This is a genomic window from Roseovarius nanhaiticus, assembly GCF_900156535.1.
In the GTDB taxonomy this organism is placed as follows: Bacteria; Pseudomonadota; Alphaproteobacteria; order Rhodobacterales; family Rhodobacteraceae; genus Roseovarius; species Roseovarius nanhaiticus.
Map to the genome: position 1 here is coordinate 57,013 of NZ_FTNV01000001.1, position 54,747 is coordinate 111,759.

Below are 54,747 nucleotides of genomic sequence, written 5' to 3' on the forward strand. Positions count from 1 at the left end.
CGGCGGATGGCTATGGCTACCGGATCGAGCGGGACTATTTCGACATGGAGGGGCGGCCCGCCAGCCTAGATGGCGTCGCCTCTGGCACGCGGCTGGTGGCGGTGCTGACCGTCACGCCCTTTGAGGACAGCGAGGCGCGGCTGATCATCGACGATGCGCTGCCCGCGGGGCTTGAGATTGACAATCCAAACCTTGTCACCTCCGGCGATATCGGCGCGCTCGACTGGCTGCAAACGGCCTATGCCCAGCACACGGAATTCCGCAGCGATCGCTTCATCGCTGCCGTGGACTGGCGCGAGGATCGGCCCTTCAGCCTCGCCTATATCGTGCGCGCGGTGACGCCGGGCAGCTATCACCACCCCGCCGCGATCGTGGAGGATATGTATCGCCCCGAATACCGCGCAAATACCGACACCGGCGCGATGAGCGTGACGGAGTAGGCCATGCGCGCGCATCGCTGGCTTCTGGCGCTCGGCCTCACGCTGGCAATCGGCGCAGGCGCGCGGGACGGGCTGAGCGCCTGGGTGGCAGCGGCGCCGATGCCACCCCTGCTGACCACAACCGGCGCCGAGGTGCTGGACCGGGACGGTCGCCCCTTGCGCATCTATACGGTCGCCGACGGGCGCTGGCGGCTGGCACCGGGGCAGGTGGACCCGGCCTTTACGGACATGCTGATCGCCTTTGAAGACCAGCGCTTTCGCAGCCATGCGGGCATCGATCCGCTTGCGATGCTGCGCGCAGGTGCGCAGGCCGTGCGGCACGGCGGCATCGTGTCGGGCGCGTCGACCCTGACGATGCAGGTCGCCCGATTGCTGGAGGAGGGAAGCACCGGGCAATGGGCGGGCAAGCTGCGCCAGATCCGTCTGGCTCTGGCCCTGGAGCGGCGGCTGAGCAAGCAAGAGATCCTGCAGATCTACCTCGCCCGCGCGCCTTATGGCGGCAATATCGAGGGCATCCGCGCCGCCACCCTCGCCTGGTTCGCCAAGGAGCCGCGCCGGCTGACCCCCGCCGAGGCCGCGCTGCTGGTCGCCCTGCCCCAATCGCCCGAGACGCGCCGCCCTGACCGGCACCCGGACGCCGCGCGCGCCGCGCGCGACCGCGTGCTGGACCGCATGGCGCGCCAGGGCGTGCTGAGCTTTGAGGCCGCCGAGGCCGCCAAGCTGGACCGGGTGCCGGTGGCGCGGCGCCCCTTCCCGGCGCTGGCGCCGCATCTGGCGGACCGCGCCGTGGCCGAGGACGCCAGCGCGCTGCGCCACGATCTGACCATCGACGCGGCGCTGCAGGCCCAGCTCGAGGCGCTGGCCGCCCGCGCGGTGCGCGGCCTGCCGGATCCCGTGTCGGTGGCCATCGTTCTGGCCGATCACCGCAGCGGAGAAATCCTCGCCTCGGTCGGATCCGCCGGGATCGGCAGCGGCGCGCGGCAGGGCTATGTGGACATGACCACCGCGCTCCGCTCGCCCGGATCGACGCTCAAGCCGGTGATTTACGCCATGGCCTTCGACCGTGGGCTGGCGCATCCGCAGACCCTGATCGACGACGCGCCCGCGCGCTTCGGCGCCTATGCGCCGCAGAATTTCGATGGGTATTTCCGGGGCGAGGTGACGGCGGCGGACGCCCTGCGCCAATCGCTCAACATCCCGCCCGTACGCCTGCTGGATGCAATGGGCCCCGCGCATCTGATGGACGTCATGCGCCGCGCGGGACTGCAGCCCAAGCTGCCGGGCGATCACGCGGGGCTTGCCGTGGCCCTGGGCGGCGTGGGCGTCAGCCTGACCGACATGGTGCAGCTCTACGCCGCCCTCGCGCAGGGCGGTGAGGCGATGCCGCTGCGCTGGCGGCAGGGCGAGGACAGCGCGCCGCAGCGCATCCTTGGCCGTGCTGCCGCGTGGCAGGTGGGCGATATCCTAGCGGGCCTCGCGCCGCCTGCCAATGCCCCCGCCCGCGCGCTGGCCTACAAGACCGGCACCTCCTACGGGCACCGCGATGCCTGGGCGCTGGGATGGGACGGCGCGCATGTGGCGGGTGTCTGGATCGGGCGGCCTGACGGCACCCCGGTGCCGGGCGCCTTCGGCGGCGATCTGGCCGCGCCGATTTTGTTCGAGGCATTCCAGCGTCTGAAGTCCGGCTTTGATCCGTTGCCCCCGCCGCCGCCCGATACGCTGACCGTGGGCACCGCCGAGCTACCGCAACCGCTGCGCCGCTTTGCCGGGCGGGGCGCGGCGTTTGACGTCGCGCGCGGTGCGCCCGAGCTGATCTTTCCGCCCGATGGCGCGCGCATGGCTGCGCAAGGCGGTCTGCCGGTCAAGGTGCGGGGCGGCACCCCGCCCTATACATGGATGGCCAACGGCGCATCGATGCTGACCGGCGTGCGCGCCGCGCAAGCAAGCCTGACAGGCCTCGGCCAGGGGTTCAGCCGAATTTCGGTGATTGATGCCGCAGGGCGAAGCGCGCGAGTGACGGTGCGGTTGGACTGAGCCTGCCTAGCCCTGCGCGGCCTCGGCGGCGCTACGGATCGCACGGATATTCTCGCCATAAACATCCGGATTCTGCACGCTGCCCCCCTTGAAGACGCCAGATCCGGCGACGAATACATCCGCGCCGGCCTCGGCCATCAAAGGCGCGGTTTCGGGCGTCATGCCCCCATCGATCTCGATATGGATGGGCCGTTCGCCGATCATCGCGCGCAAACTGCGCACCTTTTCGATTTGGCTGTGAATGAACTTCTGCCCGCCGAAACCGGGATTGACCGTCATCACACAAACCAAATCGATCATATCCAGCAGATGCGGCACCGCATCCAGCCCGGTGCCGGGATTGAGCGCCAGCCCCGCCTTGCAACCCGCCGCGCGAATGGCCTGCAGCGTGCGGTGGATATGCGGCCCCGCCTCCAGATGCGCGGTCAGGATATCAGCTCCGGCGCCAGCATAAGCGTCGATATAGGCATCGACCGGCGAGATCATCAGATGCACATCCATCACCGTCTGGATATGCGGGCGGATCGCGGCCAGAAGGGGTGGGCCGAAGGTGAGGTTGGGCACGAAATGCCCGTCCATCACATCCACATGCACCCAGTCGCAGCCCTGATCCTCGATCGCGCGGATTTCTTGGCCAAAATTGGCGAAATCGGCGGACAGGATCGACGGGGCGATCTTGATCTTGCGGTCGAATGTCATATCGGTCACTCCGGGAACAGGGCAGCTTTGCCGCGTAGATGCGGCGGATCGACCCCGATGGTCAAGGCCGCGCGATTGCGGTGGGCGCGGCTTTGTGCCACCTATCGGGCGTACCGCCCCCGATAAGGCCCCCTGCGATGTCCCAAACGCCCCTCTCGCCCTCCCTGCTCGAGCCGCCTTCGGGCCTGCAGACGCATCTGGGATTCGAGCTGACCGAATGGTCGCGCGATCATGCGCGGGTCGAGCTGGACTTCGCCCCGCATCTGCACAATCGGCAGGGCCTGTTGCATGGCGGAATCCACGCGCTGATGCTGGACACGGCGATGGGCTATGCGGGCTGCTATACCGGCGATCCCGAGCGGAAACAGGACGCTCTGACGCTGTCGCTGACGGTCAATTATATCGGCCAACTGCAAGGCAAACGCATCATCGCCACGGCCAAGCGTACGGGCGGCGGGCGGCGCACCTATTTCGCCGAGGCCACCGTGACCGACGAAACCGGCGCCATCGCCGCCAGCGCCACAGGCGTCTTTCGCTATCGCAGCGGCCCCCTGACGGCCTGAGATGCAAAGCCCGATCGTCCCCCCATCGCGCGCCGCCCAGCAACGGATCGAGGCGAACGCGCGCACCATGCTGGATCTGCGCCCGGTGGGCTATGTGATCGGATTGACGGTGATGGCCCTGGGCTGCGCCATGCTGTTGCCGCTGGTGGTGGATATCGCAGAGGGGCGCGGCCATTGGGAAGTGTTTGCCCAATCCGCGATCATGACGATCCTCGTCGGCGGTCTTGTCGCCGGGGCCTGCCGTAACGGCGTGGGAGACGGCCTGAATATCCGACAAACTTTCCTTTTAACGACGGGTGTCTGGGTTGTTCTGCCACTCTTTGGCGCGCTACCTTTCATGCTGGGCGAGACCGCGCTCGATTTCACCGATGCGGTGTTCGAGGCGATGTCGGGCCTCACAACCACCGGCTCGACTGTGGTGACGGGGCTCGATGCGCTACCCAAAGGGATTCTGCTCTGGCGCGGTATCATGCAATGGCTGGGCGGGGTCGGCATCATTGTCGTCGCCATGGTGTTCCTGCCGGAACTGCGCGTCGGCGGCATGCAGATCTTTCGCGCCGAATCGTTCGACACCATGGGCAAGATCCTGCCCCGCGCGGGCGAGATCGCCAGCCGCATTTCGGTGATCTATCTGGGCATGACCATCGCCTGCATGATGGCCTATATCCTGACCGGCATGACGCCCTTCGATGCCACCGTGCACGCGATGACGACCGTATCGACCGGTGGAATGGCCAATTACGACGCGTCCTTCGGCGCGCTTGCGCCCTCGGCGGAATACGTGGCCACCGTCTTCATGATCCTGGCCGCGCTGCCCATCGTACGCTTTGTTCAGCTGACGGCGGGCACGGCGCAGCCATTGCTGCGCGATCCGCAAGTGCGCGGCTTTTTCCTGACGATCCTCAGCATCGTCGGCACCTTGACCCTGTGGCAGTTCTTTCAGCGCGCGCATTTCACCGAAGAGACCTTCCGCGAAGTGCTGTTCAACGTCGTCTCAATCATGACCGGCACCGGCTATGCCAGCGAGAATTACATGCTCTGGGGGCCTTTCGCGGTCTCGATCTTCTTCTTCGTCGGCCTCATCGGCGGCTGCGCTGGCTCGACCTCCTGCTCGGTCAAGATCTTCCGGTATCAGCTTCTCTTCGCGTCGATCCGCGTGCAGCTTGCCCGCATTCGAGCGCCGCATGGCATTTTCATTCCGCGCTACGCAGGCAAGACCGTGGGCGATGACGTGCTGAATTCGGTCATGTCCTTCTTCGTCTTCTTCACCGTCAGCCTTGGCCTCATCGCCGTTCTGCTGGGGCTGACAGGCCTCGATTTCATCACCGCCCTCTCGGGCGCGGCCACGGCGCTGGGCAATATCGGGCCGGGCCTCGGCGACACGATCGGGCCCGCCGGCAATTTCGCCACGCTCAACGATACCGCCAAGTGGATCCTGACCGCCGCCATGCTGATCGGCCGGCTGGAGCTTCTGGCCGTTTATGCACTCTTCACCGTCACCTTCTGGAGGATCTGATGTCCGATACATCCCGCAGCCGCCCCTTGGGCGCACAAATCTCGCATATGCTGAAATCGCGCGGGGTCGATACGATCTTCGGCATTCCGGGCGTGCATAACCAGGAAATGTATCGCGGCATCGAGGAGGCCGGCATTCGCCACCTTCTGGCCCGGCACGAGCAGGGCGCGGGCTTCATGGCCGATGGCTATGCGCGCGCCAGTGGCAAGCCGGGCGTGGCCTATGTCATCACCGGGCCGGGCCTGTGCAACACCATGACACCGATGGGCCAGGCCTATTCGGATAGCGTTCCGGTGCTGGTCCTGTCGTCCTGCCTGGACGAGACGGCGGCGACGCGCGGCCAGCTGCACCAGATGCTGGACCAAGAGGCGGCAGGCGCAACGGTGGCGGACTGGTCCTATACTGCCCATACCGCCAGCGCCGCCTACAGCCTGATCGACCGCGCGCTGACCGAATTCCAGACCGCGCGCCCGCGCACCAAGCATATCCAGGTGCCCATTCAGGCGCTGGTGGCCGAGGCGGACCCCGCGCCCGATGCGGCGCCCAAGGTCACGCGCACGCCCCAATCCTTGCCGGACGGCATCGCCGAGCGCATCAAGGCAGCCAAGCGCCCGCTCTTCATTCTCGGCGGCGGCTCGGTGCGCGCCTCGGATGCCGCGCGCGCCGCGCTGCGCACGCTGCGGGCAGCCAGCTTTCCAACCTATGCCGGGCGCGGCGTCGTTTCAGTCAAGGACGACCCGCTCCACTACAGCGGTTTCCTCGGCCGCCCCGAAAGCGCGAGCGTCGCGGCCAGCGCCGATCTGGTGATCGTCGTGGGCAGCGAGCTGTCCGAGATGGACCTGTGGCGCGACAAACTGGGCCATGAGGGCGACATGATCCGCGTCGATATCGACCCCGAGGTTCTGGGCCAAACCCCCGGCAGCATCGCGGTGCAGATGACCGCGCAGGATTTCTTTGCCGGTCTTAATGCCGCGCTGGAGGGGCATCAGGCGAACACGTCATGGACCGAAAGCGAGGTCGCCGACGCCCGCAAACGCTGGCGCGCCGAGAGCGACTCCGAGCGCACCGGCATCGTGCGGGTCTGCGACGCGCTGATCGAGGTGATGCCCGAAGACACGATGTATTTCTCGGACATGACCCAGTTCGCCTATACCGGCAAGGAAGTCTGGGACATGCACCGGCCCGGCCATTGGCATCACCCCTACGGCTTCGGCACGCTGGGCTATGCGCTGCCCGCCGGCATCGGCGGCGCGGCCGCGCGGCCGGGCCTGCCCACGGTGGTGATCGCGGGGGACTATGGCTTTCAATACACCGTGCAGGAGCTGGGCACGGCGGTAGAGGTGGGCCAGCCCCTGCCGATCCTTCTTTGGGACAATGGCAAGCTGAAGGAGATCGAGGACAGCATGGTTGCCGCGCAGATCGCGCCCAATTCAGTGATCGCGCATAACCCCGATTTCTGCGCGCTGGCCGAAGCCTATGGCGCGAAATCGGCGGCGCCCAAATCGCTGGGCGAGCTGCAGGAGGCGGTCAAGGCCGCGTTCAAGGCTGATGGCCCGACGCTGATCTACATGACCGCCGACATGGCGGATTGAACCCAGCGCCCAAGACAATTCGAATTGTCTTGGGCAAATTACTTCCAAGAGATTTACGCCTAGCCGATACGGCCCACCGGCCCCATCGCCCCCGTCTGCCCGCGATGCAGCAGCAGATGATCCAAGAGCACGCAAGCCATCATCGCTTCGCCCACCGGGACCGCGCGGATGCCGACGCAAGGATCATGCCGGCCCTTGGTCACCACCTCGGTCGGCGTGCCATCCATACGGATCGACGCGCGCGGGCTGAGGATGGACGAGGTCGGCTTGACCGCGAAGCGCACGACAATCTCCTGCCCGGTCGAAATACCGCCCAGAATACCGCCCGCATGGTTGCTGCTATACTCAGGGCCATTCTCGCCCATGTGGATTTCGTCCGCGTTATCCGTGCCCATCAGCTCGGCTGCCGCCATGCCCTCACCGATCTCGACGCCCTTAACCGCATTGATCGACATCATCGCAGCGGCCAGATCGGTATCCAGCTTGCCATAGATCGGCGCGCCGAGGCCCGCGGGCACGCCGCGCGCCGTCACCTCGATGATCGCGCCGACCGAGTTGTGATCCTTGCGCAGCTTTTGCAGATACGCCTCCCATTCGGGCGCGGCCTCGGCATCCGGCAACCAGAAATCGTTGCGGTCGATCGCGTCCCGGTCAAACCGGTTGCGATCCAGCGCCATCGCCCCCATGCGCACCATATAGCCTTCGACCTGCACGCCGGGGATCAACTGGTCCAGCGCGGCCCGCGCGATACCGCCCGCCGCCACCCGCGCCGCCGTCTCGCGCGCCGAGCTGCGCCCGCCGCCGCGATAGTCGCGATGCCCGTATTTCTGGTGGTAGGTGATATCGGCGTGGCCCGGCCGGAACGTGTTGGCGATGTCGCCATAGTCGCGCGACCGCTGATCCGTATTCTCGATCATCAGCTGAATCGAGGTGCCCGTCGTCTTGCCCTCGAATACGCCCGAGAGGATGCGCACGGCATCGGGTTCGTTGCGCTGGGTCATGTTTTTGTTCTGGCCCGGGCGGCGCTTGTCCAGCCAGTGCTGCAGCATCACCTCATTCACAGCCACGCCCGGCGGACAGCCATCGACCGTCGCCCCCAGCGCAGGCCCGTGGCTTTCGCCCCAGGTCGTGACGCGGAACATATGTCCGAAAGTATTGAGGCTCATGGCGCGGCTCCTTTGAGGAGCGGTCTAGCCGCCCGGCCCCAACGCCTCAAGCCATTTTGGCGAAAAGGGCCGCACATGGCGGCCCCTCGGAATTCACAGCAGCGACTCGGGCTTGACCCAATCGATGCCCAGCGCCTCGCCCACGGCCTCATAGGTCAACTGCCCTGCATGGACATTGAGACCCGCCAGAAGATGCGGATCATCCGCGCAAGCCTTCTTCCAGCCCTTGTCGGCCAGCGCCAGCATATGCGGCATGGTCGCGTTGCCCAGCGCGATGGTCGAGGTGCGCGCGACCGCGCCGGGCATGTTGGCGACGCAGTAATGCACGATCCCGTCCACCTCATAGATCGGGTCCTGATGCGTCGTCGCCTTGGACGTCTCGAAACAGCCACCCTGATCGATGGCCACGTCCACCAGAACCGAGCCGGGCTTCATCAGCGACAGCTGCTCGCGACTGACCAGCTTGGGCGCGGCGGCGCCGGGGATGAGCACGGCACCGACGACCATATCCATGCGCGGCAACAGTTCTTCAACGGCACCCTTGTCGGAATATTGCGTGGTCAGACGGCCCATGAACACGTCATCGAGATATGACAGCCGTGGCACCGACCGGTCGAGCACGGTCACATTCGCGCCCATACCGACAGCCACGCGCGCCGCCGCCGCGCCGACAACGCCGCCACCGATGATGGCGACATTGGCCGGGCGCACACCCGGAACGCCGCCCATCAGAACGCCGCTGCCGCCATTGGCCTTCTGCAATGCCCAGGATCCGGTCTGCGGCGCCAGACGGCCCGCAACCTCGGACATCGGCGCCAGCAGGGGCAGGCCGCCCTTGCCATCCGTGACCGTCTCATAGGCGATGCAGGTGGCGCCCGAGGCGATCAGATCATGCGTCTGGTCCGGATCGGGGGCGAGATGCAGGAACGTGAACAGGATCTGCCCCTCGCGCAGCATCTTGCGCTCGCCCGCCTGCGGCTCCTTGACCTTGACGATCATGTCGGCGGCGTCGAACACCTCCTTGGCCGAGCCGAGGATCTTGGCCCCGGCAGCGGTATAGTCGTCGTCCGTGAAGCCCGCGCCAATCCCCGCGCCTGACTGGACAAGCACCTCGTGACCGCGCGCCACGGCCTCCATCGCGGCGTTGGGCGTGACGCCCACCCGGAATTCCTGCGATTTGATTTCTGTCGGGCAACCGATCTTCATTGATGAACCTCCTGTGTTGGTGGCGCCAGAGTGCAGCAAGGGCAGCGCAAGCGGTATGAAACTTTGCGCGCACGGAGGCTGTTCCACGCAAGATTCTTCGATAAACTGAAGCGATCAGGATAAGGATTGCCGGATTGTCCCTCGACTCACTCGATCGCCGCCTGCTGGCCGTATTGCAGAAACGGGGCCGCATCTCGAACGCGGACCTCGCCGAGGCCGTGGGCCTCTCGGCCAGCGCCTGTCACCGCCGCGTGCAGCGGCTGGAGGCCGAGGGCGTCATCACCGGCTATGTCGCGCTGCTCGACCCGCAAAAGATGGGCGTCGCGGCGACGGTCTTTGTCGAGATCACTTTGAGCGCGCAGGAAAGTGCCGTGCTCGAGGCCTTCGAGAAAGCCGTCGCCCGCGTGCCCGACGTGCTGGAATGCCACCTGACGGCGGGCACGGCGGATTACATCCTTAAGATCGTTGCCGAAAGCACCGAGGATTTCGCGCGCATCCACCGGCAATATCTGACGCGCCTGCCGGGCGTGGCAAAGATGCAGTCGAGTTTCGCGCTGAGGACGGTGTGTCAGACGACGGCGTTGCCGGTTTAGGGGGAGTAAGACTGAAGGTCAGCTTAGCGGACGAAACAGACGTTCGCTGCAGGCCTGTCGATGTCCGGTTTGGTGACCCGTTCAACAGGATATGGTTTTTGGAACGCCTTTGTAATATGGGCGTTTGCGGGGGAATCTGCTGGTGCATAAACAAGTGAGAATAGTAATCTCGTTGTTTCTTAGCCCTTTTATCGCCAATTTCTGCTCCTAATAGACATCGAGTTATATGGAGCTTTCTGATGTCCAACCGCCCCTCAGCTTCAACGGTTTCGTTATTCACGCGTCGCTTCATGTATGGGATCGCGATAGTTTGTGGCATCAACTATTTTATACGCTTATTTTCGATATCGGTCCTTGGTATTTCCCAATGGTATCCAGCCAGTTGGAGACAGATGACCGTCGATGAAGCCGCGTTCTTGGAAGCGCTGGCATGGTTCGAATTCGGTGTGGTGACTGTGTTGATCTTGATTATTTCCTCGTCATGTCTGGTTTTTATATACCTCCGAGAGTCCGTAAAATTCCTTGTTGGAGGACGGCCCAATATGACCATGAATGCCACCAGCTTTTGGACAATGCTGGGATTGCTGGCAATTGTTAGCGGGTTTTCTACGACGATATCGTCGGGACCCGACGCCTTGGTTGGAACGCGTGCCGCTGGGCTAGGATATCCTGTCATAATGTTTCTTGGGACATTTTTGACGGCTGCTACTGCGGCAATGATTTTTGCTTATGTCGTGGAACCTCAAAAAATGCAGGCTGGTTTCGACCACCGTCACAAAGGCCAACAACCGAGCTAGTCCGCGGCCCGACCAATCAACAATAACCACCTTCAAAACCCAAATAGTAACGTTTTTGGATGCCTACTGTGAGCCGACATTGATGCAGCCCGCAGCATCGGTCATTAAGGGCTCAAAGCCGCCATTGCACCAGACCAAACAAAAAAGCCCCGGCGGTTCCGCCGGGACTTCTTCATTCCAACCTAAGAGCGATCCCTCACCCTTCGGCTTTTTCTTCCGTCACTTCCTCGCCGGTCTCCTGATCGACGACTTTCATCGACAGGCGCACCTTGCCGCGATCGTCGAAGCCCAGCAGCTTGACCTTCACGTCCTGGCCTTCCTTCAGAACGTCCGAAGGATGGTTCAGGCGGCGGTTCTCGATCTGGCTGACATGCACGAGGCCGTCGCGCTTGCCGAAGAAGTTCACGAAGGCGCCGAAATCGACGATCTTCACGACCTTGCCGTCATAGACCTGGCCCTCTTCGGGCTCGGCCACGATGGACCAGATCATGTCATAGGCCTTCTTGATGGCCTCGCCGTTGGGCGACGCGATCTTGATGATGCCCTCGTCGTTGATGTCGACCTTGGCGCCCGACACTTCGACGATCTCGCGGATGACCTTGCCGCCCGAGCCGATGACTTCGCGGATCTTGTCCGTGGGGATCTGCATCGTCTCGATACGGGGCGCGTGGACGCTGAATTCCTGCGCGCCGGTGATCGCCTTGTTCATCTCGCCGAGGATGTGCATCCGGCCGTCCTTGGCCTGCGCCAATGCCTTCTGCATGATCTCGGGCGTGATGCCCGCGACCTTGATGTCCATCTGCAGCGAGGTGATGCCGTCCTTGGTGCCTGCGACCTTGAAATCCATGTCGCCGAGGTGATCCTCGTCGCCCAGGATGTCGGTCAGAACCGCGTAGGAGCCATCCTCTTCGAGGATGAGGCCCATGGCCACACCGGCCACGGCGGTTTTCAGCGGCACACCCGCATCCATCATCGACAGAGAGCCGCCGCAGATCGACGCCATCGAGGAGGAGCCGTTCGATTCGGTGATCTCGGAGACCAGACGGATCGTGTAGGGGAAGTCCGTCGCGGCGGGCAGAACCGCCTGCAGCGCACGCCATGCCAGCTTGCCATGGCCGATTTCGCGGCGGCCCGGAGGGCCCACGCGCCCAGCTTCGCCCACCGAATAGGGGGGGAAGTTGTAATGCAGCAGGAAGTTGGATTTGAAGTTGCCATGCAGCGCGTCGATGAACTGCTCATCGTCGCCGGTGCCGAGCGTGGTCACGACCAGACCCTGCGTCTCGCCGCGCGTAAACAGCGCCGAGCCATGGGTGCGGGGCAGAAGGCCCGTCTCGCAGACGATCGGGCGCACGGTGTCGAGCGCGCGGCCGTCGATCCGCTTGCCGGTCTTGACGACATCGCCGCGCAGGACCGAGGCTTCGAGCTTTTTCAGGGCCGAGGAGAGGTTCGGATCTTCCAGCTGCTCTTCGGTGAGCGCATCCTTGATCGCGTCCTTGGCAGCAGACACAGCACTCGTGCGCTCTTGCTTGTCGGTGATCGCGTAGGCGGCGCGGATCTTGTCCTCGCCGGCTGCCTTCACCGCGTCGTAAAGCTCCGAGTAATCGGCAGGCTGGAAGTCGAACGGCTCTTTCGCCGAGGCTTCGGCAAGGTCGATGATCAGGTCGATCACCGGCTGGATCTGCGTGTGCGCAAAGTTCACGGCGCCCAGCATTTCCTCTTCGGTCAGCTCATAGGCTTCCGACTCGACCATCATCACGGCGTCCTTGGTGCCGGCGACAACCAGATCGAGGCGCTGATCGGGGTTGTTCTTGAGGTCCTGCATGTCGTCGACGGTGGGGTTCAGGATGTAATCGCCATCCTCATAGCCCACGCGGCAGCCTGCGATCGGCCCGCGGAAGGGCGCGCCGGAAATAGTCAGCGCGGCCGACGCGGCGATCATCGCGACCATGTCGGGATCGTTGACCAGATCGTGGCTGAGCACCGTGCACATCACCAGCGTCTCGTTCTTGAAGCCGGGAACGAAAAGCGGGCGGATGGGACGGTCGATCAGACGCGCGGTCAGCGTCTCTTTTTCCGTCGGACGCGCCTCGCGCTTGAAGAAGCCACCGGGCACTTTGCCGGCTGCATAGTATTTTTCCTGGTAATGCACCGTCAGCGGAAAGAAATCCATTCCGGGCTTGGGTGCTTTGGCGAATGTCACGTTGGCCATGACGCTGGTTTCGCCCAGAGTGGCGATGACCGAGCCGTCGGCCTGACGGGCAACCTTGCCCGTTTCCAGTGTCAGCGTTTCTTCGCCCCACTGGATCGATTTTTTCACTTCGTTGAACATCTATCGTTTCCTATCTGGAGGCACAGCGGGCCCCTGCCCGGTCCTCCTTTTTTCAATGGCGGCCCCATTGCCGCCGACCCCAATCATCTTGTCTTCCAGGTGCCGGGGCCATGGCACGCAGTCTCAGATGGGCGGGCCATACACGAATTGGATGGGTTTTGAAAGGGAATGCGACATTGGGGCGCGACGCGCCAGGCCAAGGGTTTCAGGCGCTTTGACGGGCCGACCGGGCCAAGTCGTCGTCAACGGGCACCTGCAGCAGCGGCTGCCCGTTTCGCCGGTGCCGCGCAATCAGACGCATAACCGACAAACGGTTCGGCGCGGGCCGCGCCATAGCGGCAGTTTGTCCGGCAAGGCTGCGCCCCGCGAAGAGCGCAGCAATCTCGCGCTGCGCCTCATCGGCCAGTGAGGCAAGGGCGACCGGGCCCAGATGCAGGCTTTCGGATGGGGCACCATTTGCGGTCAGAACCTCGTGCCCGTCGAGCAGGATGTGGTAATATTGGACGGCTCCGGGCGGGTCGTCCCGAACGATACCCGGCAGCTCCAGCAGGCGCACGGCAGGCACAAAAACCTCGGCGGCGCCAAACATCCGGAGCGCGATGCGTGAGCGTACCAGCATCCGGTGCTGCGGCGATACGATCAAATCAACGACGGGCAGCCCACATCCCAGCGCACCGGCCCGAATGCGCACCGGGCGAAATCGTGCCGATTGGTCCAGGTCGGCCTGCGGCACCTTTTGCCAGCCAATCCAGCGCACCGGCTTTGCGCCATTGTCCCAGGTGATGACATGGTCGCCGATCTCCAGATCCTCGATGCGCCGCGCGCCACGATCCGTCAGAATGAGAGTGCCGCGCGCGTAGCAGACAGGCCCGGTATCGCCCGGATCAGGCGTGCCACCCTCAACCAGATCTCCGTTGGCATCCCGCTGAATCGGAACGCCATTGGGCACATCCGAATTGAAGCTCTCGGACCCGACATTGGTCGTGCCGGGAAACCCGGGCGGCAGCGCCTGCGTCTGCGGCGGATCCCCATAGGCCAGCGCGATGAATTCACCGGTATTGGTGTCGACAAGGTAGAGCGTGTCGAACCTGTTGGCCTCACCATCTTCCAGAAAGCCCTGGTTTCTGTTGTTGTCCGGCAGGCCCGCATCGTAGAACCCGGGCGGGGGCGTGCCGTCATATTGACCAACGACGGTAGCCGTTCCTCCCGCCGGGACGGTATCGCTATTACCAAATTCATACAGCCGGCCACGCTTTGCCGACCAAAGCTCGATCCCGTCGAGGCTGATCGCGCTATTCTTGAACCCTTGGATTTCGACGAATTCGTCGGCCTTGTTTGCCCTTCCGTCACCGTCGGTGTCGAACGCGTTGCGCCCGGAGTTATCCGCCAGGAATTCCGAGAAGAAGAGGCCGTTCGACAAGCGTGCGGGCATGGATCCAGTTCGCGCCGAGAGCGCGCCATTAGGACTATTTACCAAAGTTTAATTTACGAAAGCGGCAGAAGCGTGGCCAACTGGGCGCCGTACGCTGTCTGCGCGAATATCCACCAGTTTGCCGCGCCCGGCTCGGCAATAAGGTGCCGATGCATCGCTTTGTCGCAAATGAAAATGCCCGCCAAAATCGGGCGGGCATTTCAATATCTTGCCTGGCTTGCCGCGACGCAGGCGCGCGGCGCCGATCCGCTTAGCGGCGGATGCCCAGACGCTTGATCAGGTCCTGATAGCGCGCTTCGTCCTTGGACTTGGTGTAGTCCAGAAGTTTACGGCGCAGAGCAACCATCTTCAGGAGGCCACGGCGACCGTGGTTGTCCTTCTTGTGGGTCTTGAAATGCTCGGTCAGGGTCGTGATGCGCGAGGTAAGAATGGCAACCTGAACCTCGGGCGAGCCGGTGTCGCCTTCCTTGGTTGCGAATTCCTTCATCAGGCGGTGCTTTTCTTCGACGGTGATCGACATCGGGATCTCCTCGTATCAAGGGTTGCGGGCACAAGCCGGGATGTCGTCCAGCAAGGTCCATAGAGAATCGGCGCCCAAAAGCGGGCGCACGCGCGGCGTATAGGGTAAAAGCGCCGCGATGGAAAGTGCCCCAATCAGCCGCGCAAGCCGCTCTCCAGGAGGCTGGAGCCAAGGAGGGTGATATGGCCCGCGTTCAGACCTGCGGCATTGTTGACCGCCGCGATGGCGACGCCATTCATTATGACGCGCATGAGGCCGGCGTCCTCGGGATCGGCGGCCAGGCCAACCTCGGGCACGTCCCCCTGAAGATCATCGTAAATGACCATCAGCGTATCCTCATCCGGCTCGAAATCCAAGATCTCGGCCTGATGCGCTGCAGACAGCCAATCCCCCAGGATGACCGTATCGGCACCCTCGCCGGTCGTGACCACATCACCGGCACCGGCGGTGATTACATCGTCGCCACCACCGCCGTTTAGGAAGTCCATCACATCGAGGTCATCCCAGTCATCAGTCTCCGACTCCTGCTCCAGGCCCGACAGCGTGTCGTTGCCCCAGCCGCCGAACAGGATGTCACTGCCCCGGCCGCCTGTAAGCCAATCATCGCCCAGCCCGCCATGCAACGTATCGTCGCCCGCGCCCCCGGCGAGCGTATCGCCCCCATCACCACCGACAAGGCTATCGGCCCCGTCGCCGCCCGACAGATCGTCGGCACCTTCATGCCCGTACAGCTTGTCATCGCCCTCGTCACCGCTCAGCGTATCGTCATCTGCATCGCCGTTCAGCGTATCGTCGCCCGCGCCGCCGCTGAGCCAATCCGCGCCAAGCCCACCCCACAACTGGTCGTCCGACGCAGCACCGGTCAGCGTGTCGGCGCCGTCATAGCCATTGGCGACATCGCGCGCGTCAGATCCTGAAATGGAATTATCATGCGCTGTACCGGCTGTGATTTTCTCCTCGGGCGGATCGGCCTCTTCGGCCGCATCATCCGAATCGAGGTCCGCCTCCGCATCAGCCGATCGCGCGTCGACACCCGCCAAGTCCGGATCCTCGGGCGCGCCAGCGTCAAAGGCCTGCGCGGCATCGGGCGTATCCAGCGTCACGGCATCCCATTCAGGATCCGGACGCATGAAATCCAGAACGTTGCTCTGAGACTGATCGGCGCCATCGGCATCCTCTTCGGGGATGTCCTGCCGGGCGGTTTCCTCATCCTCGTCATAGCCCGAGAATCCCACCAAAGCGCTCGCCCCGAGCGCCACCATGCCCAGAAGGCCAGCCAGCATCAGCATCGTAACACATCCCAATAACCCACGGCATTCTGCGCCCTAGCAGGCGTTTTTCCCAATGGATTCCGGGTAACTGGTTAACGGCTGTGCGACATGTCCCACAGCTGCGGTTGATGCGCGTAGGCCACGTACAGCGGATGGCGCGGGTGGCCGTCCTTGGTCAGACCAAGGTGATGCAACGCCGCGCCAGCGCGTTGCAAAAGAGCCAAAACCTCGGCACCCCGGTTCAGATGCGCGCCATGCGTGCCCCATGCAGCCACGTTGCATTCCGCCCAGTCCGCGCCCTCAAGGATGGCGGCGTCATTGGACGGTCCAACGGGGTCGGCGGCGGCGCGCATCTTGCGCGGGTCGGTATCGCGCCACGCAAAGATATTACTGACCCGGAACGCGCCAAAGCCCAGCGTCCGCGCGCGGCGCTCGCACCGCTCGACCGTGGGATCATTCTGCATCTCGGTCGCGGTCGAGGGGTTCAGCATGATGAAATGCACCCGCCCGCCCCTGTCGTCCCAGATGCGGGTCAGGGAGTAACGGTATCGCTCGCAATCCGAATAAACGGCAGTCGAGGCCGCATCGCCCTTGAGATGAGTGCGCGTGATCATTCCGCATCCACAAAGACGCGCGAGGGGTGCAATTCGCCCGCCTTGTAAATACCCACGGCCACAGCTCGCCCATCGAGCGAAGCCCAGCATTCATCGCCGTATTCGACGTCACTGGCGAAAACCATGCCGGGATTGCCGTTGCGCAATTTGGCGGCGCCCTCGGGGGTGCAGCGTAGCTCGGGCAGGTCCGTAAGGCCCACCTCCAGCGGTTGGATATGAGCATCCAGCGCAGGATCATGGGCCAATTCATCGATCCGATCCAGCGTCAGGCCCTCATCGGCCTCGAACGGCCCGGACCAGACGCGGCGCAGCCACGTCACGTGCCCATGACAGCCCAGCGCGTTGCCCAGATCACGCGCGATCGACCGCACATAACCGCCCTTGCCGCAGACCATTTCCAGAACGGCAGTGTCGGCGTCGGGCCTGTCCGCCAGCAGCAGCTCGTCCACGAAGAGGGGCCGAGCGGCAAGCGTCACATCCTCGCCGTCGCGCGCCAGTTTATACGCGCGCTGCCCGTCGATCTTGACCGCCGAGAATTTCGGCGGCACCTGCATTATGTCGCCCGCGAACTGGTGCAGCGCCTCTTTGATCTCGTCATCCGAGGGTCGCGCGTCGCTGGACGCAATCACCTCGCCCTCGGCATCGTCGGTATTCGTGGCGGCGCCAAAGCGCACCTCGAAGCGATAGGCCTTGAGCGCGTCGGTGATGTAGGGAACCGTCTTGGTCGCCTCGCCCAGAGCCACGGCCAGAACGCCCGTCGCTTCGGGATCCAAGGTTCCCGCATGACCCGCCTTCTTGGCCTGAAGCGCCCAGCGCACCTTGTTTACCACGGAGGTCGAGGTGATGCCCGCCGGCTTGTCCACGACCAGCCATCCGGAGATATCGCGACCCTTGCGTTTGCGTGCCATGCGCCTTGCCCTCGGTAGTGAAAGAGGGCGGGCTAGCCCAAGGGTGCGGGCCTGTCAATCGGGCGCGGGTAGCCCCTGCGCCCCCAGCCGCGCCGACAGCCACCTTGACGGCACCCGCACAGGCGCCCAGTCGATCACCCCGAGACCTACGGAGCGGACCATCACCAGAGAGACCCAGCCGCTGATCAGATTGGCGACCAGTGCCCCGACGATCATGCCGCCATATCCGCCCAGCTGCACACCGGCCCAGGTCATCGGCACGTAAAGCGCGAAGATGCGCGTGCCGCTCAGGCTCATGGACCACAGGGCGCGGTCGCGCGCATTCATCGCGGCATTGGCCGTGATGAGGATGCCGTAGCCCAGAAACCCCCAGCTTGCGATGCGCAGATAGGTGGCGGTATAGGCCTGCGCCTCGCTACCCGAGGTCATGATGGCCGCCAGAGGCCCGGCAAAGATCAAGAGCAGCGCCGCGACCGACAGGCCGAAGATCACGCAAGCGGCGTGGCAAATGCGAAGACCCTTTCGAGCGCGCTCTTCATTTCCCGCGCCCCAGGCCTGACCCACCACCGGCCCGATCCCCGATGACAGCGCCAACAGCGGCACGACCACCACCCCCTGCACGCGCGTCGCGGCACCAAATCCGGCAACGGCGGTGTCGCCGATGGTGGCCACAAATCCGGTGACAATGGCCATGCCCAGCGGATTGATCGCGTTCGACATGGCAGCGGGCGCCCCCACCCGCACAATGCGGCGCATCGAGGCCATCAAACCCCGCCAGGGTGCGGCGCTAAACTGTACCGTGCCGATAGACGTGGCAAAGATCAGCAGCCCGGTAAACGACGCCATCCGCGCAATCAGCGAGGCCAGACCGGCGCCATCCATGCTGAGCGCCGGGATCGGCCCCAGCCCAAAGATCAGCACCGGATCGAGCGCAATATTGAGCAGCGCCTGCATCAGCATCGTCGTCGCCGCGACACCGCTGCGCCCTGCCGCGCGAAAGACGGCGTTCAGCGCCATGCTGGTCACCAAGAAGGGAAAGCTGAGACACCAAAAGCGCATGTAGCCCAAAATGGCGCTCAGCACCTCACCCTCGGCGCCCATCGCGCCAAAGAGATAGGGCGCAAGCAGATAAACGAGGAGCGACACGGCACAGGACAGGCCCAGCGCAAGTGTCATCGCGTGCAGCGTCATGCGGCGGCGGTCTTCGGCGTCCTCGCCGCGCCCGATGGCCTGGCTGATCACCGTATTTGTGCCCGCCGACAGCCCGATGGACAGGGACGTCAGCGCGGTGATGACAGGAAAGACATAGCCGATCGCCGCCAGCGACGTCTCGCCATCGCGCGCGAGGAAAAACGCATCTGCCAGACCGACACTGACAACCCCGAGTATGCCGATGGTCATGGGCGCACTGACGGACCAGAGCGCGCGGCCGACCGGCCCGTCATTCAGTGTTTTCTCCGCGCTCATCGCGTGCATCCTTTGGCCGGTCTCAGCGGCCCAATAGGCGCGCCACCCGCCAAACCTAAGGCGAATGCCGCAAAAGCCTAGGAATAGGCGCCGGTTTTACTCGGCAGGCGGCACGCGCTGCACGGTGCCGATGATCGGCCCCATGGCAAAGCCGATATCGCTGCGTCCCAGCGCGGGCGCATAGAGCCGCGAGATATTGCCATCAAAGTAGAGTGCCTGCGGCAGACCCAGATGATCGCGGAAAAGCCGCCCGAAGCTGTGGAAATTCACCGGCCCCTGCGAGATCGCAAAAACCGCGCGCGTGCCATCCGCGCTGGTCCCCACGCCGTTGCGCACGTACACGCTGTCACTATCCACCAGAAACCGCGGATGCAGCGTGCCGTCGATGACCAGCATCGGCCCGGACTGGGTGGCATGGCGGCAATCGGGGGCCTCGGCGTCGAAGACCAGTGTCTCGATCACATCGGCGCGGCCCTCGCGGACGCATAGCACGCCGTTGGGCAAGAGGCCAAAATTGCCCGGCCCTTCACGCGTGACCAGCCCCGCCTGCTGCTGGCCATTGTCCACATATAGGCCCACGGGCCGCCGATCCGAGTGATACATGCCGGCGTTCATGGCGAAATCCAGAACCGCGCCCTCGCGCTCCAGCATGGCGTTCACACGTCCAAAACTGCCAAGGTTCTCGCCCTCTTCGTCCTTCAGGAAGAGGCGCAGATCCTCGGCCTGCATGTCGACCTCGCAGAGGATATAGCCGGCACCGTCAAAGCTCTCTTCGCGGCAGTCCGCGGCCTGTCCCAAGGCCGGCGCGGTAGCCATGGCCAGCGCCAGCCAGACGGCGCGGCGCAGCCTAGTCATCTAGATCGCGCTGCACATTATCCTGCGCGAACAAACGCCGCGTGTCGTCCATCTGATCAAAGGTCGGATCGAGACGAAACCGCAGATCGGGCGCGAATTTCAGACCCAGCTTCTTGCCGACGACGCGGCGCAGCTCGCCCTTGTTGCGGGCCAGAAGACTGGGCAGCTCTTCCTGCCCCTGCCCGCCCAGCGGCATCACATAGGCGGTCGCGATCTTGAGGTCGGGCGACATGCGCACCTCGCCCACGGTCACCGACATGCGGGCCAGATCGGGGTCATGGATATCGCCGCGCGACAGCACCTCGGCCAGCGTGCGGCGCACGTTCTCGCCCACCTGCAATTGTCGTTGCGTGGGGCCTGCGCCATCGGAGAATTTGTTCTTTGCCATGCCTTCGCATTTAGTCCCTATGGCGCCCTTTGCCAAGCGGTGATGCCCGCGCTATCAAGGCGGCACCCAAGCGAAAGGCACCGACATGAGCGCAGGACCAGGCATCACAGTGACAGGCGCATCGGGCCGTATGGGCCAGATGCTGATCCGCACGATAATGGACAGCGAGCGCGCCCATCTGGTCGGCGCGGTCGAACGCACCGGCCATGCGTGGATTGGCCAGGACGTGGGCGAGGCGATGGGCGGCGCCAAGCTGGGCGTTACCGTGACGGATGACGCGCTCGAAGCATTCGCCCCCGCTCAGGCGGTAATCGACTTCACGGCGCCCACCGCCACCATCGCCTTCGCCAAGCTAGCGGCACAGGCTCGCGCGGTGCATGTGATCGGCACAACCGGATTTACAAATGAAGAGATCGAGGCACTGATCCCCGCCTCGCGCCACTCCGTCCAGGTGCGGGCGGGCAACATGAGCCTTGGGGTCAACCTTCTGACCATGCTGACCGAGAAGGTCGCGCGCGCCCTCGACGAGGATTTCGATATCGAGATCGTCGAGGCACATCACAACCAGAAGGTCGACGCGCCCTCGGGCACGGCCCTGATGCTGGGCGAGGCGGCCGCCACCGGGCGCGGCGTCGCACTGGACCGGGTAGCCGACAGGGGCCGCGACGGCATTACCGGCCCGCGGACGCGGGGGCATATCGGCTTCGCCGCCATCCGGGGCGGCGACGTAGTGGGCGAACATGACGTGATCTTTGCCGCGGCGGGCGAACGGATCGTGCTGCGTCATCTGGCCACCGACCGCGCCGTTTTTGCGCGCGGCGCGCTCAAGGCCGCGCTCTGGGGTCAGGGCCGCAGCCCCGGCGCCTATGACATGCTGGATGTGCTGGGCCTGAACGAAGGCTGAGCGCCGACGCGCGGCGCCAGAGCCCTCATGCGATCTCTCTCAGACTACCGATTAGCCGCAACGCGCACCGGTACGGCCCGGCCACCGCGCGGTTCGTCATCGTCATCATCTCGCTCGGCCATCAACAGGATCGCGACAGTGCATTGCGCGCCGGCAAAGACGATGCCGTTGAGAACCCAAAACACGATCACCGCCATCAGGCCGATATCGGACGTGCTGATCAGGTGCCAAAGGTTGGCGACATTCAACCACAGGATCGCGCCTGTGAAGACAGCCGCAAGGCCAAAGCCGATGATGCAATGGGTGATGTAGAAACGAATGAGTTTGGGCATGATACCCTCCATATTCTACTCCCAAGGATACACGAGACGCCGCCTCGATCAAGGCGGCAAGCCTTGGGCGCTGCGTTAGCTCGCATGACTTAGCGGCGCGCCAGCCACTCATCGAAGGCTGCCAGACCATCGTCGAGGCCCGCCCGTCCAAAGCCGATCCGGAACCGGTCCTGTGGCGTCTCGCCCAGCTCCGAGCGATAGATTGTCGCGGGCAGCACCAGCACGCCCGCCTCTTCGACCAGGGCCTGCGCAAAGGCTTGGACCCCCTCGGCGCCCAGATAGCGCGGATAGCCCATGCAGGAGCCATCGGGCCGGTGCCACTCGAAAAGCTCCGGGTGGCGGGCAAAGAACGCGTCCCATTTTGGCAGGTTCGCGTCCACAATGGCGTTATTGCGCGCCAACAGTCGATCCCGCGCCTTCAAGGCAATGCGTGCCAGATGTTCGGACGGGCCGGAATTGCAGATCGACAGGTAGTGCTTCATCCGCTCCATCCGGCTCAGAACGTCGCGGTCCTGGCAGGCAATCCATCCTATGCGCAGCCCCGGCAGGCCATAGCTTTTGGACATGACACCCAGGCTCAGCCCGCGCTCGTATTCATCCGCAACGAAGGGCAGATGCCGGGCGCCCGAAGGGCCGAGCCCGTGAAAGATTTCGTCATGAAGGATCCAGATGCCGTGGTGGCGGCATAGCTCGATCAACGCCGCATAGCGATCCAGCGGCAGGATCGCGCCGGTGGGATTGTGTGGAAAGTTGATCGTCAATAGGCGCGTATTGGGACGGATTGCGTCCTTGATCCGGTCAATATCAAGCGACCAGTTATCATCCGGGTCCAGCGGCACACCCGTCGCCTCGCAAATCATGCTCGGCAGGGTTTCGTGCGACTGGTAATTGGGCGTGATGACGATGGCATGATCGCCCTTCGACAGCAGCACATTGTTCGCGGCAAAAATTCCCTCACTCGCCCCGGCAAAGCACAGGATATCATCTGCCTTCTGGCGCGCGTAGGTCTGCGCAATGGTCTCGCGCAGCGCGGGCATGCCCCATGTCTCGGTATAGCCCAGCCACATCGTCTCGAACGCGGCGCGGTCCTCATCGCTGGCCATCGCCAGAAGGTCCGGCAAGGACAGGCTCTCGGCATCGGATGCGGTCAGGTGATGGCGCGCCGAGAACTCCCATTTTGCGAAATGTGTCTCGAGGCGGAAATCGGGCAGGCTGGTCATCATGGCTCCTTGATGGGCAGGCGCGGATCTGCCGATGCGTGCGCCGAATGTGATCCGAAACGGCGCCTTATACGTTTCTCTCTGGTAACGTATCCAGAGGAGCAATGTAATGCGCTCGACAACCTACACCGCTGCCGCGCTCTCGATCGCGGCCATATCGGCCCCAGCCGCCGCCCAGGCATTCGAGCAGATCACGACGCGTGATGCCTTTGTCGCCGCAACCTCGGGGCGCGATCTGACGCGGCTTGGAATCAGCGTTGCCGTCAACCCTTCGGGCGATATTCGGGGCCGCGCTTTCGGCTATCCCGTCACCGGCGCCTGGAACTGGCAGAATGGCTATTTTTGCCGTGACCTTTATTGGGGCAACGATCCATTGGGGCAAAATTGCCAAGCCGTGCGCATTCAGGGCGACACGATCCGGTTCATCTCCGACCAGGGAACGGGGCGCAGCGCCGATTTGACGCTGAAATAGGGTCTAATTAGGCTTTGCGTGAAAGTGATGGGTCGGACCATGACCATGGCCAACGCTTAAGTCCCCGGCCCCAGAAATTGCATTGGCAATGTAGATCTTGCTCAAGGTTACCGCCTCTTTCAGGTCGCGCCCCGCACCAAGATGCGCGGCTATTGCGGATGATAGGGTACAGCCCGTGCCGTGCGTGTTGGGACTGTCTATGCGCGCGCCCTCCAGCCAATCGGCGCCGCCGGAATGAAGAAGCAGATCGGGGCTGTCCGCTCCGCCCAGATGCCCGCCCTTCATCAACACGCCCCGCGCGCCAAGCGCCAAGAGTTGCTCGGCCTGATCCCGCATCGCGGGCTTGGCCCGCGCTTCGTCAACGCGCAGAAGGTCCGCCGCCTCGGGCAGGTTGGGCGTGATCAGCGCGGCCAACGGCAATAGATCCTGGCGCAGCGCATCGACAGCCTCTGCCGCCAGCAGCCGATCGCCTCCCTTGGCGACCATCACCGGGTCCAGCACGATAGGCGCCTCCAGACCTCTCAGCGCCTGCCCTACAGCTTGGATGATCTCGGCATTGCCCAGCATGCCGATCTTGACCGCATCGATTCGAATATCGTCCCTGATACTGGCGATCTGCGCCGTAATGATCTCTGGCTGCAAGAGTTGTACCGCCTGCACACCGCGCGTGTTCTGTGCAGTCAGAGCCGTGATCACCGCCATCGCGTAGCCCCTATTGGCAGAAATCGACTTGATGTCCGCCTGAATGCCCGCGCCGCCCGACGGGTCAGAGCCTGCGATGGATAGGATATTGGGGATCATGTCTGCCTCCATGCGGTGATCAGCGCGCGCGCGGCGCCTTTCATGTGCTCCGCCCGCGAAATGGCCGAAACCACTGCAACGCCCGCAGCGCCGATGGTGCGCAGCGCCGCCACATCGGCACGGACAATGCCCCCGATAGCGACACATGGCACGGGCGCCGCCGCGATCAGACGGGCCATGCCGTCCATACCGAGAGGGGCCGCCGCGTCCGGCTTGGTCGCCGTGTCGCGCAAAGGGCCGACACCTAGATAATCGACACTATCGGGCGGAATAGAGCCTATCTGCGGCTCGGTTTCTACCGACAGACCTAGCACCATATCCGGGCCGATCGCACCGCGTATGCCGGCGATGTCCCCGTCGCCTTGCCCGACATGAACGCCATCGGCCCCGATCCGGCATGCAATATCGACCCTATCGTTGACGATCAGCCGCGCGCCCGCACCGCGCGTCATTTTCAAAAGCGCCCGCGCCTGCGCCTCAAAAGCCGCGTCGCTCGCTTGCTTGTCGCGCAGCTGGATGATGCGCACACCGGCAGCGAGCGCAGCGCGCACCTGATCGACCACGGGTGCTGATGCGCCTGCATCGGTGACGAAATAGACCGGCCCCAAATCCTGCGCGGTGATCCTCATGCCGCCTCGATCCGCGCGCGCGCGGTGACATCCTCGGGGGTCAACGCATGAAGGGCGTCGATAAAAGCCACCTGAAAGCTGGCCGGGCCAGCGGCCTTTTCGCCCGCAATCGCGCCCGCAACGGCATAATAGGCCAGCGCCGCAACGGTGGCTGGCAGGGCAGCCTGTCCCACGGCAAAGGCCGCGACGATCCCGGTCAGCGAGCAGCCCATGACCGTGATGCGCGGCATCAGCGCATGCCCACCATGGACGCGCCAAGCGGTGTCCCCATCGGTGACGAAATCCACCGCGCCCGTCACGGCGACGACCCCGCCGATCTGCCGCGCTAGCGCCCGCGCCGCCCCCTCGGCATCGCTGACCGCATCGGCGGAGTCGGCGCCCTTGCCAGCGGCCTCCGCCCCGGCCAGCGCGATAATCTCCGAGGCGTTGCCGCGAATGATACTGGGTTTCAGTGCCAGCAGGCGCGCGCCCGCGTCTCGGCGCAGTGCGGTGGCGCCAACGGCGACCGGGTCCAGCACCCAGGGCTTGCCCGCCGCGTTCATCACGCCTGCCGCTGCCTCCATCGAGCGCAGCCAAGCGGGATCGAGCGTGCCGATATTGACACTGAGCGCATCGGCAAGGCCGGCGAATTCGGCCGCCTCGCCCTCGTCATGGGCCATGGCGGGGCTGCACCCTGCGGCGAGCATGACATTGGCCATGACATTCATGGCAACATAATTGGTGATGTTCTGCACCAAAGGCGCGCGGGCGCGCATGTGGTCCAGGTAGGTTCCGGCATTCTCCATCGGGATCCCCTCTTGATTGCAGGCGGGGGCTGGCCACGGACCGGGCGCGCATGGGCCCCGTCTCATCGCAACTTCCTCCGCCGGCATGATCCGGTTCAGGTTCAAAGGGTGCATCTCAGCCCGTCTGTTGCGGGCGCCCCTGTTACGCGGTGCACGATGATCGCCGCACGCGGCGGCGTCAAGCCATCAGAAGTCGATGGCGATGCCCTTCTTCTCCCAGTCGCCATAGCGCACGGCCTCGAGACCTTCTTTGCGGCCACCCAGCTCCTTGGGTAGCTCGGTCTTTTCGGCCTTCAGGCGGCGCTCTTCGGCCTCGGCCAGCGCACGCTGCGCGGCGGGGGGAAGATCTGGACGGGGATCATTGCTGTCGGTCATGGCATGGGTTCCTTTGAAGCCGTACCCCTGATATACGCCGCGCTCGCCATTCAGCAAGGAATTGCCATGCCCGCCCCGTCCAAATTCGAGGCCAAATCCGCGCCCAGGCCCGCGTCGCCGCGCACCGCCGCCGCCCATCTGCTTGACCAGATCCTGGGCGAGCGTCGGCTGCTGTCCGAGCTTCTGGCCACCGGCGCGCTCGACCGGCTCGAGGCGCCCGACCGCGCCCGCGCGCAACGCCTTGCCACGCAGACCCTGCGCAGCATCGAGCGGGCGGACAAGATCCTGGCGAAGCACCTGCGCAAGCCGCCGCCCTTGACGGTGCAGAACATCCTGCGCCTCGGCACGGTCGAGCTGTGCATGGGCGGCGATGCGCATGGCGTTGTCAATGAGTGCGTCAACATGACCGCCGGGAACAAGCGGTTCGCCAAGCTCAAGGGGCTGGTGAACGCCGTCCTGCGCAAGGTCGCCGCGGATGGCCCCGCCGAGTGGACCATCCTGCGCGTGCCGCACCTGCCCAAATGGCTGCGCGCGCCCCTGTCGGAGGCGTATGGCGCCAAGACTGTCGCAGGCTTCGAGGCGGCGCATTTCGCGGGTGCGCCGCTGGACCTGACGCCGCGCGGCGATGCCGCTGCGTTGGCCGAGGCGGTGGGAGGCACGCTCTTGCCCACCGGATCGGTGCGCATCGCGGATGCGGGCCAGGTCAGCGCCCTGCCGGGCTATGAGGCAGGCGAGTGGTGGGTGCAGGACGCCGCCGCCGCCATTCCCGCGCGGGTGCTGAACGTCGCCAAGGGCGAGACCGTGCTGGATATGTGCGCCGCGCCCGGCGGCAAGACGCTGCAACTGGCCGCGGCGGGCGGCGAAGTCACCGCGCTCGACATCTCGGACGCGCGCATGGCGCGGGTGCGCGAGAACCTCGGGCGCACGGGGCTGAGCGCGGCCTTGGTCACGGGCGATGCATTGACCCATGAGGGCCAATATGACGCCATCCTGCTGGATGCCCCCTGCTCGGCCACCGGCACGATCCGGCGCCACCCGGACCTGCCCCACGCGCGGGACGGCTCGGAAATCGGCGACCTGATCGCGCTGCAATCGGCGATGCTGGACCACGCGCTGGGCCTGCTGAAACCCGGCGGGCGGCTGGTTTATTGCACCTGCTCGCTTCTGCCGGACGAGGGCGAATGCCAGGTCGAAGAGGCCTTGGCCCGTCACCCGGGCCTCACCGTCGATCGCGCGGCACTGAACCTGCCCGGCATCGACCTGGGTTGGATCACCGAGGAGGGCGGCCTGCGCCTGCGCCCCGATTATTGGGCCGAATTGGGCGGCATGGACGGGTTTTATATCGCAATGCTGCGCATCTGACGCGAATTTCATATTCCTTCGGTGACTTGGCCGGGGCGCCGCGATAAGCTGCGCGTAAAGAGGCGCCGACAAGAGCGCCCCCAATCCGAGGCAGGCACCGAGGCATATGGCACCACCGGGCAGATTTCGCGCAAATTGGACACGTATCCAGAACCGCATGGCCGCGCGCCGCGCGGTCTGGGCGCGCCCTGCGACGGCCTTCGTGTCATCGCCCGAGCCGCGCACGATCGGCAGTTTCGCCCGCGGCCGCCAACTGGCGGCGGGCAATTTCATGTTCGCCGGGCATCTGGTGCAACAGCCCGGCACATCCATCTGGGACATCGCCGCGCCTGACCCCGCCTTCGAGGCCGAGTTGCATGGCTTTGGCTGGCTGGACGATCTGGCCGCCGCAGGCGATGCTCCCGCGCGCCGCGCCGCGCATGACTGGACCCAAGACTGGATCAGCCGTTTTGGCGCCGGGCGCGGGCCGGGCTGGACACCGGACCTGACCGGGCGGCGCATCATCCGCTGGATCAATCACGCGCTCTTGCTGTTGGCAGGGCAAGAGCGTCACGTATCCGACGCGTTCTATCGCTCGCTGGCGCAGCAAACCCTCTTTTTGGGAAAACGCTGGCACGCCGCCGCCCCCGGCCTGCCCCGGTTCGAGGCGCTGACCGGTCTCATCTATGCCGGTATCGCGCTGGAAGGAATGAGCGTCTATGCCGGGCCTGCCGCCCGTGCGCTGGACCGCGAATGTGGCGCCCATATCGGCGCCGAGGGGCATTTGGTCACCCGCAACCCCGAGGAATTGCTGGACGTCTTTACCCTGCTCACATGGGCCGCCGAGGCGCTGCGCGAGGCCGAAATCGAGGCGCCCGGCCTGATCGCCGCCACCGGGCGGATCGCGCCGACGCTGCGGACCCTGCGCCACGCGGATGGCGGGCTGGCGCGCTTCCACGGCGGCGGGCGCGGCTTTGACGGGCGGCTCGACACGGCGCTGGCGGCGAGCGGCGTAAAGGGGCGGCGCGAGGGCGGGCTGGCCATGGGCTTCGCGCGGCTCAGCGCCGGGCGCACATCGGTCATCATCGACGCGGCGCCACCGCCCACAGGCGCGGCCTCGGCGGGGGCGCATGCCTCGACCATGGCGTTCGAGCTGACCTCGGGACGCCGCCCGGTGATCGTCAATTGCGGATCGGGCGCCGGGTTCGGGGCCGAGTGGCGCCGCGCGGGGCGTGCGACGCCCTCGCACAGCACCCTTGTCGTCGATGGCGCCTCCAGCGCGCGTCTCGGCCCGCCGGGGGCGGAGGCCGAATGGCTGACCCAGGCGCCCCGCCACGTTCCCGTCCAGATGAGCCACGCTTCGGACGGGGTGCGCTTTGAGGGCGGCCATGACGGCTATGTCGCGCGGTACGGTCTGACCCACGCGCGCACGATCGAGATGACCTTCGACGGGCGCGGCGTCGCGGGCGAGGACATGCTGCTGGCCCTCGGCCCCGAGGACAAGCGCCGCTTCGATGCCGCGATGGACGCGGCCAGAATGCAGGGTGTGCCCTACCAGATCCATTTCCACCTTCATCCCGAGGTGGACGCGCATCTGGATATGGGTGGCGCTGCCGTGTCGCTGGCACTGCGCAGTGGGGAAATCTGGGTATTCCGCACCGATGCGCGCGCCAAGATCACGCTGGAGCCGTCGGTTTATCTGGAAAAATCGCGAATCCGGCCCCGTGCGTCCAAACAGATAGTTTTATCCGGACGCGCGCTGGAGTATGCGGGCCGCATCAGATGGTCGCTCGCCAAGGCGCAGGACACGCCGATCAGCATCCGCGATCTGGCGCCGGACGCTCCCTACCCCGCCTTGGACGGCGATCAGGATGATGACTGACATACACGCAACGCAGGACCGCCCATGACCGATATTGCCCCCATCCGCCGCGCCCTTCTGTCCGTTTCGGACAAGACCGGATTGATCGAGCTGGGCCGCGCCCTGGCGGGCCGCGGTGTCGAGCTGCTCAGCACCGGCGGCAGCGCCAAAGCACTGCGCGACGCAGGTTTGACGGTGCGCGATGTGGCCGATGTCACCGGCTTTCCCGAAATGATGGACGGGCGCGTGAAAACGCTGCACCCCGCTGTACATGGTGGCCTTCTGGCCCTGCGCGACAATGACGCGCATGTGAAGGCAATGGACGAACATGGCATCGGCGCGATCGATCTGCTGGTGGTCAACCTCTACCCGTTCGAATCTACAGTCGCAGGCGGCGCCGACTATGACACCTGCATCGAGAATATCGACATCGGCGGACCCGCGATGATCCGCGCCGCGGCCAAGAACCACGGTTTCGTCAATGTCGTCGTCGATACCGAGGATTATGCCCCCCTGCTGGAGCAAATGGAGGCCAACGATGGCGGCACCACACTGGCCTTCCGCCAGAAGCTGGCCATGACCGCCTATTCGCGCACCGCTGCCTATGATTCCGCCGTCAGCACTTGGATGGCCGCGCAGCAGAGTGATAGCGCCCCCCGCCGCCGCACCGTTGCCGGATCGCTGGCGCAAGTGCTGCGCTATGGCGAGAACCCGCATCAATCGGCCAGCTTCTATCTCGACGGCAGCGCGCGGCCCGGTGTGGCTACGGCCCAGCAGCTGCAGGGCAAGGAGCTGAGCTATAACAACATCAACGACACCGACGCCGCGTTCGAGCTGGCCAGTGAGTTCGCGCCCGATGACGGCCCTGCCTGCGCCATCATCAAGCACGCCAACCCCTGCGGCGTGGCCCGCGCGGCAACGCTGAAAGAGGCCTATGCCCGCGCCTTTGATTGCGACCGCACGTCTGCCTTTGGCGGCATCATCGCGCTGAACCAGCGGCTGGATGGCGCAACCGCCGAAGAGATCGCCCAGATCTTTACCGAGGTCGTGATCGCCCCCGGCGCAGACGAGGACGCGCGCCGCATTTTCGAGGCTAAGAAGAACCTGCGCCTCCTGATCACCGAAGGCATGGCAGACCCGCGGGAAGCGGCGCAGACGATCCGGCAGGTTTCGGGCGGCTACCTGATGCAGGACAAGGATAACGGCCACATCACTGCCGATGATCTGAAGGTCGTGACCAAACGCCAGCCAACGGACGCCGAAATGGCCGACATGCTCTTTGCCTGGAAAGTCGCCAAGCACGTCAAGTCGAACGCCATCGTCTACGTCAAGGATGGCGCCACCGTCGGCGTCGGCGCGGGCCAGATGAGCCGCGTGGACAGCTGCCGCATCGCCGCGCGCAAAAGCCAAGACATGGCCGAGGCGCTGGGCCTCTCCGCGCCGCTGACCCAAGGCAGCGTCGTGGCCTCCGACGCGTTTTTTCCCTTCGCCGATGGCCTCCTGACCGCCGCCGAGGCGGGCGCGACTGCCGTGATCCATCCCGGCGGCTCGATGCGCGACGACAAGGTGATCGAAGCCGCCGACGAGGCCGGGCTGGCGATGGTGCTGACCGGCATGCGCCACTTCCGCCACTGATGGCCCAGGCCTCGAAAGGGCATCACATGAAAACGGTTTTCTGGACAGCGTTCTGGATCTTCCTGCTGGACCAGGCCACGAAATACCTGGTCGTGCATTGGATGAACTTGCGTACTCTGGGGGCGATCGACGTATGGCCGCCCTTTATCAACCTGCGCATGGCATGGAATTACGGCATCAATTTCGGCCTGCTGGCCGGGGATTCGCCCCTCACGCGCTGGGTGTTGATCGCGGTCGCGCTGGTGATTTCGGGCGCGGTCCTGTGGTGGGTCCATCACGAGCCGGGTGGCAAATGGCAGAAAATCGCTGCGGGTCTTCTGGTAGGCGGCGCGCTGGGTAACGTGATCGACAGGCTGCTCTATGGCGGGGTCGCGGATTTCCTGAACATGTCCTGCTGCGGTTTCACAAACCCATATGCGTTCAACGTGGCCGACATCGCCATTTTCATAGGCGCCTTCGGAATGATCATCCTCAGCCCCGGCAAAAAGCCTGCGTGACGCGGGCACGCGATTGCGTTAGACCATCCGGGACACTTTGCGAAAGAAGGGCCGCCCCCATGCGCCGCAGCATTCTGGCACTTACACTGATCACCTTCGCCATCGCCGCCTGTGGGCGGAATGATGGAGTGTTGACGCGTATCAAGAACGACGGCAATGGCCCGGATGAATTCGCCATCCTGCCGACCGGGCCGCTGCAAACTCCCGAAAGTTACAACAGTCTGCCGCCCCCCACGCCGGGCGCGGCCAATCTCGTCGATCCCAATCCGCGCGCTGCGGGTATCGCGGCACTGGGCGGCAATCCGGCAGTCACCGTGCCCAGCGGCGCGGTCTCAAGCGCGGATGGCGGGCTGGTAAACCACGCGAGCCGCTTTGGCGTGACGCCCGGCGTGCGGCGCGATCTGGCGGCCGAGGACGCGCAGGTGCGGCGCCGTCACGGGCGGGTCAACATCTTCAACATTGGCCCCAATGACGACTATACCGATGCCTATCGCAAACAATGGCTGGACGCACAGGCCGAACAGCGGCGCCTGACACAGCGCGGCGTCGTCACCCCGTCGGCCCCGCCCGCCGAATAAGCACTGTACCGCATTACACGCCCCGGCCACCTCGGCACGGGGCGTTTTTCGTTTCAAAGGATGCGCGCGCGATCACGGATTTGACAGCGCGGGTTGCACACGGACGCGCGCGCCGTATCTACATAGTCAAGCACTGCAACCAACGCCTCACCTGCCCGACCAACCGGAGAGATGCATATGCGCGCCTTGATGATCGCAATCATGACCCTTTTGCCCGCCGCCGCCCTGGCGCAAGAGAACGCGGGCACCGGCACCGATCAGGTGACCAGCTACACGTTGGACAACGGCATGGAGGTGGTCGTGATCGAGGATCATCGCGCCCCGGTCGTGACCCACATGGTCTGGTATCGCGCCGGATCTGCGGATGAGCCGCCGGGCAGCTCGGGCGTTGCGCATTTCCTTGAACACCTTCTCTTCAAGGGCACCGACACGCTGGCCCCCGGCGAATTCTCGGCCACCGTGGCCAAGCAGGGTGGCAGCGACAACGCCTTCACCAGCTACGACTACACCGCCTATTTTCAGCGCGTCGCGGCCGATCGGCTGGAACTGATGATGAAGATGGAGGCGGACCGCATGGTCAATCTCGTCCTCGACGAAGAAAACGTCGCGACCGAGCGCAATGTCATCATCGAAGAGCGCAATCAGCGCGTCGAGAACAATCCCAACGCCCTTTTCCGCGAGCAGATGAACGCGGCGCAATACCTCAATCATCGCTATGGCACGCCGGTCATCGGCTGGCAGCACGAACAGCCAAAGCTGACGCTGCAGGATGCTCGCGACTTCTATTCCACGTATTACGCGCCCAACGACGCGATACTCGTGGTCGCCGGCGACGTGCAGCCGGACGAGGTTCTGGCCCTCGCACAAGAGCATTACGGCGCCATTCCCGCCAATCCGGACCTGCCCGAGCGCATGCGCCCCGAAGAGCCGCGCCAGATGGCTGCCCGCCGCCTCATGATGGAGGATCCACGCGTCGCGCAGCCCTATCTCATGCGCTCCTACCTCGCCCCCGAGCGGGATCCGGGTGCCCAGGAAAAGGCCGCGGCACTGACGATTCTCGCCGAAATTCTGGGCGGTGGGACGACGTCCCTCATGGCCGAGAAGCTGCAGTTCGACAATGAAGTCGCCGTTCAAGCCTCGGCCTGGTACGACGCCATGTCGCTGGATGACACCACCTTCACGCTGCTGGTGGTGCCGGTGCCTGGCGTGTCGCTCCCCGATGCCGAAGCCGCGATGGACGGGGTCATTGCCAGCTTCCTCGAAAATGGCGTCGATGCGGATCAATTGGAGCGGATCAAGATGCAGATGCGCGCCGCGCAGATCTATGCCCGCGACGATGTGAACGGTCTCGCCAATCGCTACGGCGCCGCGCTCGCCTCCAGTTTGACGATCGAGGATGTTCAGGACTGGCCGAGCGTGCTGCAGAATGTCAGCGCCGAGGATGTGATGCAGGCGGCGCGGGATGTGTTCCGGCCCGAAACATCGGTGACCGGCTATCTCAGTATTCCCGAGGCAACCTCGGACACAGGTGCCAAGGACACGCTGCGCACCGATGATCCGGCGCCCGCCGCCGCAGACACCCAAGACGCCACGACGGAGACAACACAATGAGCCGCCCGAGCATCGCCCGCTTTCTTCTGCCCTGCCTGATCACACTGACTTTCGCCCTGCCCGCGCGGGCCGAGATCGAGGTGCAGGATCTGGGCAATCCCGGCGGCATTGATCTGTGGCTGGTCGAGGATCACACCATTCCATTCGTGGCCTTGGAAATGCGGTTTCGCGGGGGCGCCTCGCTGGACCAACCCGGCAAGCGTGGCGCGACCAACTTGATGACCGGCCTGCTCGAAGAGGGTGCAGGCGACATGGACAGCCGTGCGTTCGCGCGCCAGGCCGAAGCCTTGGCCGCGTCCGTCTCCTACGGGGTCGGCGACGACACGCTCAGTGTCTCGGCGCGCTTTCTCAGCGAGAACAGGGATGCCGCGGTCGAGCTGCTGCGTACCAGTTTGGTCGAACCTGCGTTCAACCAGAAATCGATAGACCGGGTCCGGGGTCAGGTCCGCTCGGTCATCCAGGGCGAGCAAAAGGACCCGCGCGACATCGCCGCCCGAACGTTTGATGCACAGACCTTTGGCGATCATCCCTATGCGACCTCCAAGGACGGTACGCTGGACAGTATCGCGGGACTGACGCGGGACGATATCGTGGCCGCCCACCGCGCCGCTTTGGTGCGCGACCGTCTCTATATCGCCGCAGTCGGTGATATCACCGCAGAAGAGTTGACCAAGCTTGTCGAGCGTCTGACCGATGGGCTGCCTCAGTCGTCGGACGTGCCCCTGCCGGGCCCCGCAGATGTCACATTGCCAGGCGGCGCGACAATTGTGGAGTATGACACGCCGCAATCCGTTGTCACCTTTGCCCAGCCCGGCATCGACCGCGACGATCCCGATTTCTTTGCAGCGTATCTGCTGAACCAGATCCTTGGCGGTGGTGGTTTTGAGAGCCGTTTGATGAACGAGGTCCGCGAGAAGCGGGGCCTGACCTATGGCGTCTACTCCTACCTCGTGGACCGCGACGGCGCGCAGCTCTGGATGGGGCAGGTCGCTTCGGCCAATGACCGCGTGGCGACTGCCATCGAGGTCATCCGTGATGAATGGGCCAAGATGCGCGATACCGGCGTCACGGCCCAAGAGTTGGAAGACGCCAAGACCTACATGACCGGCTCTTATCCGCTGCGCTTTGATGGGAATGCCCCCATCGCGAATATCGCTGTCGAGATGCAGATCGAAGGCTTGCCCACCGACTACATCACCACCCGCAACGACAAGGTGAATGCCGTGACGCTAGAGCAGATCAACCGTGTCGCCCGCGAATTGCTGGACCCTGAAAAGCTGAGCTTCGTCGTCGTGGGCAAGCCCGAGGGTCTGGCAGAATAGCCGCGGTCCACCTTTCATCTTGGCAAAAATACTCAAGGTCCGGCGGGCCGATGCCGGGCCTAGACCCCTAAATAGCGCGCCGCCACTGACAGATCGGCGCGCAATTCATCAACAGGCAGCACCGCGCCGCCGCGTCCGTTCTCGATAAACGCAATGCGGTCCGCCACCTCGAGAACGGCATCCATGCGCTGCTCCACCAGCAAGATCGCCGTATCTTGGCCGCGCATGCGCAACACCGCCTCCTGGATCGCCGCCACCATCGAGGGCTGTAGCCCCTCTGTTGGCTCATCAAGCAAAAGCGCCTTGGGCCGAAGGCAGAGCGCCCGGGCCATGGCCAACATCTGCTGCTCGCCGCCCGACAGGGTCTGCGCAGGCTGGCGATAGCGTTCGCGCAAACGTGGAAAGAGATCCAGAACCTCTTCCAGAACCTCGGGCGGGCTGCGCCGTGCGCGCATCCCGATCTCCAGATTCTGTGCCACCGACAGCCCCGCAAAGAGACGCCGCCCCTGCGGGACATAGCCGATGCCGGCGCGCGGCACATGGTGCGGCGCCAGTGCGCTTACCTCGGTACCGTCCAGCATCACACGGCCATCCATCAGCGGGATCAGCCCCATGATCGCGCGCATCGCCGTTGTCTTGCCCGCACCGTTGCGGCCCATGAGGCAGAGGATCTCGCCCGACTGCACTTCCAGTGACAAATCGCGCAATACGCGGCCGCCATCATATCCCGCGCTGATCCGGTCCAGCGCCAACATCACGGCGCCCCCAGATAGGCAGCCTGCACGCCCGGATCGGCGCGCACCTCTTCCGGCGTGCCCTCAAAGAGCAGCGCCCCGGCGGAGAGGACCGTCACACGCTCGGCCAGCGCCATGACGACATCCATGTTATGCTCGATCAGCAGGATCGCGCAGCGGCCCGCCATCCCCCGTATCAGATCCTTGAAAGCAGCGATCTCGACCTCTGATAGACCCTGCGTCGGCTCGTCGAGGATCAAGAGCCGCGGCGCGCTTACCAGGCCCATCGCAATCTCGACGAGGCGCTGGTGGCCATAGCTCAGATCGCCCGCCAGCGCATCGCAGTAGCGCGTAAGGCCCACCTGATCGATCACCTGCGCGACAGCGCCGGGTACCTGGCCCGCCGTCATGTGCGGACGCGCGGCCAGCGCAACGTTCTCCGACACCGGCAGGCGCGCGTAGATAGAGGTGATCTGAAACGTATAAGCCATGCCCAGCCGGGTCCGCCTATGCGCCGGCAGCGCCGTGATGTCCTGCCCGTCCAGCACCACCTGACCCGCATCCGCCGCGATCCGCCCACAGACGAGGCCGACCAGCGTCGTCTTGCCCGCCCCATTCGGCCCGATCAGCGCACGCACCTCGCCGGGGCCGACCTCCAGGCTCACGTCATCCACGGCGCGCACGCCGTCATATGACTTGGTCAGACCGCGCAGGGACAGAAGGCTCATGGCAGCCACCCCCAAAGGCGACGGCGCACCTCACCCATGATGCCTTGCGGTGCGAAGAGCGTCAGCAGCACCAGCGCCACGCCCGCGATCAGCATATAGGCCGTCGTGACGCCCGAGCTGAGGTCGATGAGGTAGAACATGAAAAGCGTCCCGATGAACGGACCCAGAACCGTGCCCGCGCCGCCCAGAAGCACCCAGAGAAGTGGCAGGATCGAGTATTCAACGCTGGCGAAACTGGCGCCCACATAGCCGAAGAGAAGGCCATAAGCCGCGCCTGCCGCACCGGAAATGGCGCCCGATACCGTGACCGCGATCAGCTTGATCCGGAACGTGTCATAGCCCAGCATCCGCGTGCGCGCCTCGTTCTCGCGGATCGCCACCAATGTCCGGCCAAGCGGGCTTCGCACCAGGGCAAGGCAAATCGCCATCACGAGCGCGAACAGCATAAGGGCCGCGAGGTAGCGATTACCCTCATCGCTCAGGTCGATCCCCCAAAGCACCCGCGCCCCCCGCGCGACCACGATCCCCTCGTCGCCGCGTGTCCATTCTCCGAAATAGAGCACCGTCAGATAACCCGCCTGCGCGAACATCAGCGTGACGATCATGAAGGCCACCCCCGCCGTGCGCAGCGCGAGCGCGCCCAGCGCGGCGGCCATCAGCGCCCCGGCAGCAACCCCTAGAAGCAGCGAAGGCGCCGCGCCCAGTCCGCCATGCTGCACCACCATGCCCATGCCATACATGCCCGCCCCGAAGAGGAGAGCATGCCCAAGGCTCAGAAGGCCGGTATAGCCAAAGACGAGATTATAGCCCATCGCGTAGCTGGCCAGCACCATGATCCGCGCAAGATTGCCGTGATGATACGCAGGCAGCACGAAATGCCCGAGCAAAAGCAGCGCCAGAACCCCGCCATGCAGGGCGATGATCCGCGCGCCCACGCTCATGCGCTGCGCGTGCCGAAGAGGCCCTGAGGGCGAAAGACCAGCACCAGAGCCACCAGCAGCGTCGCGATGATCTTGGCCAGTGTGGGCGAGAAAAAGACCGAGATCATCCCGTCGCTCAGCCCGATCAGGATCGCCGCAACCACCGTACCCGGCAGGCTGCCTAGGCCGCCAATGATGACCACGGTGAAGGCCAGCAGCAAGGGCTCGGCCCCCATCAGGTAATGCGCCTGACTGATCGGCACGACCAGAACGGCGGCAAGCGCGGCCAGCGCCGCACCGATGCCGAAAACCATCGCATACACCCGCTCGACCGGGATGCCGAAGGCGGTCGCCATGTCGCGGTCGGCCTGTACCGCGCGCATCACGAGGCCGATGCGCGTGCGCGCCATCATCGCCCAGACGCCCAAAAGCACCACCGCCCCCGCAGCGATCACCGCCAGCTTGTAACTGGTCGTGGCCAGCCCCCAAGGCCAGTAGAGCGCCAGCGCGCCCTCCTTCATCTCGACCCAAGGCAGCGCCAGCCGCGTGTTGAACGGCGCCTCGACGGGCCGCGCCTCTGGCCCGTAGCCCATCAGCGTCAGTTGCTGGATGATATACAGCAGTCCGATCGTGGCCACGATCGTGCGCTCGGGATCATAACTCACCCTTTTGAGGATGGTCATGTCGGCGGCCACCGCAATGCCGCCCACGATCAGCGGCGCGCCCACCAGCGCCACGGCAAAGCCCAGCGCGGGATGCCCGCCCACCATCTGCGCGATCACCCATGCCAGAACCGCGCCCAGCATGAAGAACTCGCCATGCGCGATATTGACCACCCGCATCACGCCGAAAACGAGGCTCAGCCCCACCGCCGTCAACGCCAGAACCGAAGCCATGACCAGCCCCTCCAGCGTGGCGAGCATCAGGTAGGGGCCAAGCTCCATGTCGTGCTAGCCCGCCAGCTCGGCGCGATGCGCCTCCACCAGATCGGCCATCGAGTGGAACATCATGTCGTAGCGCGGCATGTCGCCGGGGTTCATCGTCGCGCCGAACCCTTCCTTGTCATGCCGCCGATAGATCCAGCAATTGGCAAGGCCGTGCCGGTTTGCCGGGCCGTGATCGTGGAACATGCTCTCGGCGGTGTGCAGGATATCGCCGCGTGTCAGACCCAGCCGCGCCAGCTGCTCCAGCATGTAGTCGAAATTGCGCGGATCGGGTTTGTAGCTGCCCACATCCTCGGCCACGTAAACCGCGGTAAAGGGATGTCCCAGCTTTGCATCGCTATGGGCGAAACTGGCGTTGTCGACATTCGACAGCACAATCAGCTTGAAGTGGTCCTTGAGATAGGCCAGCGCCTCGCGGCTGTCGGGAAAGGCCGGCCAATGCTCGACGGAGCGGCCATAGACCTGCGCCTCTTCCCAGGATGCCCGCAGCCCCCATTCCTCGGCCAGCCGCTTGTAGACCGTGGCCAGAATATCGCGGTAATTCTTGGCCGGCGTCACCCGCTGCGTGGTGCTCTCGTGATAGGCATGCGCCTCGAGGATCTGATCGCGGCTGAGATCCAGCTGATCCGTCAAAGGATTGAGCCCCGCGATCATGCCGCTTTCCCAGTCGATGAGCGTGCCATAGACGTCGAATGTCAGTGCCTTGTAATCGCTCAGCTTCATCATGGTCCTCCGTGACGGCACGCGCCTCTTTTCTTCTTGCCGGAAATATCCCGGGGGATGGTTTGAAATCCATGTGGATTTCAAACCTCGGGGGCAGCGCCCCGCCTAAAAAGGCCGCTGCGTGTAATCCACCTCGTCGGGATACATCCCGGCCTCGATGCCTGCCGTATGCACGCGCACCAGCCGGCCGCCTTCGACGCGGCTGACATGTTGCTCGCCAAAGACCTGATGCGTGCGCCCGTTGAACTGCATCGGTCCTTGCGGATAGTCGCGCCCATGCGGCAGGTCCGTCATCGCCTCGACCGCTTCGATCAGCGCGGTTCGGTCCTGCGGCCCGCGATAGCCTGCAGCCTCCATCCCGGCCTTGATTACGCTCAGCGTGGTCCAGCAGCCATACATGTGCCCGTAGGCCGATACGTCGCGCGGATCGGCCAACGACGCGCCGTTCTCGTCGACGCCCACGGCGTTGCGGTAAAACGCCTGCGCCTCCGTCTCGTCGGGCTGGGCGTAACGCGTCATGCCTTCCCAAAAATGCGAGCCGTTCAGAAATTCCAGACCGGGGCTGTTGATGTCGATCGTCTCGAGACTGTCGACAAAGCCGAAAAGCTCGGGCCCGGCGCCTCCAAAAAACTCGCCCATCTCCTTGACGAAGGTCAGGACCGACGGGCCGACCATGACGTGATAGACCACTTCCGTCTCGCGCGGGATCTTGGGAAAATAGCGGGTGAAGGACGTCTCGGTCGGCGGGATGGCGATCTTCTCCAGAACCTCGCCGCCTTGGGCCTCGATGGCTTGGGTGAAAAAATCGCGGTGATCGTGCCCATAGGCATAATCGGGATAGATCATCGTGACCTTCTTGCCGAGATTGTCGGCCACGAAAGGCGCGATGGCCAGAACCTGGCTCTTCACGTCGGTGATGCCGGGCTGGAGCGTGTAGCGGTTCAGCATGCCGCTGGCGACATGATGCCCTTCGGACACCACGAAATACGGCAGCTTCAGTTCGGTCGCGCGCGGTGCCGATCCGATGACGACGTGGCTGAAAAGCGGGCCATAGGCGATGTCGCATTTATGCTGATTGGCGAATTTCTCCAGCAGCTCCGCACCCCGCTTGGGGTTCGTCCCGTCATCCTCGGGCACCAGTTTGACCATGCGGCCGTTGATGCCGCCATTCTCGTTGATGTATTTCGCCGCCGCATTGCCCGTCCGCTCGTACCAGCGGCCATAAGCGGCGCCCACGCCAGTGCGGTGGATCTGAAAGCCGATCTTGATCGGCTCCGCCGTCTGCGCATGGGTGTAGCGCGCCCAAAGTGGCAGCGCCGCGGCGCCACCCGCCAATGTCGTCAGCGCCTTGCGCCGGGTCAGGTTGCGTCCGGTCTCGGTCATGGCATTGCCCCCATATCGCGGCAGGGCTGCCCTGCCGGTCCGGCGCGATCCTGCGAATATGGGGGCGGATTGTCCAGCGCTTTGCGCCGTTCCGTGCCCCTTTGGGGCGCGGCCACGGGCTTTTTCTTGGGGAAAAATACCCAAATTCCCGAAGGTCCGGCAAAAGGCCTCTACTTCGCGAAGAAGCGGTTGTAGAGCCAGTCGGGCCAGATCCGGCTAAACCGGAAGAGATAACTGAAAAGACGCGGGAAGTGGCGCACCGTCGCGCCCTCATCGTTCATCATCTCGAACATTTCCTGCGCCGCCTCTTCGGGGCTCATCAGGAAGGGCATCTTGAAGTCGTTCTTGTCCGTGAGGCGCGTCTCGATAAAGCCCGGGTTCGCGATCTGCACACGCACGCCGGTCTTGAAAAGGTCCACCTGCAGGCTCTCGCCCAATGCCATGACACCCGCCTTGGACGCGGCGTAACCAATGGCGCCCGGCAGCCCACGAAAGCCCGACAGCGATCCCGTCAGCACGATATGGCCCGCATCCTTGGCGACCATCTTGGGCACAACCTCGCCGCAGGCCCGCATGGCGCCGACGAAATTGATGTTGCCCATCGCCTCGGCCTGCTCGGCGTCCCAATCCTGTGCAGCAAAGGGCCAATAGACGCCAGCGGTATAAACCATGCCGTCGATCTCGCCCACTTCCTCGGCGGCGCGGCGCACCGACGCCAGATCGGCCACATCGACTGTGACCACATGCGCGCGGCCCGGCAGCGCCTCGGCGACCTCATTCAGCTTGTCCTCGCTGCGCGACGACAGGATCAACTCGGCGCCCGCGCGGCTCAGCTTGTGCGCCAGCGCTTCGCCCAAGCCGTCGCTGGCCCCGATCATCCAATAGCGTTTTCCGGTCCAGTCGGTCATTCCGCGTCCATCCTTCTCATGGTGGCGACCAATTCGGCCACCTTGATCCCGTATTTACGAAACTGGCTGCGATTGACGATGGTTCCGCCGGGCAGGGCATACATCCAGTCGGTCACGCTCAGCACATGCCCGCCCGCCTCGGCAGGAAGGCGGATGCGGTAGCGCAGCATCAGGCTCGCGCCGCTCAGCTGGCCCTTGGCCTGCCCGACGATATCGTCGGCCTCGCCGGTCAGCTGGCCATTTGCGCCCAACGCCAGGCGCCATTCGCGGTCCTGGGTGTTGCCGCTGTCATAGACGAAATGCTCGGCCAAGGTGCCGCGATCCTCGGTCCACGTCCCCTCGAACTGCCCGTCAAACCGCGACGCCACACGCCCCAGCGGGCCATAGATCACACCATGGCAGGCAATGCGCCCCGACAGATGCGTGCGCAGATCCAGCAGGGGCTCGGTGCCCGCATAGTCCTCGGGCCGTTGTGCGACGAAACCCGCAAGGCGCACCCGCGCCACCGCCGCTGCGAGGCCTATGGCGAGGCCCTGAATGATCCACCAGATCCCGCTCATGCCGTGTCCTCCCTTGGCAGATCCGTTGTCGCCAGGAGGGCGATGGCCACCAGTTTCAGCACGCAGGGCAGCGCACAATAGAGCAGCGTCAGCAGCCAGAGCGCCTGCGCATCATTCTGCGCGCCCGCTTGAAATCCCCCCGCCTCCAGTGCCGGAAGCAATGCCACCGCCGCAATCGCCAGCGTCAGCTTGGACACGAACGACCACAGGCCAAAGCCCTCGCTCGCGCCCGGCGCGATGTCGGCCATGCGGCGCGCAAAAATCGCCGGAAGCAGCGTCAGATCCGCGCCCACAGCGGCGCCCGACACAACACAGACAACCGCGAAGGCAATCGTATCACCGGTGCCCAACAGCGCGGCAAAGCCGAAGGCGACGATGGCCAGCACCATCGCAGCCAGCAAAGTGCGCTTGGCCCCCCACTGTTCGGCCGCGCGACCCCAAAAGGGCGCGGCCAGCGCCGCCGACAGGAAGAAGACCAGCAGCAGCGGCCCCTCCCATCCCGGCGCGCCAAGCCGGCTTTCGACGAAGAAGAGAAAAAGCGTCGAGCTGACGGCGACGGGTGCAGCATTGACCAGCGCGATCAGCAAAAGGCGCCGCGAGATCGCGTCGCGCAGGATGGGGCCGAACCCCTCGGACGGAATCGACGCCCGGCCCCATTGACCCCACATCGCCGCCAGCGCCAGCGCGCCCAGAATGGCGAAGGCCACTGCAAAGCCGCCATAGCCACCGATCAGCACAGGCGCGACCGACGCCGCGCAAATGCCCAGAAGTGCACCCGTCTCGCGCCAGCGGGCAAGACGCAGATGCCCCGATTGCGCGATGGCGCCCGCACTCGACACGCCTTGGGCGTAGAAACAGATGGTCAGGTAGCTGAAGCCGGAAAACACCACCGTCAGCATCAGCGCGAACCACCAGACCGGGGCAATGGGAGGTGTCACTGCGAAGAGGCCGATCATGGCCGCCGCCATCGCTGCACCCGCGATCAGAACCGTCAGCGCGCGCTGCCCTTGGGTGCGCGCGGCAAGGCGGCCCAGCAGCGGATCCTGCACCACGTCGATCAGCCGCAACGCGAACAGAACCGTACCCAGCAGGGTCAGCGACACGCCGTATTCGTCGACGTAGAATTTCGGCGCGTGAATGTAGATGGGCAGACCCGCCGCGGCCAGAAACGCGGCAAAGAGAGAGAAGGCCGGCAGGCGCGGCGCGCTCACCGCGATACCTCGTTTTCGGGCGGCTCGGGGCGGGAGCGGTAGGTGGCGCCCTTCCACCATAGTTTCAGCGCCTGCCAGTGGATCAGCGCAAGCACCCGGCGCGAGCCGAAAGGCCGCCGAAGCATGGCGCGCAAAAGCCCGCGATTGGTTAGCGCGCGACGCGGCCCCGTGAGTGTCGCGATCAGGCCACCATCGCCACCCGTCATATCGATCCAGATGCCAATCCGCTCGCCCCGCAGATCAAAGCGGAACTCGTAGCCGCCATCGACCTGCTGGAAAGGCGAGACATGGAAAATCTTGTCTGACTTCAACCGATCACTGGCCGTAATGACCGAGCCGTCAGGCTTGTGACAGAGGTAGCTGTGCCGGTCTCCGAAGGTGTTGGTCACCTCCGCGATCACCTGCCGCAGACCGCCTTCGGCATCGCGGCAGAGCCAAAAGGACACCGGGTTGAACACGTGGCCCAGCATGCGCGGCTGGGCGAGCAGCTCGATCTTGGCGGGCTGGGGCAACTGGTAGCTGTCCAGCACATCGCGCACCCAAGGCGCCCCGACCCCCTCATGCAGTGCGCCGCCGTGGTCGACGTCATGCAAGCTGGCCAGCCCACGCGCATTGCGTCCGAAAAGGCGCGGCGCGCTGACCTCGGCCTCGGCATCCAGCAGGACGTAATCAATGGAGTAGCGGAACGCATTGCTGATGGCGCCCTTGCGTCCGTGCCAGGTATGGCCCGCGATATGCTCGACACGGCTCATGCCGCGGCCAATGCTCCGCGCGACAGGATCGCATCGGCCACGTCGACCGCACTGCCCAGCCCATCCTCGTGAAAGCCGTTCTTCATCCAGGCGCCGCAATACCATGTGTTCTGCGCGCCGTTCATTGCCGCAATGCGCCCCTGCGCCGCCAAGGCAGCATGGTCATAGACCGGATGGCGCAGCGTGACGCGGTCGTGGATCAGCTCTTGGCGGATCGGGCGCGTGGTGTTCAGCGTAACGAAATGCGGGTCGTCCATCGGGATCGGCTGCAGCCGGTTCATCCAGTAGGTCAGGTCGATCCGGTCGCCCGCCTTGCCCGTTTCTTCGGTATAATTCCACGACGACCAGACGGCGCGGCGGCGCGGCATGATCGACGCATCGGAATGCAGCACGACGTCGTTGGGCTGATAGCCGATGGCACCCAGATTGCGCTGCTCGTCCGCGCTGGGATCAGCCAGAAGGCGCAGAGAATCGTCGGAATGGGTGGCCATGACCACCTCGTCGAAATGATCCCACGCGCCCTGCGCCTTGATCCGGACGCCGCCTTGGCCGCGTTCCACAGCCTCAACCGGGCAGCCAAGGCGAAGTGTGGCGCCCACCGCGCGCAGATGCGCCTCGAGCCGGTTCACGTATTGCACCGATCCGCCCTGCACCGTGTACCACTGGTGTTGCCCGTCGTAATTCAGCAAAGCGTGGTTGTCGAAAAACCGCATCATCGTCTCGGCCGGGAAATCGAGTATTTTTTCCAACGGCGTCGACCAGATCGCGCCGGACAATGGCAAAAGGTAATACTCGCGAAACCACCGGCCCGTGCGCAGATGCGCCAGCAGATCACCGATGCTCATCTCGCTGCCGCGCGCGGCCTCCAGTGCATTCGCGTTGAAGTGGAAGATATCACGCAGCATCCGTAGAAATCCGGGCCGCCCGGCGTTGCGCCACTGTGCAAAGGTCGCGCCCATGCGCGATGTGCCGTATTCGATCCGGCCTCCGTCGATCGACGCACCAAAGCTCATATCGCTTTTGACGACGGGCACATCCAGCTGGGCAAAAAGGTCTGCCAGATGTGGGTAATTGGCGTAGTTGAACACGATAAAGCCGGTATCGACGGGCTGATCGCCGCGCTTGCCTGCCATGATGGTGCGTGCGTGCCCGCCAAGGCGCGGCTCGGCCTCGTAAAGGGTGACGTCGTGTTCGGCACTCAGGCGATGGGCGGCGCCCATGCCCGAGATGCCTGCTCCGATGATCGCGATCTTGCGCCTCGGGGCGGGCTGCAATTCAAATGGCATGTAGGGGATGTTCCGTTCTATTCTTTGTCATAGGCGAGTTACGGCCCGGAGACGGCATCGGATGCAAATTCTTTGCCTAGCCTGCGAATTTTCCAAAATTGTCACACGGCTGTGATCCAATCCCGAAGCTGCCCCGTAATAGGCATATGTTTTGTGCGATTGACACCTCCTACGATAGCTTGGCATCTTTTCGCGGCGCGAATGCTGCGAAAGTGGCACGTCCGCGCGTGCCGCAGAGCCAGGAAGCAGGACGTTTTTCATTGCAATCAGACCGGCCCGGACCCGACCGGAACATCGAGAATAGCCGCTGGACCGATCTGATCGCACGCATCCGCGACGAGGCGGATGAGGCTGCTTTTGCCGAAATCTTTGGTCATTTCGCCCCGCGTGTTAAGGGGTTTCTGATGAAGTCAGGTGCCAGCGCCACGCTGGCAGAGGAGTGCGCACAGGACGTGATGGCGACACTCTGGCAAAAGGCGCATCTCTTCGATCCATCCCGCGCCAGTGCCGCGACATGGATTTTCACCATCGCACGCAACCGGCGCATCGATGCGCTGCGCAAGGCCCGCCGTCCCGAGCCAGAAGATATAGTCTGGGGTCCCGAGGAAGAGCCGGATCAGGCCGATATCCTGGCGCTCGAGCAGGAAAGCGCACAATTGACGCAGGCAATCGCCGCGCTGCCAGCGAAACAAAAGACACTGATCGAGGCCGCGTATTTCGGCGACCTCACCCATTCCGAGATTGCCGAGAAGACGGGATTGCCCCTCGGCACGATCAAATCGCGCATCAGGCTGGCTCTCGAGCGCCTGCGCCACACGATGAAATGACACTGCCATGACACACCATATCGAACATCACCTGACCGACGCCCTGCTGATGGCCTATTCCGCCGGCACATTGCCCGAAGCGTTCAGCCTGACCGTCGCCACGCACATCTCGCTGTGCGACGATTGCCGCGCGCGGCTGGGCGCCTTTGACAGCGTCGGGGGCGCCTTGATCGAGCGCGCCGAGGCGCCCCCGATGGCCGAAGGCAGCATGGTGGCCGCCCTGGCCGCTGCGAAATCGGGTCGCGCCGCGGACCTTACGGCAGACACATCGCCGCCGCCTTCGGGCATATTGCCTGCCCCGCTGCGGGATTATGTCGGCGGCGACCTGGAGGCGGTCAAATGGCGCGCGGTCGGTATGGGTGTGCGGCAGGCGATCCTGCCCACCGCTGGCGGCGCAACGGCGCGGCTGTTGCACATCCGCGCCGGGGCCGCGGTGCCGGATCACGGCCATCGCGGAACCGAGCTGACGCTGGTCTTGCAAGGTGCATTCATGGACGAGGATGACAGGTTCGCCCGCGGCGATATCGAAATTGCCACCGAGGATCTGAGCCACACGCCAATCGCGGATATCGGAGAGGATTGTATCTGCCTCGCCGCCACCGATGCGCCGCTCAAATTTCAAAGCTGGGTCGCGCGCGCGGCGCAGCCCTTCTTGCGCATCTAAACCGTCAGACGCCCACGTCAGGACCGGGGCAGATCAGCGGCGTCTCGCTTTGTCCCGCCTCGTAAAGCTCCACCTCGGTCGGATCGTTCTCGAAACGGGCGATCAGCCCGTCTGGTCCTGCCTCAAAACTCCAGCATTGGGGCTCGGGCTCGGTGTCGTAGACGAAACAGATCAACCCGTCCTCTTCGAACCATTCTCCCTCCTGGCACTCGCCTTCGACGAAGGACCAGCGCACGCGCCGATTGTCCAGATATTGCTCAATCCCGTAGGGCGCGCCACCTGCGCCATAGATGAACGTCTTGCCCTTGGTATAGGCATCGAATTCCTCGGCCGTCATCGCGGCATGGGCCAGCGATGGGACAAGGGCGAAGAAGATGAAGGCAAACATACGCATGAAGTGACTATGCCACGACATCCAGCCGCCAGCCACTGCCATCACGCGGTTCGGCGAGAGGTCGCTGCGCGCGACGCTTCCCACCGGTCGAGGCGGCGGTCCATCATCCGGCGCCAGACCGGCGGGACCAGCGATATCGCCGCCATCATCGGCAGCGGATAGGGCAGCATCGGCATGTCGTTCCGATTGAGACGCAAGGCGGGGTAATCTCTGCCCGGCGCAACATGATGATCCGAATGGCGCGGCGCGTTCACAGTCAAGGCCGAGGAAAAGCGATGCGGCGCATTCCAAGAGTGGCCGGGCCCCACTGGCTCCAGTCCACCATTCGGCAGGCGCTGCCGCCGCAGGCCGTAATGCTGCACGTAATCCGACATCAGGATCTGCATCTGCGCGTAGAGGCAGATGGCGATGTAGCACAGCACGCCCGCAACCCCGCCTAACAGCGCCGCCAGGCCGAGGCAGCCCAACCCGACACCGATATAAAGGATATAAGGGTGCCGCCAGACCGATCGCCCCGCACGACCCAGCATCCGCGCTTCGGCCCGCCATCCGGCGACAAACCCGCGCAATCCCGCGCCCATCGCAAAACGATAGAAGCCCTGCCCGCGCGGGGCGCTGTTCGGGTCGCCTCCGGTCGCGACATGCACGTGATGCACCAACAGGTGCGCACTGGCGTGGTGTCCGACCAGAAGCGAGCTGTAAACCAATCGCCCCAAAAGCCGCATGGCACGGGGCCGCTTGTGGATCAGCTCGTGCGCGGCGGGATGGCTGATCTGGCCAAAAACAAGCCCGGCCGAGATCCCTACCGCGACCCGTCCGGACCAGCCAAGCCCGCCCTGACCCGACACGGCCCAGACCGCCAACGCCAGCACGACAAAATGGAACAGCCCGATCAGTAGCAACAGATACGGCGCCGAAGGAAATTCGGCTCCCTCCTTCGGGCTGTCCGGCGCAGCGGCAATCAAACGGTCCATCACGAAGGACAGAGCCGTCATATACGCCAGCGCCGCGAACGGCCACGCACCGCCCAGCGTTGCGCCCGCCAAGAGGAGGGCCATTGGCGTCAGGGTCGCAAAATAGAAGAGGATCATCCTTACGTCTCTCAGGGGCGCCGATGGCAATCCGCGCGACATTAACACCTTCTGTCCTGCAGCGGTAGAATTCGCGGCGCAATGCCCCTCCCTTCCATATCGGCGCCAAGCCGATTAGATGTGTGGGACCGGCACACCGGGCGCAGAACTTTGGGGCACAGAGATAACATGGCTTTTTTCAAGAAGCTAAAGGACAAGCTCTTCAACTCGTCGTCCAAACTGGACGAGGGGCTGGACGCGATCGTCACCGACGGCGCCGAGGTGGATACACCGCCCCCCGCAGACGCGCCGGCCCGCCCCGCACCAGTCGCAACGCCCGCGCCGCGCCCCGAAGAAATTCCTCCGCCAGTCAGCGAGACACCGGCGCCTCCGCCGAGTGAGGCCCCCCCTCCCAGCGCACCGGCGCCCACACCTACACCCATCGAGATCCCGGTCGAGCAGACGCCCCCCGCAGGCGGGAAATCGGGCCTTCTGGGCCGCCTTCTGGGCCGCGAAAGCTCTGCCGCGCCGCGCCGCGCGCTGGACGACGACATGCTGGAACAGCTCGAGGAGCTGCTGATCACCGCCGATATGGGCGTCGACACCGCCTTGCGCGTCACCGCCAACATGGCCGAGGGCCGCATGGGCAAGCGCCTCTCCGCGCGTGAGATCAAGGAACTTCTGGCGCAGGAGATTGCCCGTATCATGGAGCCGGTGGCCACCCCAATGCCGCTTTATCCGAAAAAACCGCAGGTCGTTCTGGTCGTCGGCGTCAACGGCTCGGGCAAGACGACGACCATCGGCAAGCTGGCCAGCCAGTTCAAGGCGGCGGGCAAGACCGTCGTGATCGCCGCGGGCGACACGTTCCGCGCCGCCGCTGTCGAGCAACTTCAGATCTGGGGCGACCGCGCCGGTGTGCCTGTGCTGACCGCGCCAGAAGGCAGCGACCCCGCATCGCTGGCGTGGGACGCGATGGCGCAGGCCGAGCGTGACGGCACTGATCTTTTGATGATCGACACCGCAGGACGTCTGCAGAACCGTGCCGATTTAATGGAAGAGCTGTCGAAAATCGTCCGCGTCATCCGCAAGAAGGATGAAACCGCGCCGCACAACACCCTCCTGGTGCTGGATGCGACGACCGGCCAGAACGCGCTGAGCCAGGTCGAGACCTTTCAGAAGCTTGCCGATGTTTCGGGCCTCGTGATGACCAAGCTCGACGGCACGGCACGGGGCGGTGTCCTGGTCGCGTTGGCGGACAAGTTTGGCCTGCCCATCCACGCCATCGGCGTAGGCGAGCAGATCGACGATCTCGCGCCCTTCGATCCCGAAGAATTTGCCGCCGCGCTTACGGGGCTTGATACAAGGTGAGAGCGGCTAGTCGCGGCCGATCCGCCGCTCGACCGCACCCAAGGCAGCCAGCACCGTGACGACAATCACCGTCGCCATCGCAGCCAACGGCATCTGTCCTGAACCGCAAGCAAGGCCCACGCCGCCCGCCAGCCACATCGAAGCGCCGGTTGTAGTATTCCTAACCTTGCCGCCCGAGGTAAAGATGATCCCGGCCGCAAGAAATGCCACCCCCGCCGTCACGGCCTCGATCAGGCGCAACGGATCGACCTGCAGGGCGTCATTGGCGCCAAAGGGCATGGTGGCAAGCTGCTGGCTGACGATGATGAAAAGGCAGGCGGCCATCGACACCAGCATGTGCGTGCGCAGGCCAGCGGGCTTTTCCCGCCTCTCCCGCTCAAAGCCGATCACGGCCCCAAGACCAAGCGCCGCCGACAGACGGATGCCCGCAATCAGGGGCGGCACGGCGGCAAAACTACCGCTCAGCTCCTCGGTGATGGTATCCAGCATGGGCGCTCCTGACAGAACTGCGATAAAACGCCGCAGAGCGTGGGCGGGTTCCCGAGGTATCCGCGCATGAGCGATTGGCTGATATCCCTCGAAGGGACCGCCTCAGGCCATCATCTCGCGCTTGCACTGGCCGTAATGGCCGCGATCCTGCATGCTGCGTTCGGCGCCATCCAGAAGGGCCGCCACGATCCTTGGCTGACGCGCGGCGCAGTCGACATCAGCTATGCCGTCATGGCTGCGCCCTTTGCCCTTTTCGTCGTACCCTGGCCCGAGCCCCATATGTGGCTCCTCTTTGCGGGCGCCTGGGCGCTCCACACGGTCTACAAGATCCTTCAGGCGATGGCCTATTCGCGCGGCGCCTTTACCGTCGTCTATCCCGTGGTGCGCGGCACTGGCCCGCTCTTTACCGTCATCGGCGCCTACCTGATCTTCGGCGAGACGTTCAATCTGGTGCAGTGGCTAGGGGTGGCCGTGCTCCTTTCGGGCATCTTCGGGCTCGCGGTCTATAATCTGATGTTCCTCGACAGCGCGCGCGACACGCTGCCCGCCGCGCTGACGCTGGCTTTCATTACGGGCCTTTTGGTCGCGGCCTACACGACCTTTGACGCCTACGGCATCCGGGCCACGGCCAATCCCTTTACCTTTCTTGCGTGGTTCTTTTTCATAGACGGGCTGACCATGCCGATCATCGCCGCGATCCGCTGGCGGCGTATGGCGGCGCCGCCCACACTCGGCCCGCTCATGCTGCGCGGCGGAATAGGCGGCGTTGTCGCCCTGATGTCCTTCGGGGCGATCATGCTGGCGACGCGGCTCGACAATGTCGGCGAGGCTGCGGTCCTGCGCGAGACATCGGCCGTCTTCGCTGCCCTCATCGGCTGGCTCTTCCTGGGCGAGACAGTGGGCCCGAGACGCACTGCCCTTATGGCATTGATTGCGGCGGGCGCCGTGATAGTTGAGATGGGTGGATGACACCCGAGGAGAACGAGATGAGCGAAAAGCAGATCAACGGCGGACTGAAAACCGCGCTCGAGCTTGGGCCGATCCTTGCCTTCTTCGTGGCCTATATCTGGCTCAAGGACCGCGTCTTCGACATTGGCGGCACCGAATATGACGGCTTCATCGTTGTCACGGCGGGCTTCATCCCCGTCTTTCTGGTGTCGATCGGCATCCTCTGGGCCCTCACCGGGCACCTGTCGAAAATGCAGGCGATGACGGCGGTCCTCATTACCGTCTTCGGCGGCCTCAGCATCTGGTTCAACGACCCCAAATTCTTCAAGATGAAGCCGACCATCATCTACCTGCTCTTCGGCGGCATCCTCGGCGTCGGCCTGTTGCAGGGGAAATCCTATCTCCAAACCGTAATGGATACGGTCATGCCGCTGACGCATGACGGCTGGATGATCCTGACCCGCCGTCTCACGCTGTTCTTCCTGGGCCTTGCGCTTTTGAACGAGATCATCTGGCGCACCCAAACCGAGGAGATCTGGGTCTATTTCAAGACCTTTGGCCTGACAGCCGCCATTTTTGTCTTCTTCATCACCCAGTCGAAACTGTTCGAGGCATACAAGCCCGAGCCAAAGGACTGACGCCCCCCCCCATTCTTCTTGCCGCAAATATCCCCGCCGGAGGCTCGGCCAGTTGACGCAAGCGATGCGCCGGAGTATCTGCGGACCCGTGGTGATTTGTTACCGGATTGCGGACCACGTTAAACAATTCGCTAAAAGGTCACGGGAAAGGCCCCCCTTTTCGCATGACCGGCTCGGGGGTTTTCAGGGGCGTTAGCCCGGAGGTCAAAGACATGACAAATGAATGGAATACACGCACGGCGCTGGTGCATGGCGGCACGGCGCGCAGCCAGTGGGGCGAGGTGAGCGAGGCGATCTTCCTCACCCAGGGCTTCGTCTACGATAGCGCCGAAGCCGCCCAAGCACGGTTCATCGAAACCGGCCCGGACGAATACATCTACGCCCGCTACGGCAATCCGACGACCGCGATGTTCGAAAAGCGCATCGCGATGATCGAAGGTGCCGAGGATGCTTTTGCCACGGCCAGCGGTATGGCGGCCGTTTCGGGCGCGCTCACGTCGATGCTGAAGGCCGGTGATCACGTCGTCGCCGCGCGCGCGCTTTTCGGCTCATGCTTATATGTGCTCAGCGAGGTTCTGACGCGCTACGGGGTGGAGGTGACATTCGTCGACGGCACCGATCTGGACCAGTGGCAGACGGCGATCCGCCCCGACACCGCCGCCGTCTTTTTTGAGACGATCGCCAACCCCACGCTGGAGGTCGTCGACATCGAAGCGGTTGCCAAACTGGCCCATGCCCATGGCGCGACCGTGATTGTGGACAATGTCTTTGCCACGCCGGTCTTCTCGCGTGCCATCAACCAGGGCGCCGATGTCGTCATCTATTCTGCGACCAAGCATATCGACGGTCAGGGCCGCGCCCTGGGCGGCGTGATCTTGGGCACACGCGAGTTCATCCGCGGCACCGTGGAGCCCTACATGAAGCACACCGGCGGCTCGATGTCGCCCTTTACCGCTTGGGTCATGCTGAAGGGGCTCGAAACAATAGACCTGCGCGTGCGCGCGCAGGCAGCAACGGCACTGGCATTGACGGACGCGCTACAGGATCATCCCAAGGTCAAGCGCGCGATCTATCCCGGCCATCCCAGCCACTCGCAGCATGATCTGACCACACGGCTCATGGACAAGGGCGGCACCGTCGTCGCGCTGGATCTGGGCGGGCAGGCCGAAGCGTTCCGGTTTCTCAACGCGCTCAAGATCGTGCTGATCTCGAACAATCTGGGCGATACGAAATCCATCATCACCCACCCTGCGACGACAACGCATCAGCGCCTTCCGGACGAACAGAAGGCAACGCTGGGCATCACACCGGGGCTTGTGCGCCTGTCGCTGGGCATAGAGGATGAAGGCGATCTGATTGCCGACATCCGCCAAGCGTTGGACGCGGTGTAACCCTTCGCGAAGGAACGAAAACATGACCGAGCGCCTCACTGGTATCGTCACGCCCCTCCTGACGCCCTTCAACGATGATTTCAGCGTCGCGGAGGATCTTTACGTCGATCACGCACGGCACTGCCTTGCCGAAGGCTCGCACTATTTGTCGCCCTTTGGCACGACCAGCGAAGCGCTCAGCCATTCCGTGGCCGAGCGGATGCATCTCGTCGAATTGCTGGTGGATAGCGGCGCGGCCCGCGCGGATCAACTGATGCCCGGCACCGGGCTGTGCAATCTCGAAGAGACAGCGGCGCTCAGCCGCCATGCGGTGCAGCTGGGCTGCCGCGCGGTGATGACACTGCCGCCCTTCTTCTTCGTCACTGCCAGCGAAGAGGGGCTCTACCGCTATTTCAGCCTGCTGATCGAGAAGGTGGGCAGCGATGCGCTGACCATCTGCCTCTACCACATCCCGCAATATGCGGGCATCGGGTTCACCCCCGCCCTCGCCGCACGCCTGAACGAGGCGTTCCCCGAAGTCGTGACTGCGCTCAAGGACAGCTCGGGGAATTGGGACAACACCCGCGCGGTGATCGAAGCGGCGCCGGGCATTTCCGTGTTCCCCGGCAGCGAAGGCGCGATCCTGGATGCTATGGCTTTGGGTGGCGGAGGCTGCATCTCGGCCAGCTGCAACTCGAACGCGGCGGGCATTCGGCGCCTCTACGACTTGGCCCGTTCGGGCGACACCGCCGGCGCCGAAGCGCTGAAGCCGCAAATTGACGCGCATCGTGCAGCCGTTTTTTCGGGCGGACTGATTCCAGGGCTCAAGGCACTGAAGGCGCAGGAAACGGGCGACGCCCGCTGGCTCAACCTGCGCCCGCCCCTTTTGCCGGCGACGCCCGATCTGGCCGCGCCTTTGGCCGAAACCGTCTGGCGCCGCTGAAAGCGGCGCCATCGCGGTGCCGGGTCAGACCGGCATCGAATGGGTGCGTTTGACTGTCTTTGGCCGCGCCGGCGTGTTGCCATGGGGCCGCATTGCGACGCCCGGAGGGCCCATCCAGAAGGACTGATTGGCCAGAACCGCTTCGCTCATCAGCTGCGCGAATCGGATCTGATGCGCGAAGAACTGAGACATCACATCAATATCGGATTGATGTTCGTTGGAATTCTTCTCGGGGTAGGTCATGGAAGTCTCCCTTGGCAGAGGGTTAGAACAACCATGAGTATCGCATAGCGTGTGCATGTTGACCAAGCGTCACTATACCGCAGGCCCCGCGTGAACATAATTCCGCCGACCCCGCCGCAGCATCCTGCACGGCAACGCTAGCCGACGTGAAAGAGCGTCGAGAACAGCTTGGGATCGAGGCTTTGGGACGCAAAGGTCTCGCCTTCGGTCAGCACACTGACGGCGTCATGGCTGTGCAGGCTTTCCTGATGGCTGGCAACGACGCGGAAATCTCCGATGCGCTCATCAGCGAGCAAACGCTCGCAGAATAGACGCGCGGCGTCCTCGACAAACACCGGATTGGCGGCGTTCAGCTCGGCAAAGGCCTGCTCATCCTCGCGTTTGACCATCACTTGCGTCTCGGTCGGCACAGCCGCGCGTGCAAGCTCGATCAGATCCTCGAACCAAAGGCAATCGTTGCAGCACGCCTCGAGCGAGATCCGCGCAACCGAGCGCTGCGAATGCGGCGTTGCCAACTGCCCACGCGCCTGGCGCGCATGTTCGCTCAACTCAAGCGAGCAGGGGCAGGTGCTGGAATAGACGTAGTCCAGATGCATGAATTTGCGCCGGACACCGGCGGTTTCGACCAGCTCAAGCGCGATGTCGTAATACTGATAGCCCTCCAGACCGGAACGCAGAGAGCGCACTTTGGCCGGGTAGGAAAACCGCATCTGAATGCGCGCATCGACGCTGCCCAAGTCGGCGATGTAGTCATCGAGAGCGGCCTCGATCACTTCGAAGCTGAATGTCTTTTCGGCGTGTTTGTAGAAGCTGCGCATGATCCGGGACATGTTGATGCCCTTCTTGTTCGCCTCGAGGCTGACAGTCCCGGTCACCGACGTCTCCAGCGTC

57 protein-coding genes and 2 riboswitches (2 of these 59 cut by a window edge) are annotated in these 54,747 nt (G+C 64.3%); of the genes, 23 read left to right on the forward strand and 34 right to left on the reverse strand.

What is annotated here, in order from left to right:
• Both BW975_RS00260 and pbpC read left to right on the forward strand, forming a co-directional pair.
• Window positions 1–440 carry the 3' end of an alpha-2-macroglobulin family protein gene (locus tag BW975_RS00260; protein WP_076529970.1) on the forward strand. Its footprint begins 4,969 nt before the window's first position, so the window shows 440 of its 5,409 coding nt (coding positions 4,970–5,409); the start codon falls outside the window, past its left edge; the stop codon is at window positions 438–440.
• A 3-nt stretch (window positions 441–443) separates the two neighbouring features.
• Complete coding sequence (pbpC, locus tag BW975_RS00265) at window positions 444–2,474, forward strand: penicillin-binding protein 1C (protein WP_076529972.1); 2,031 nt, start codon at window positions 444–446, stop codon at window positions 2,472–2,474.
• Window positions 2,475–2,480: 6 nt separating this feature from the next.
• Here pbpC and rpe read toward each other — a convergent pair whose 3' ends face one another.
• On the reverse strand, window positions 2,481–3,173 hold the full coding sequence (rpe, locus tag BW975_RS00270) for a ribulose-phosphate 3-epimerase (protein WP_076529973.1): 693 nt from the start codon (window positions 3,171–3,173) through the stop codon (window positions 2,481–2,483).
• 137 nt (window positions 3,174–3,310) lie between these two features.
• On the opposite strand from rpe, the gene BW975_RS00275 reads away from it, so the two are divergent.
• From BW975_RS00275 to BW975_RS00285, 3 genes are all read left to right on the forward strand, one after another.
• Window positions 3,311–3,736, forward strand: a complete 426-nt coding sequence (locus BW975_RS00275) for a PaaI family thioesterase (protein ID WP_076529975.1) — start codon at window positions 3,311–3,313, stop codon at window positions 3,734–3,736.
• A 67-nt stretch (window positions 3,737–3,803) separates the two neighbouring features.
• Window positions 3,804–5,252, forward strand: a complete 1,449-nt coding sequence (locus tag BW975_RS00280; RefSeq protein ID WP_083687042.1) for a TrkH family potassium uptake protein — start codon at window positions 3,804–3,806, stop codon at window positions 5,250–5,252.
• Window positions 5,252–6,844: a thiamine pyrophosphate-binding protein gene (locus BW975_RS00285; protein WP_076529979.1), complete on the forward strand. Its 1,593-nt coding sequence runs from the start codon at window positions 5,252–5,254 to the stop codon at window positions 6,842–6,844. The genes BW975_RS00280 and BW975_RS00285 overlap by 1 nt, the downstream gene beginning before the upstream one ends.
• A 59-nt stretch (window positions 6,845–6,903) precedes the next feature.
• Here BW975_RS00285 and aroC read toward each other — a convergent pair whose 3' ends face one another.
• Both aroC and ald read right to left on the reverse strand, forming a co-directional pair.
• Window positions 6,904–8,010 carry a chorismate synthase gene (aroC, locus tag BW975_RS00290; RefSeq protein WP_076529981.1) on the reverse strand — a complete coding sequence of 369 codons (1,107 nt, stop codon included), beginning with the start codon at window positions 8,008–8,010 and terminating at the stop codon, window positions 6,904–6,906.
• A gap of 93 nt (window positions 8,011–8,103) precedes the next feature.
• Window positions 8,104–9,216 carry an alanine dehydrogenase gene (gene ald, locus BW975_RS00295; RefSeq protein ID WP_076529983.1) on the reverse strand — a complete coding sequence of 371 codons (1,113 nt, stop codon included), beginning with the start codon at window positions 9,214–9,216 and terminating at the stop codon, window positions 8,104–8,106.
• Between the two features lie 134 nt (window positions 9,217–9,350).
• Between ald and BW975_RS00300 the strand changes: the two genes are divergently transcribed.
• Window positions 9,351–9,809: an Lrp/AsnC family transcriptional regulator gene (locus BW975_RS00300; protein ID WP_076529985.1), complete on the forward strand. Its 459-nt coding sequence runs from the start codon at window positions 9,351–9,353 to the stop codon at window positions 9,807–9,809.
• Window positions 9,810–10,048: 239 nt separating this feature from the next.
• Window positions 10,049–10,606, forward strand: coding sequence for a hypothetical protein (locus BW975_RS00305; protein ID WP_139194235.1), 558 nt, complete (start codon window positions 10,049–10,051; stop codon window positions 10,604–10,606).
• Between the two features lie 196 nt (window positions 10,607–10,802).
• Here BW975_RS00305 and pnp read toward each other — a convergent pair whose 3' ends face one another.
• The 9 genes from pnp to rbfA form a co-directional block, all read right to left on the reverse strand.
• Complete coding sequence (gene pnp, locus BW975_RS00310) at window positions 10,803–12,935, reverse strand: polyribonucleotide nucleotidyltransferase (protein WP_076529989.1); 2,133 nt, start codon at window positions 12,933–12,935, stop codon at window positions 10,803–10,805.
• A gap of 205 nt (window positions 12,936–13,140) precedes the next feature.
• Window positions 13,141–14,367, reverse strand: a complete 1,227-nt coding sequence (locus BW975_RS00315; RefSeq protein ID WP_076529991.1) for a Hint domain-containing protein — start codon at window positions 14,365–14,367, stop codon at window positions 13,141–13,143.
• Between the two features lie 250 nt (window positions 14,368–14,617).
• Window positions 14,618–14,887 carry a 30S ribosomal protein S15 gene (gene rpsO, locus BW975_RS00320; protein WP_076529993.1) on the reverse strand — a complete coding sequence of 90 codons (270 nt, stop codon included), beginning with the start codon at window positions 14,885–14,887 and terminating at the stop codon, window positions 14,618–14,620.
• Window positions 14,888–15,021: 134 nt separating this feature from the next.
• The gene (locus BW975_RS18325; RefSeq protein WP_083686933.1) at window positions 15,022–16,176 is read right to left on the reverse strand and encodes a calcium-binding protein; all 1,155 of its coding nucleotides are present in this window, start codon (window positions 16,174–16,176) and stop codon (window positions 15,022–15,024) included.
• Window positions 16,177–16,250: 74 nt separating this feature from the next.
• Window positions 16,251–16,772: a DUF1643 domain-containing protein gene (locus tag BW975_RS00330; protein WP_076529995.1), complete on the reverse strand. Its 522-nt coding sequence runs from the start codon at window positions 16,770–16,772 to the stop codon at window positions 16,251–16,253.
• Complete coding sequence (truB, locus tag BW975_RS00335) at window positions 16,769–17,680, reverse strand: tRNA pseudouridine(55) synthase TruB (RefSeq protein WP_076529997.1); 912 nt, start codon at window positions 17,678–17,680, stop codon at window positions 16,769–16,771. Before truB ends, BW975_RS00330 begins: the two co-directional genes overlap by 4 nt.
• Window positions 17,681–17,734: 54 nt before the next feature.
• Window positions 17,735–19,147, reverse strand: coding sequence for an MATE family efflux transporter (locus tag BW975_RS00340; protein ID WP_076529999.1), 1,413 nt, complete (start codon window positions 19,145–19,147; stop codon window positions 17,735–17,737).
• Between the two features lie 96 nt (window positions 19,148–19,243).
• Complete coding sequence (locus tag BW975_RS00345; RefSeq protein WP_092746215.1) at window positions 19,244–20,002, reverse strand: phosphodiester glycosidase family protein; 759 nt, start codon at window positions 20,000–20,002, stop codon at window positions 19,244–19,246.
• Complete coding sequence (rbfA, locus tag BW975_RS00350; RefSeq protein ID WP_076530001.1) at window positions 19,995–20,390, reverse strand: 30S ribosome-binding factor RbfA; 396 nt, start codon at window positions 20,388–20,390, stop codon at window positions 19,995–19,997. Before rbfA ends, BW975_RS00345 begins: the two co-directional genes overlap by 8 nt.
• 85 nt (window positions 20,391–20,475) lie before the next feature.
• Here rbfA and dapB point away from each other — a divergent pair, with 85 nt between their 5' ends.
• Window positions 20,476–21,294, forward strand: a complete 819-nt coding sequence (gene dapB / locus BW975_RS00355; protein ID WP_076530003.1) for a 4-hydroxy-tetrahydrodipicolinate reductase — start codon at window positions 20,476–20,478, stop codon at window positions 21,292–21,294.
• 44 nt (window positions 21,295–21,338) lie between these two features.
• On the opposite strand, the gene BW975_RS00360 is transcribed toward dapB, so the two are convergent.
• Complete coding sequence (locus BW975_RS00360; protein WP_076530005.1) at window positions 21,339–21,626, reverse strand: hypothetical protein; 288 nt, start codon at window positions 21,624–21,626, stop codon at window positions 21,339–21,341.
• An 89-nt stretch (window positions 21,627–21,715) separates the two neighbouring features.
• The gene (locus tag BW975_RS00365) at window positions 21,716–22,846 is read right to left on the reverse strand and encodes an aminotransferase class I/II-fold pyridoxal phosphate-dependent enzyme (protein WP_076530006.1); all 1,131 of its coding nucleotides are present in this window, start codon (window positions 22,844–22,846) and stop codon (window positions 21,716–21,718) included.
• 109 nt (window positions 22,847–22,955) lie between these two features.
• On the opposite strand from BW975_RS00365, the gene BW975_RS00370 reads away from it, so the two are divergent.
• Window positions 22,956–23,318, forward strand: coding sequence for a dihydrodipicolinate reductase (locus BW975_RS00370; RefSeq protein ID WP_076530008.1), 363 nt, complete (start codon window positions 22,956–22,958; stop codon window positions 23,316–23,318).
• Window positions 23,319–23,321: 3 nt separating this feature from the next.
• Here BW975_RS00370 and thiD read toward each other — a convergent pair whose 3' ends face one another.
• The 4 genes from thiD to BW975_RS00390 all read right to left on the reverse strand — a co-directional run bounded on the left by thiD (window position 23,322) and on the right by BW975_RS00390 (window position 25,908).
• On the reverse strand, window positions 23,322–24,119 hold the full coding sequence (gene thiD / locus BW975_RS00375; RefSeq protein ID WP_076533222.1) for a bifunctional hydroxymethylpyrimidine kinase/phosphomethylpyrimidine kinase: 798 nt from the start codon (window positions 24,117–24,119) through the stop codon (window positions 23,322–23,324).
• Window positions 24,116–24,748, reverse strand: coding sequence for a thiamine phosphate synthase (gene thiE, locus BW975_RS00380; RefSeq protein ID WP_076530009.1), 633 nt, complete (start codon window positions 24,746–24,748; stop codon window positions 24,116–24,118). Before thiE ends, thiD begins: the two co-directional genes overlap by 4 nt.
• On the reverse strand, window positions 24,745–25,533 hold the full coding sequence (gene thiM, locus BW975_RS00385; protein WP_076530011.1) for a hydroxyethylthiazole kinase: 789 nt from the start codon (window positions 25,531–25,533) through the stop codon (window positions 24,745–24,747). Before thiM ends, thiE begins: the two co-directional genes overlap by 4 nt.
• Before the next feature lie 55 nt (window positions 25,534–25,588).
• A riboswitch (TPP riboswitch) is annotated at window positions 25,589–25,684 on the reverse strand.
• 35 nt (window positions 25,685–25,719) lie between these two features.
• Window positions 25,720–25,908 (reverse strand): DUF1674 domain-containing protein, encoded by a 189-nt coding sequence (locus BW975_RS00390; protein ID WP_076530013.1) that lies wholly within the window; start codon window positions 25,906–25,908, stop codon window positions 25,720–25,722.
• 66 nt (window positions 25,909–25,974) lie between these two features.
• Between BW975_RS00390 and BW975_RS00395 the strand changes: the two genes are divergently transcribed.
• The 7 genes from BW975_RS00395 (at window position 25,975) to BW975_RS00425 (ending at window position 34,753) form a co-directional block, all read left to right on the forward strand.
• Window positions 25,975–27,270 (forward strand): RsmB/NOP family class I SAM-dependent RNA methyltransferase, encoded by a 1,296-nt coding sequence (locus tag BW975_RS00395; RefSeq protein ID WP_076530015.1) that lies wholly within the window; start codon window positions 25,975–25,977, stop codon window positions 27,268–27,270.
• Window positions 27,271–27,376: 106 nt separating this feature from the next.
• Window positions 27,377–29,131 carry a heparinase II/III family protein gene (locus tag BW975_RS00400; protein WP_076530016.1) on the forward strand — a complete coding sequence of 585 codons (1,755 nt, stop codon included), beginning with the start codon at window positions 27,377–27,379 and terminating at the stop codon, window positions 29,129–29,131.
• Window positions 29,132–29,155: 24 nt separating this feature from the next.
• Complete coding sequence (gene purH, locus BW975_RS00405; protein WP_076530018.1) at window positions 29,156–30,745, forward strand: bifunctional phosphoribosylaminoimidazolecarboxamide formyltransferase/IMP cyclohydrolase; 1,590 nt, start codon at window positions 29,156–29,158, stop codon at window positions 30,743–30,745.
• Window positions 30,746–30,771: 26 nt separating this feature from the next.
• Window positions 30,772–31,242 carry a signal peptidase II gene (lspA, locus tag BW975_RS00410; RefSeq protein ID WP_076530020.1) on the forward strand — a complete coding sequence of 157 codons (471 nt, stop codon included), beginning with the start codon at window positions 30,772–30,774 and terminating at the stop codon, window positions 31,240–31,242.
• A gap of 59 nt (window positions 31,243–31,301) precedes the next feature.
• Window positions 31,302–31,820 carry a DUF3035 domain-containing protein gene (locus BW975_RS00415; RefSeq protein ID WP_076530022.1) on the forward strand — a complete coding sequence of 173 codons (519 nt, stop codon included), beginning with the start codon at window positions 31,302–31,304 and terminating at the stop codon, window positions 31,818–31,820.
• A gap of 201 nt (window positions 31,821–32,021) precedes the next feature.
• Window positions 32,022–33,431 carry a M16 family metallopeptidase gene (locus tag BW975_RS00420; RefSeq protein ID WP_244512554.1) on the forward strand — a complete coding sequence of 470 codons (1,410 nt, stop codon included), beginning with the start codon at window positions 32,022–32,024 and terminating at the stop codon, window positions 33,429–33,431.
• Entirely contained in the window at window positions 33,428–34,753 is a 1,326-nt protein-coding gene (locus BW975_RS00425; RefSeq protein WP_076530024.1) for a M16 family metallopeptidase, read from the forward strand. Before BW975_RS00420 ends, BW975_RS00425 begins: the two co-directional genes overlap by 4 nt.
• 59 nt (window positions 34,754–34,812) lie before the next feature.
• On the opposite strand, the gene BW975_RS00430 is transcribed toward BW975_RS00425, so the two are convergent.
• From BW975_RS00430 to BW975_RS00480, 11 genes are all read right to left on the reverse strand, one after another.
• The gene (locus BW975_RS00430; protein ID WP_076530026.1) at window positions 34,813–35,508 is read right to left on the reverse strand and encodes an ABC transporter ATP-binding protein; all 696 of its coding nucleotides are present in this window, start codon (window positions 35,506–35,508) and stop codon (window positions 34,813–34,815) included.
• Window positions 35,508–36,215 (reverse strand): ABC transporter ATP-binding protein, encoded by a 708-nt coding sequence (locus tag BW975_RS00435; protein ID WP_076530028.1) that lies wholly within the window; start codon window positions 36,213–36,215, stop codon window positions 35,508–35,510. Before BW975_RS00435 ends, BW975_RS00430 begins: the two co-directional genes overlap by 1 nt.
• Entirely contained in the window at window positions 36,212–37,156 is a 945-nt protein-coding gene (locus BW975_RS00440; protein ID WP_076530030.1) for a branched-chain amino acid ABC transporter permease, read from the reverse strand. Before BW975_RS00440 ends, BW975_RS00435 begins: the two co-directional genes overlap by 4 nt.
• Complete coding sequence (locus BW975_RS00445; RefSeq protein WP_076530032.1) at window positions 37,153–38,079, reverse strand: branched-chain amino acid ABC transporter permease; 927 nt, start codon at window positions 38,077–38,079, stop codon at window positions 37,153–37,155. Before BW975_RS00445 ends, BW975_RS00440 begins: the two co-directional genes overlap by 4 nt.
• Window positions 38,080–38,085: 6 nt before the next feature.
• Window positions 38,086–38,805 carry a haloacid dehalogenase type II gene (locus BW975_RS00450; RefSeq protein ID WP_212634887.1) on the reverse strand — a complete coding sequence of 240 codons (720 nt, stop codon included), beginning with the start codon at window positions 38,803–38,805 and terminating at the stop codon, window positions 38,086–38,088.
• A 102-nt stretch (window positions 38,806–38,907) separates the two neighbouring features.
• Complete coding sequence (locus tag BW975_RS00455; RefSeq protein WP_076530034.1) at window positions 38,908–40,185, reverse strand: ABC transporter substrate-binding protein; 1,278 nt, start codon at window positions 40,183–40,185, stop codon at window positions 38,908–38,910.
• A gap of 170 nt (window positions 40,186–40,355) precedes the next feature.
• Window positions 40,356–41,093, reverse strand: a complete 738-nt coding sequence (locus tag BW975_RS00460) for an SDR family NAD(P)-dependent oxidoreductase (RefSeq protein WP_076530035.1) — start codon at window positions 41,091–41,093, stop codon at window positions 40,356–40,358.
• Entirely contained in the window at window positions 41,090–41,653 is a 564-nt protein-coding gene (locus BW975_RS00465; protein WP_076530037.1) for a DUF3833 family protein, read from the reverse strand. Before BW975_RS00465 ends, BW975_RS00460 begins: the two co-directional genes overlap by 4 nt.
• Window positions 41,650–42,924, reverse strand: coding sequence for an MFS transporter (locus BW975_RS00470; protein ID WP_076530039.1), 1,275 nt, complete (start codon window positions 42,922–42,924; stop codon window positions 41,650–41,652). Before BW975_RS00470 ends, BW975_RS00465 begins: the two co-directional genes overlap by 4 nt.
• Complete coding sequence (locus BW975_RS00475; protein WP_076530041.1) at window positions 42,861–43,616, reverse strand: DUF1365 domain-containing protein; 756 nt, start codon at window positions 43,614–43,616, stop codon at window positions 42,861–42,863. The genes BW975_RS00470 and BW975_RS00475 overlap by 64 nt, the downstream gene beginning before the upstream one ends.
• A complete protein-coding gene (locus BW975_RS00480; protein ID WP_076530043.1) occupies window positions 43,613–44,902 on the reverse strand; it encodes an NAD(P)/FAD-dependent oxidoreductase in 1,290 nt (429 codons plus the stop codon). The genes BW975_RS00475 and BW975_RS00480 overlap by 4 nt, the downstream gene beginning before the upstream one ends.
• A gap of 293 nt (window positions 44,903–45,195) precedes the next feature.
• On the opposite strand from BW975_RS00480, the gene BW975_RS00485 reads away from it, so the two are divergent.
• Window positions 45,196–45,729, forward strand: coding sequence for a sigma-70 family RNA polymerase sigma factor (locus tag BW975_RS00485; RefSeq protein WP_076533226.1), 534 nt, complete (start codon window positions 45,196–45,198; stop codon window positions 45,727–45,729).
• Window positions 45,730–45,736: 7 nt separating this feature from the next.
• Entirely contained in the window at window positions 45,737–46,393 is a 657-nt protein-coding gene (locus tag BW975_RS00490; protein WP_076530045.1) for a ChrR family anti-sigma-E factor, read from the forward strand.
• A gap of 4 nt (window positions 46,394–46,397) precedes the next feature.
• Here BW975_RS00490 and BW975_RS00495 read toward each other — a convergent pair whose 3' ends face one another.
• Together BW975_RS00495 and BW975_RS00500 are read right to left on the reverse strand one after the other, a co-directional pair.
• On the reverse strand, window positions 46,398–46,787 hold the full coding sequence (locus tag BW975_RS00495) for a hypothetical protein (protein WP_076533228.1): 390 nt from the start codon (window positions 46,785–46,787) through the stop codon (window positions 46,398–46,400).
• Window positions 46,788–46,828: 41 nt separating this feature from the next.
• Window positions 46,829–47,878 carry an alkane 1-monooxygenase gene (locus BW975_RS00500; protein ID WP_076530047.1) on the reverse strand — a complete coding sequence of 350 codons (1,050 nt, stop codon included), beginning with the start codon at window positions 47,876–47,878 and terminating at the stop codon, window positions 46,829–46,831.
• Between the two features lie 168 nt (window positions 47,879–48,046).
• On the opposite strand from BW975_RS00500, the gene ftsY reads away from it, so the two are divergent.
• Complete coding sequence (gene ftsY, locus BW975_RS00505; RefSeq protein ID WP_076530049.1) at window positions 48,047–49,225, forward strand: signal recognition particle-docking protein FtsY; 1,179 nt, start codon at window positions 48,047–48,049, stop codon at window positions 49,223–49,225.
• 6 nt (window positions 49,226–49,231) lie between these two features.
• Here the strand turns inward: ftsY and BW975_RS00510 are convergent, their stop codons facing one another.
• Window positions 49,232–49,714, reverse strand: coding sequence for an MgtC/SapB family protein (locus BW975_RS00510; RefSeq protein ID WP_076530051.1), 483 nt, complete (start codon window positions 49,712–49,714; stop codon window positions 49,232–49,234).
• Between the two features lie 66 nt (window positions 49,715–49,780).
• Here BW975_RS00510 and BW975_RS00515 point away from each other — a divergent pair, with 66 nt between their 5' ends.
• From BW975_RS00515 to BW975_RS00530, 4 genes are all read left to right on the forward strand, one after another.
• Window positions 49,781–50,683 (forward strand): DMT family transporter, encoded by a 903-nt coding sequence (locus tag BW975_RS00515; protein ID WP_076530053.1) that lies wholly within the window; start codon window positions 49,781–49,783, stop codon window positions 50,681–50,683.
• 17 nt (window positions 50,684–50,700) lie between these two features.
• Window positions 50,701–51,300, forward strand: a complete 600-nt coding sequence (locus BW975_RS00520) for an inner membrane-spanning protein YciB (protein ID WP_076533230.1) — start codon at window positions 50,701–50,703, stop codon at window positions 51,298–51,300.
• A 78-nt stretch (window positions 51,301–51,378) separates the two neighbouring features.
• Window positions 51,379–51,455: riboswitch (SAM riboswitch) on the forward strand.
• Between the two features lie 57 nt (window positions 51,456–51,512).
• Window positions 51,513–52,691, forward strand: a complete 1,179-nt coding sequence (gene metZ, locus BW975_RS00525; RefSeq protein WP_076533233.1) for an O-succinylhomoserine sulfhydrylase — start codon at window positions 51,513–51,515, stop codon at window positions 52,689–52,691.
• A gap of 22 nt (window positions 52,692–52,713) precedes the next feature.
• Entirely contained in the window at window positions 52,714–53,613 is a 900-nt protein-coding gene (locus BW975_RS00530) for a dihydrodipicolinate synthase family protein (RefSeq protein WP_076530055.1), read from the forward strand.
• Window positions 53,614–53,637: 24 nt separating this feature from the next.
• Here BW975_RS00530 and BW975_RS00535 read toward each other — a convergent pair whose 3' ends face one another.
• Together BW975_RS00535 and folE2 are read right to left on the reverse strand one after the other, a co-directional pair.
• Window positions 53,638–53,856, reverse strand: a complete 219-nt coding sequence (locus BW975_RS00535) for a hypothetical protein (protein ID WP_076530057.1) — start codon at window positions 53,854–53,856, stop codon at window positions 53,638–53,640.
• Window positions 53,857–53,993: 137 nt separating this feature from the next.
• Window positions 53,994–54,747, reverse strand: partial view of a GTP cyclohydrolase FolE2 gene (gene folE2 / locus BW975_RS00540; RefSeq protein ID WP_076530059.1) — the 3' portion only. It continues 347 nt past the right edge of the window; 754 of the gene's 1,101 nt are visible here — the last part of the coding sequence; its start codon lies beyond the right edge, outside the window — the gene reads right to left on this strand; the stop codon is at window positions 53,994–53,996.

What these genes read in the sequence shown, in the direction of transcription:
- BW975_RS00345 (WP_092746215.1), bottom strand. Translation starts at nt 20,002, where the DNA reads ATGACTAGGCTGCGCCGCGCCGTCTGGCTGGCGCTGGCCATGGCTACC.
- BW975_RS00520 (WP_076533230.1), top strand. Translation starts at nt 50,701, where the DNA reads ATGAGCGAAAAGCAGATCAACGGCGGACTGAAAACCGCGCTCGAGCTT.
- BW975_RS00535 (WP_076530057.1), bottom strand. Translation starts at nt 53,856, where the DNA reads ATGACCTACCCCGAGAAGAATTCCAACGAACATCAATCCGATATTGAT.
- BW975_RS00530 (WP_076530055.1), top strand. Translation starts at nt 52,714, where the DNA reads ATGACCGAGCGCCTCACTGGTATCGTCACGCCCCTCCTGACGCCCTTC.
- BW975_RS00445 (WP_076530032.1), bottom strand. Translation starts at nt 38,079, where the DNA reads ATGGAGCTTGGCCCCTACCTGATGCTCGCCACGCTGGAGGGGCTGGTC.
- BW975_RS00285 (WP_076529979.1), top strand. Translation starts at nt 5,252, where the DNA reads ATGTCCGATACATCCCGCAGCCGCCCCTTGGGCGCACAAATCTCGCAT.
- lspA (WP_076530020.1), top strand. Translation starts at nt 30,772, where the DNA reads ATGAAAACGGTTTTCTGGACAGCGTTCTGGATCTTCCTGCTGGACCAG.
- BW975_RS00275 (WP_076529975.1), top strand. Translation starts at nt 3,311, where the DNA reads ATGTCCCAAACGCCCCTCTCGCCCTCCCTGCTCGAGCCGCCTTCGGGC.
- thiM (WP_076530011.1), bottom strand. Translation starts at nt 25,533, where the DNA reads ATGGAGAATGCCGGAACCTACCTGGACCACATGCGCGCCCGCGCGCCT.
- BW975_RS00280 (WP_083687042.1), top strand. Translation starts at nt 3,804, where the DNA reads ATGCTGGATCTGCGCCCGGTGGGCTATGTGATCGGATTGACGGTGATG.
- pnp (WP_076529989.1), bottom strand. Translation starts at nt 12,935, where the DNA reads ATGTTCAACGAAGTGAAAAAATCGATCCAGTGGGGCGAAGAAACGCTG.
- BW975_RS00430 (WP_076530026.1), bottom strand. Translation starts at nt 35,508, where the DNA reads ATGTTGGCGCTGGACCGGATCAGCGCGGGATATGATGGCGGCCGCGTA.
- BW975_RS00330 (WP_076529995.1), bottom strand. Translation starts at nt 16,772, where the DNA reads ATGATCACGCGCACTCATCTCAAGGGCGATGCGGCCTCGACTGCCGTT.
- BW975_RS00495 (WP_076533228.1), bottom strand. Translation starts at nt 46,787, where the DNA reads ATGCGTATGTTTGCCTTCATCTTCTTCGCCCTTGTCCCATCGCTGGCC.
- BW975_RS00500 (WP_076530047.1), bottom strand. Translation starts at nt 47,878, where the DNA reads ATGATCCTCTTCTATTTTGCGACCCTGACGCCAATGGCCCTCCTCTTG.
- BW975_RS00395 (WP_076530015.1), top strand. Translation starts at nt 25,975, where the DNA reads ATGCCCGCCCCGTCCAAATTCGAGGCCAAATCCGCGCCCAGGCCCGCG.
- BW975_RS00340 (WP_076529999.1), bottom strand. Translation starts at nt 19,147, where the DNA reads ATGAGCGCGGAGAAAACACTGAATGACGGGCCGGTCGGCCGCGCGCTC.
- BW975_RS00455 (WP_076530034.1), bottom strand. Translation starts at nt 40,185, where the DNA reads ATGACCGAGACCGGACGCAACCTGACCCGGCGCAAGGCGCTGACGACA.
- BW975_RS18325 (WP_083686933.1), bottom strand. Translation starts at nt 16,176, where the DNA reads ATGCTGATGCTGGCTGGCCTTCTGGGCATGGTGGCGCTCGGGGCGAGC.
- ald (WP_076529983.1), bottom strand. Translation starts at nt 9,216, where the DNA reads ATGAAGATCGGTTGCCCGACAGAAATCAAATCGCAGGAATTCCGGGTG.
- BW975_RS00435 (WP_076530028.1), bottom strand. Translation starts at nt 36,215, where the DNA reads ATGAGCCTTCTGTCCCTGCGCGGTCTGACCAAGTCATATGACGGCGTG.
- BW975_RS00305 (WP_139194235.1), top strand. Translation starts at nt 10,049, where the DNA reads ATGTCCAACCGCCCCTCAGCTTCAACGGTTTCGTTATTCACGCGTCGC.
- BW975_RS00425 (WP_076530024.1), top strand. Translation starts at nt 33,428, where the DNA reads ATGAGCCGCCCGAGCATCGCCCGCTTTCTTCTGCCCTGCCTGATCACA.
- BW975_RS00390 (WP_076530013.1), bottom strand. Translation starts at nt 25,908, where the DNA reads ATGACCGACAGCAATGATCCCCGTCCAGATCTTCCCCCCGCCGCGCAG.
- rpe (WP_076529973.1), bottom strand. Translation starts at nt 3,173, where the DNA reads ATGACATTCGACCGCAAGATCAAGATCGCCCCGTCGATCCTGTCCGCC.
- BW975_RS00470 (WP_076530039.1), bottom strand. Translation starts at nt 42,924, where the DNA reads ATGGTGGAAGGGCGCCACCTACCGCTCCCGCCCCGAGCCGCCCGAAAA.
- thiD (WP_076533222.1), bottom strand. Translation starts at nt 24,119, where the DNA reads ATGATCCCCAATATCCTATCCATCGCAGGCTCTGACCCGTCGGGCGGC.
- truB (WP_076529997.1), bottom strand. Translation starts at nt 17,680, where the DNA reads ATGGCACGCAAACGCAAGGGTCGCGATATCTCCGGATGGCTGGTCGTG.
- dapB (WP_076530003.1), top strand. Translation starts at nt 20,476, where the DNA reads ATGAGCGCAGGACCAGGCATCACAGTGACAGGCGCATCGGGCCGTATG.
- BW975_RS00370 (WP_076530008.1), top strand. Translation starts at nt 22,956, where the DNA reads ATGCGCTCGACAACCTACACCGCTGCCGCGCTCTCGATCGCGGCCATA.
- BW975_RS00450 (WP_212634887.1), bottom strand. Translation starts at nt 38,805, where the DNA reads ATGATGAAGCTGAGCGATTACAAGGCACTGACATTCGACGTCTATGGC.
- BW975_RS00440 (WP_076530030.1), bottom strand. Translation starts at nt 37,156, where the DNA reads ATGAGCGTGGGCGCGCGGATCATCGCCCTGCATGGCGGGGTTCTGGCG.
- metZ (WP_076533233.1), top strand. Translation starts at nt 51,513, where the DNA reads ATGACAAATGAATGGAATACACGCACGGCGCTGGTGCATGGCGGCACG.
- BW975_RS00400 (WP_076530016.1), top strand. Translation starts at nt 27,377, where the DNA reads ATGGCACCACCGGGCAGATTTCGCGCAAATTGGACACGTATCCAGAAC.
- BW975_RS00460 (WP_076530035.1), bottom strand. Translation starts at nt 41,093, where the DNA reads ATGACCGACTGGACCGGAAAACGCTATTGGATGATCGGGGCCAGCGAC.
- BW975_RS00365 (WP_076530006.1), bottom strand. Translation starts at nt 22,846, where the DNA reads ATGACCAGCCTGCCCGATTTCCGCCTCGAGACACATTTCGCAAAATGG.
- aroC (WP_076529981.1), bottom strand. Translation starts at nt 8,010, where the DNA reads ATGAGCCTCAATACTTTCGGACATATGTTCCGCGTCACGACCTGGGGC.
- BW975_RS00415 (WP_076530022.1), top strand. Translation starts at nt 31,302, where the DNA reads ATGCGCCGCAGCATTCTGGCACTTACACTGATCACCTTCGCCATCGCC.
- rbfA (WP_076530001.1), bottom strand. Translation starts at nt 20,390, where the DNA reads ATGGCAAAGAACAAATTCTCCGATGGCGCAGGCCCCACGCAACGACAA.
- ftsY (WP_076530049.1), top strand. Translation starts at nt 48,047, where the DNA reads ATGGCTTTTTTCAAGAAGCTAAAGGACAAGCTCTTCAACTCGTCGTCC.
- BW975_RS00315 (WP_076529991.1), bottom strand. Translation starts at nt 14,367, where the DNA reads ATGCCCGCACGCTTGTCGAACGGCCTCTTCTTCTCGGAATTCCTGGCG.
- BW975_RS00475 (WP_076530041.1), bottom strand. Translation starts at nt 43,616, where the DNA reads ATGAGCCGTGTCGAGCATATCGCGGGCCATACCTGGCACGGACGCAAG.
- rpsO (WP_076529993.1), bottom strand. Translation starts at nt 14,887, where the DNA reads ATGTCGATCACCGTCGAAGAAAAGCACCGCCTGATGAAGGAATTCGCA.
- pbpC (WP_076529972.1), top strand. Translation starts at nt 444, where the DNA reads ATGCGCGCGCATCGCTGGCTTCTGGCGCTCGGCCTCACGCTGGCAATC.
- thiE (WP_076530009.1), bottom strand. Translation starts at nt 24,748, where the DNA reads ATGAGGATCACCGCGCAGGATTTGGGGCCGGTCTATTTCGTCACCGAT.
- purH (WP_076530018.1), top strand. Translation starts at nt 29,156, where the DNA reads ATGACCGATATTGCCCCCATCCGCCGCGCCCTTCTGTCCGTTTCGGAC.
- BW975_RS00465 (WP_076530037.1), bottom strand. Translation starts at nt 41,653, where the DNA reads ATGAGCGGGATCTGGTGGATCATTCAGGGCCTCGCCATAGGCCTCGCA.
- BW975_RS00490 (WP_076530045.1), top strand. Translation starts at nt 45,737, where the DNA reads ATGACACACCATATCGAACATCACCTGACCGACGCCCTGCTGATGGCC.
- BW975_RS00360 (WP_076530005.1), bottom strand. Translation starts at nt 21,626, where the DNA reads ATGCCCAAACTCATTCGTTTCTACATCACCCATTGCATCATCGGCTTT.
- BW975_RS00480 (WP_076530043.1), bottom strand. Translation starts at nt 44,902, where the DNA reads ATGCCATTTGAATTGCAGCCCGCCCCGAGGCGCAAGATCGCGATCATC.
- BW975_RS00420 (WP_244512554.1), top strand. Translation starts at nt 32,022, where the DNA reads ATGACCCTTTTGCCCGCCGCCGCCCTGGCGCAAGAGAACGCGGGCACC.
- BW975_RS00515 (WP_076530053.1), top strand. Translation starts at nt 49,781, where the DNA reads ATGAGCGATTGGCTGATATCCCTCGAAGGGACCGCCTCAGGCCATCAT.
- BW975_RS00510 (WP_076530051.1), bottom strand. Translation starts at nt 49,714, where the DNA reads ATGCTGGATACCATCACCGAGGAGCTGAGCGGTAGTTTTGCCGCCGTG.